This window comes from Lysobacter sp. CC-YZS074, assembly GCF_056739745.1.
Genome location: NZ_CP200301.1, coordinates 1,602,513 through 1,658,819, shown reverse-complemented (window position 1 = coordinate 1,658,819; position 56,307 = coordinate 1,602,513). Strand labels below are relative to the sequence as shown.

At 68.8% G+C, this 56,307-nt stretch carries 52 protein-coding genes and 1 other RNA gene (2 of these 53 running past the window's edge); 27 read left to right on the top strand and 26 right to left on the bottom strand.

Annotation, left to right across the window (positions count from 1 at the left end; all coding sequences use genetic code 11):
- Positions 1-1,595 carry the 3' portion of a DNA repair protein RecN gene (recN, locus tag U8331_RS07480; protein WP_481130445.1) on the top strand. Its footprint begins 79 nt before the window's first position, so only the last 1,595 of its 1,674 coding nucleotides appear in the window; its start codon lies beyond the left edge, outside the window; it ends in the stop codon at positions 1,593-1,595.
- Positions 1,596-1,603: 8 nt separating this feature from the next.
- Here recN and fur read toward each other — a convergent pair whose 3' ends face one another.
- Positions 1,604-2,005, bottom strand: a complete 402-nt coding sequence (gene fur, locus U8331_RS07475) for a ferric iron uptake transcriptional regulator (RefSeq protein ID WP_481130444.1) — start codon at positions 2,003-2,005, stop codon at positions 1,604-1,606.
- A 145-nt stretch (positions 2,006-2,150) separates the two neighbouring features.
- Here fur and U8331_RS07470 point away from each other — a divergent pair, with 145 nt between their 5' ends.
- Positions 2,151-2,531 carry an outer membrane protein assembly factor BamE gene (locus U8331_RS07470; RefSeq protein ID WP_481130443.1) on the top strand — a complete coding sequence of 127 codons (381 nt, stop codon included), beginning with the start codon at positions 2,151-2,153 and terminating at the stop codon, positions 2,529-2,531.
- Positions 2,532-2,567: 36 nt separating this feature from the next.
- Here the strand turns inward: U8331_RS07470 and U8331_RS07465 are convergent, their stop codons facing one another.
- Together U8331_RS07465 and U8331_RS07460 are read right to left on the bottom strand one after the other, a co-directional pair.
- The gene (locus U8331_RS07465; RefSeq protein WP_481130442.1) at positions 2,568-2,828 is read right to left on the bottom strand and encodes an RnfH family protein; all 261 of its coding nucleotides are present in this window, start codon (positions 2,826-2,828) and stop codon (positions 2,568-2,570) included.
- Positions 2,825-3,253 (bottom strand): type II toxin-antitoxin system RatA family toxin, encoded by a 429-nt coding sequence (locus tag U8331_RS07460; RefSeq protein ID WP_481130441.1) that lies wholly within the window; start codon positions 3,251-3,253, stop codon positions 2,825-2,827. Before U8331_RS07460 ends, U8331_RS07465 begins: the two co-directional genes overlap by 4 nt.
- A gap of 71 nt (positions 3,254-3,324) precedes the next feature.
- Here U8331_RS07460 and smpB point away from each other — a divergent pair, with 71 nt between their 5' ends.
- Entirely contained in the window at positions 3,325-3,828 is a 504-nt protein-coding gene (smpB, locus tag U8331_RS07455; RefSeq protein ID WP_481130440.1) for an SsrA-binding protein SmpB, read from the top strand.
- A 23-nt stretch (positions 3,829-3,851) separates the two neighbouring features.
- On the opposite strand, the gene U8331_RS07450 is transcribed toward smpB, so the two are convergent.
- The gene (locus U8331_RS07450; RefSeq protein WP_481130439.1) at positions 3,852-6,032 is read right to left on the bottom strand and encodes a CHASE domain-containing protein; all 2,181 of its coding nucleotides are present in this window, start codon (positions 6,030-6,032) and stop codon (positions 3,852-3,854) included.
- 128 nt (positions 6,033-6,160) lie between these two features.
- On the opposite strand from U8331_RS07450, the gene ssrA reads away from it, so the two are divergent.
- Positions 6,161-6,514: a transfer-messenger RNA gene (gene ssrA, locus U8331_RS07445) on the top strand.
- A gap of 54 nt (positions 6,515-6,568) precedes the next feature.
- On the opposite strand, the gene U8331_RS07440 is transcribed toward ssrA, so the two are convergent.
- Both U8331_RS07440 and U8331_RS07435 read right to left on the bottom strand, forming a co-directional pair.
- A complete protein-coding gene (locus U8331_RS07440) occupies positions 6,569-7,036 on the bottom strand; it encodes a DUF2269 family protein (RefSeq protein WP_481130438.1) in 468 nt (155 codons plus the stop codon).
- A complete protein-coding gene (locus U8331_RS07435; RefSeq protein WP_481130437.1) occupies positions 7,033-8,265 on the bottom strand; it encodes an SDR family oxidoreductase in 1,233 nt (410 codons plus the stop codon). Before U8331_RS07435 ends, U8331_RS07440 begins: the two co-directional genes overlap by 4 nt.
- On the opposite strand from U8331_RS07435, the gene U8331_RS07430 reads away from it, so the two are divergent.
- The 4 genes from U8331_RS07430 to U8331_RS07415 all read left to right on the top strand — a co-directional run bounded on the left by U8331_RS07430 (position 8,248) and on the right by U8331_RS07415 (position 11,198).
- Positions 8,248-8,799 carry a hypothetical protein gene (locus tag U8331_RS07430; RefSeq protein WP_481130436.1) on the top strand — a complete coding sequence of 184 codons (552 nt, stop codon included), beginning with the start codon at positions 8,248-8,250 and terminating at the stop codon, positions 8,797-8,799. The genes U8331_RS07435 and U8331_RS07430 overlap by 18 nt on opposite strands.
- A gap of 212 nt (positions 8,800-9,011) precedes the next feature.
- Positions 9,012-10,175 (top strand): zinc-dependent alcohol dehydrogenase, encoded by a 1,164-nt coding sequence (locus U8331_RS07425; protein ID WP_481130435.1) that lies wholly within the window; start codon positions 9,012-9,014, stop codon positions 10,173-10,175.
- A 1-nt stretch (position 10,176) separates the two neighbouring features.
- Entirely contained in the window at positions 10,177-10,752 is a 576-nt protein-coding gene (locus U8331_RS07420) for a cysteine hydrolase family protein (protein ID WP_481130434.1), read from the top strand.
- 134 nt (positions 10,753-10,886) lie between these two features.
- A complete protein-coding gene (locus U8331_RS07415) occupies positions 10,887-11,198 on the top strand; it encodes a hypothetical protein (protein ID WP_481130433.1) in 312 nt (103 codons plus the stop codon).
- A gap of 21 nt (positions 11,199-11,219) precedes the next feature.
- Here U8331_RS07415 and U8331_RS07410 read toward each other — a convergent pair whose 3' ends face one another.
- Complete coding sequence (locus tag U8331_RS07410) at positions 11,220-11,516, bottom strand: PQ-loop domain-containing transporter (protein ID WP_481130432.1); 297 nt, start codon at positions 11,514-11,516, stop codon at positions 11,220-11,222.
- A 270-nt stretch (positions 11,517-11,786) separates the two neighbouring features.
- Between U8331_RS07410 and U8331_RS07405 the strand changes: the two genes are divergently transcribed.
- Positions 11,787-12,002 (top strand): hypothetical protein, encoded by a 216-nt coding sequence (locus U8331_RS07405; protein ID WP_481130431.1) that lies wholly within the window; start codon positions 11,787-11,789, stop codon positions 12,000-12,002.
- 67 nt (positions 12,003-12,069) lie between these two features.
- Here U8331_RS07405 and U8331_RS07400 read toward each other — a convergent pair whose 3' ends face one another.
- Genes U8331_RS07400 through U8331_RS07390 form a run of 3 tightly spaced genes read right to left on the bottom strand, consistent with a single transcriptional unit; the run spans position 12,070 to position 19,893 of the window.
- Complete coding sequence (locus U8331_RS07400) at positions 12,070-12,768, bottom strand: sensor histidine kinase (RefSeq protein WP_481130430.1); 699 nt, start codon at positions 12,766-12,768, stop codon at positions 12,070-12,072.
- On the bottom strand, positions 12,761-14,500 hold the full coding sequence (locus tag U8331_RS07395; RefSeq protein ID WP_481130429.1) for a response regulator: 1,740 nt from the start codon (positions 14,498-14,500) through the stop codon (positions 12,761-12,763). Before U8331_RS07395 ends, U8331_RS07400 begins: the two co-directional genes overlap by 8 nt.
- Positions 14,485-19,893 carry a HAMP domain-containing protein gene (locus U8331_RS07390; protein ID WP_481130428.1) on the bottom strand — a complete coding sequence of 1,803 codons (5,409 nt, stop codon included), beginning with the start codon at positions 19,891-19,893 and terminating at the stop codon, positions 14,485-14,487. The genes U8331_RS07395 and U8331_RS07390 overlap by 16 nt, the downstream gene beginning before the upstream one ends.
- 142 nt (positions 19,894-20,035) lie before the next feature.
- Here U8331_RS07390 and U8331_RS07385 point away from each other — a divergent pair, with 142 nt between their 5' ends.
- Entirely contained in the window at positions 20,036-20,623 is a 588-nt protein-coding gene (locus U8331_RS07385) for an MgtC/SapB family protein (RefSeq protein WP_481130427.1), read from the top strand.
- 184 nt (positions 20,624-20,807) lie between these two features.
- Here the strand turns inward: U8331_RS07385 and U8331_RS07380 are convergent, their stop codons facing one another.
- From U8331_RS07380 to U8331_RS07350, 7 genes are all read right to left on the bottom strand, one after another.
- On the bottom strand, positions 20,808-21,509 hold the full coding sequence (locus tag U8331_RS07380) for a YiaD family glycine zipper/OmpA-like lipoprotein (RefSeq protein WP_481130426.1): 702 nt from the start codon (positions 21,507-21,509) through the stop codon (positions 20,808-20,810).
- 116 nt (positions 21,510-21,625) lie between these two features.
- The gene (gene alr / locus U8331_RS07375) at positions 21,626-22,717 is read right to left on the bottom strand and encodes an alanine racemase (protein WP_481130425.1); all 1,092 of its coding nucleotides are present in this window, start codon (positions 22,715-22,717) and stop codon (positions 21,626-21,628) included.
- An 18-nt stretch (positions 22,718-22,735) separates the two neighbouring features.
- Positions 22,736-24,157, bottom strand: a complete 1,422-nt coding sequence (locus U8331_RS07370; RefSeq protein WP_481130424.1) for a replicative DNA helicase — start codon at positions 24,155-24,157, stop codon at positions 22,736-22,738.
- Positions 24,158-24,387: 230 nt separating this feature from the next.
- Complete coding sequence (rplI, locus tag U8331_RS07365; protein WP_481130423.1) at positions 24,388-24,840, bottom strand: 50S ribosomal protein L9; 453 nt, start codon at positions 24,838-24,840, stop codon at positions 24,388-24,390.
- A 71-nt stretch (positions 24,841-24,911) separates the two neighbouring features.
- A complete protein-coding gene (gene rpsR, locus U8331_RS07360) occupies positions 24,912-25,142 on the bottom strand; it encodes a 30S ribosomal protein S18 (RefSeq protein ID WP_031372470.1) in 231 nt (76 codons plus the stop codon).
- A 26-nt stretch (positions 25,143-25,168) separates the two neighbouring features.
- The gene (gene rpsF / locus U8331_RS07355; RefSeq protein ID WP_481130422.1) at positions 25,169-25,606 is read right to left on the bottom strand and encodes a 30S ribosomal protein S6; all 438 of its coding nucleotides are present in this window, start codon (positions 25,604-25,606) and stop codon (positions 25,169-25,171) included.
- 315 nt (positions 25,607-25,921) lie between these two features.
- Positions 25,922-26,260, bottom strand: coding sequence for a HesB/IscA family protein (locus tag U8331_RS07350; protein ID WP_481130421.1), 339 nt, complete (start codon positions 26,258-26,260; stop codon positions 25,922-25,924).
- A gap of 120 nt (positions 26,261-26,380) precedes the next feature.
- Here U8331_RS07350 and asnS point away from each other — a divergent pair, with 120 nt between their 5' ends.
- Genes asnS through U8331_RS07330 form a run of 4 tightly spaced genes read left to right on the top strand, consistent with a single transcriptional unit; the run spans position 26,381 to position 29,248 of the window.
- Positions 26,381-27,781: an asparagine--tRNA ligase gene (gene asnS / locus U8331_RS07345; protein ID WP_481130420.1), complete on the top strand. Its 1,401-nt coding sequence runs from the start codon at positions 26,381-26,383 to the stop codon at positions 27,779-27,781.
- Positions 27,782-27,808: 27 nt separating this feature from the next.
- Positions 27,809-28,114, top strand: coding sequence for a hypothetical protein (locus tag U8331_RS07340; RefSeq protein ID WP_481130419.1), 306 nt, complete (start codon positions 27,809-27,811; stop codon positions 28,112-28,114).
- Entirely contained in the window at positions 28,111-28,419 is a 309-nt protein-coding gene (locus U8331_RS07335; protein WP_481130418.1) for a hypothetical protein, read from the top strand. Before U8331_RS07340 ends, U8331_RS07335 begins: the two co-directional genes overlap by 4 nt.
- Positions 28,420-28,459: 40 nt before the next feature.
- Entirely contained in the window at positions 28,460-29,248 is a 789-nt protein-coding gene (locus tag U8331_RS07330; RefSeq protein ID WP_481130417.1) for an SDR family oxidoreductase, read from the top strand.
- 20 nt (positions 29,249-29,268) lie between these two features.
- On the opposite strand, the gene U8331_RS07325 is transcribed toward U8331_RS07330, so the two are convergent.
- Genes U8331_RS07325 through U8331_RS07315 form a run of 3 tightly spaced genes read right to left on the bottom strand, consistent with a single transcriptional unit; the run spans position 29,269 to position 31,315 of the window.
- Positions 29,269-30,195, bottom strand: a complete 927-nt coding sequence (locus tag U8331_RS07325) for a DUF4097 family beta strand repeat-containing protein (protein WP_481130416.1) — start codon at positions 30,193-30,195, stop codon at positions 29,269-29,271.
- Positions 30,196-30,207: 12 nt separating this feature from the next.
- Complete coding sequence (locus tag U8331_RS07320) at positions 30,208-30,714, bottom strand: hypothetical protein (RefSeq protein ID WP_481130415.1); 507 nt, start codon at positions 30,712-30,714, stop codon at positions 30,208-30,210.
- A gap of 10 nt (positions 30,715-30,724) precedes the next feature.
- Positions 30,725-31,315 (bottom strand): RNA polymerase sigma factor, encoded by a 591-nt coding sequence (locus U8331_RS07315; RefSeq protein ID WP_481132916.1) that lies wholly within the window; start codon positions 31,313-31,315, stop codon positions 30,725-30,727.
- Positions 31,316-31,414: 99 nt separating this feature from the next.
- Here U8331_RS07315 and U8331_RS07310 point away from each other — a divergent pair, with 99 nt between their 5' ends.
- From U8331_RS07310 to U8331_RS07265, 10 genes are all read left to right on the top strand, one after another.
- On the top strand, positions 31,415-32,839 hold the full coding sequence (locus U8331_RS07310; RefSeq protein WP_481130414.1) for an aldehyde dehydrogenase: 1,425 nt from the start codon (positions 31,415-31,417) through the stop codon (positions 32,837-32,839).
- Positions 32,840-32,845: 6 nt separating this feature from the next.
- Entirely contained in the window at positions 32,846-33,508 is a 663-nt protein-coding gene (can, locus tag U8331_RS07305) for a carbonate dehydratase (protein ID WP_481130413.1), read from the top strand.
- Between the two features lies 1 nt (position 33,509).
- On the top strand, positions 33,510-33,935 hold the full coding sequence (locus U8331_RS07300) for a RidA family protein (RefSeq protein ID WP_481130412.1): 426 nt from the start codon (positions 33,510-33,512) through the stop codon (positions 33,933-33,935).
- 3 nt (positions 33,936-33,938) lie between these two features.
- Positions 33,939-34,469, top strand: a complete 531-nt coding sequence (locus U8331_RS07295; RefSeq protein WP_481130411.1) for a 3-hydroxyanthranilate 3,4-dioxygenase — start codon at positions 33,939-33,941, stop codon at positions 34,467-34,469.
- Between the two features lie 6 nt (positions 34,470-34,475).
- Complete coding sequence (locus U8331_RS07290) at positions 34,476-35,501, top strand: amidohydrolase family protein (protein WP_481130410.1); 1,026 nt, start codon at positions 34,476-34,478, stop codon at positions 35,499-35,501.
- Between the two features lie 50 nt (positions 35,502-35,551).
- Complete coding sequence (kynU, locus tag U8331_RS07285) at positions 35,552-36,832, top strand: kynureninase (protein WP_481130409.1); 1,281 nt, start codon at positions 35,552-35,554, stop codon at positions 36,830-36,832.
- Positions 36,833-36,865: 33 nt separating this feature from the next.
- The gene (locus U8331_RS07280; RefSeq protein ID WP_481130408.1) at positions 36,866-38,254 is read left to right on the top strand and encodes an FAD-dependent oxidoreductase; all 1,389 of its coding nucleotides are present in this window, start codon (positions 36,866-36,868) and stop codon (positions 38,252-38,254) included.
- A 147-nt stretch (positions 38,255-38,401) separates the two neighbouring features.
- Complete coding sequence (gene sbcB / locus U8331_RS07275; protein ID WP_481130407.1) at positions 38,402-39,841, top strand: exodeoxyribonuclease I; 1,440 nt, start codon at positions 38,402-38,404, stop codon at positions 39,839-39,841.
- A gap of 187 nt (positions 39,842-40,028) precedes the next feature.
- Positions 40,029-40,715: a DUF2461 domain-containing protein gene (locus tag U8331_RS07270; RefSeq protein WP_481130406.1), complete on the top strand. Its 687-nt coding sequence runs from the start codon at positions 40,029-40,031 to the stop codon at positions 40,713-40,715.
- Position 40,716: 1 nt separating this feature from the next.
- On the top strand, positions 40,717-41,262 hold the full coding sequence (locus tag U8331_RS07265) for a DUF2939 domain-containing protein (RefSeq protein ID WP_481130405.1): 546 nt from the start codon (positions 40,717-40,719) through the stop codon (positions 41,260-41,262).
- A gap of 442 nt (positions 41,263-41,704) precedes the next feature.
- Here U8331_RS07265 and U8331_RS07260 read toward each other — a convergent pair whose 3' ends face one another.
- The 4 genes from U8331_RS07260 to U8331_RS07245 all read right to left on the bottom strand — a co-directional run bounded on the left by U8331_RS07260 (position 41,705) and on the right by U8331_RS07245 (position 50,417).
- The gene (locus U8331_RS07260) at positions 41,705-42,637 is read right to left on the bottom strand and encodes a 5'-nucleotidase (RefSeq protein WP_481130404.1); all 933 of its coding nucleotides are present in this window, start codon (positions 42,635-42,637) and stop codon (positions 41,705-41,707) included.
- A gap of 520 nt (positions 42,638-43,157) precedes the next feature.
- Positions 43,158-43,931 carry an NAD kinase gene (locus U8331_RS07255; protein WP_481130403.1) on the bottom strand — a complete coding sequence of 258 codons (774 nt, stop codon included), beginning with the start codon at positions 43,929-43,931 and terminating at the stop codon, positions 43,158-43,160.
- A gap of 83 nt (positions 43,932-44,014) precedes the next feature.
- Positions 44,015-49,018, bottom strand: a complete 5,004-nt coding sequence (locus U8331_RS07250) for an NAD-glutamate dehydrogenase (protein WP_481130402.1) — start codon at positions 49,016-49,018, stop codon at positions 44,015-44,017.
- Between the two features lie 202 nt (positions 49,019-49,220).
- The gene (locus U8331_RS07245) at positions 49,221-50,417 is read right to left on the bottom strand and encodes an acyl-CoA dehydrogenase family protein (protein ID WP_481132915.1); all 1,197 of its coding nucleotides are present in this window, start codon (positions 50,415-50,417) and stop codon (positions 49,221-49,223) included.
- Between the two features lie 132 nt (positions 50,418-50,549).
- Between U8331_RS07245 and U8331_RS07240 the strand changes: the two genes are divergently transcribed.
- Genes U8331_RS07240 through metH form a run of 3 tightly spaced genes read left to right on the top strand, consistent with a single transcriptional unit; the run spans position 50,550 to position 55,354 of the window.
- Positions 50,550-51,488 carry an ArsR/SmtB family transcription factor gene (locus tag U8331_RS07240; protein WP_481130401.1) on the top strand — a complete coding sequence of 313 codons (939 nt, stop codon included), beginning with the start codon at positions 50,550-50,552 and terminating at the stop codon, positions 51,486-51,488.
- A 29-nt stretch (positions 51,489-51,517) separates the two neighbouring features.
- Positions 51,518-52,615, top strand: coding sequence for a homocysteine S-methyltransferase family protein (locus U8331_RS07235; protein ID WP_481130400.1), 1,098 nt, complete (start codon positions 51,518-51,520; stop codon positions 52,613-52,615).
- Positions 52,616-52,663: 48 nt separating this feature from the next.
- Entirely contained in the window at positions 52,664-55,354 is a 2,691-nt protein-coding gene (gene metH / locus U8331_RS07230; protein ID WP_481130399.1) for a methionine synthase, read from the top strand.
- Between the two features lie 142 nt (positions 55,355-55,496).
- Here metH and U8331_RS07225 read toward each other — a convergent pair whose 3' ends face one another.
- Both U8331_RS07225 and U8331_RS07220 read right to left on the bottom strand, forming a co-directional pair.
- Positions 55,497-56,126: a DUF2058 domain-containing protein gene (locus U8331_RS07225; protein ID WP_481130398.1), complete on the bottom strand. Its 630-nt coding sequence runs from the start codon at positions 56,124-56,126 to the stop codon at positions 55,497-55,499.
- A gap of 41 nt (positions 56,127-56,167) precedes the next feature.
- Positions 56,168-56,307 carry the 3' portion of a SlyX family protein gene (locus U8331_RS07220; RefSeq protein ID WP_481132914.1) on the bottom strand. The gene runs 52 nt beyond the window's last position, so the window shows 140 of its 192 coding nt (coding positions 53-192); the start codon falls outside the window, past its right edge; its stop codon occupies positions 56,168-56,170.

The window sequence follows — 56,307 nt, the reverse complement described above, 5'->3', positions numbered from 1 at the left end:
TCTCCGGCGAAACCGGCGCGGGCAAGTCGCTGCTGGTCGACGCGCTGGGGCTGCTGTCCGGCCTTCGCGCCGACAGCGGGGTGGTCCGTCACGGCGCCGACCGCGCGGAAGTGGTCGGCGAGTTCGACCTCGGCGATGTACCCGCCGCGCGCCAGTGGCTGGAAGCCGCCGAACTCGACGACGGCGACGAGCCGCGCTGCGTGGTACGGCGGGTGGTCCGCGCCGACGGGGGCTCCCGCGCATGGATCAATGGCCGCCCGGTGACGATCGGCCAACTGGGCGACCTGGCCGGTCGGCTGGTCGAGATACACGGCCAGCACGAGCACCAGGCGCTGCTGTCGCGGACCAGCCAGCTCGCCCTGCTCGACGCCTACGGCCGCACGGATGCCGAGCGCGCCACGGTGGCCGAGGCGTCGGCGCATTGGAACGCCCTGCTGGCCGAGCGTGACCGGCTGTCGTCCCAGGGCGACGTATCGGACCGGATCGACTGGCTGGAGCACCAGCACGCGGAGCTCGAGCGGGAAACCCTCGAGCCCGACTCCATCCTGCAACTGCAGGTCGACCACAGGCGCCAGGCGCACGCCGCGGACCTCATCGCCGCGTGCGACGGCGTGTTCGCCCGCCTCGGCGGCGAGGACGGCAGCTCGCTGTCGCGCGACCTGCAGCGGGTACGGGGCGAACTGCAGCGGGTGACCGAACACGAACCCCGACTGGCGGAGGTGGACGACATGCTCGACGCCGCCGCGATCCAGCTCGATGAAGCACTCGCCCTGCTCGACCGCGTCCGCGCCGACCTGGACGTCGATCCTTCCCGATTCGATGCGATCGAGCAGCGGCTCGGACGGCTCCACGACCTCGCGCGCAAGCACCGCGTCACCCCCGAGCACCTGCTCGCCCACCGCGAGCGGCTTGCCGCCGAGCTGGAGGAACTGCGACACGCCGGCGTCCGGCTGCAGTCGCTCGACAGGGAGATCGAGGCGGCCCGGAAGGACTGGCGTGGCGCGGCGGACGCCCTGGGCGTCCGCCGCCGGGAAGCCGCCGCCAGACTCGCCGCCTCGACCACCGGACTCATCGCCGAACTCGGCATGGGCGGCGGCCGCTTCGACATCGCCTTCGAACCGCTGGAGATCGACCGCCCGGACCCGCAGGGCGGCGAACGCGTCGAGTTCCTGGTCGCCGCCAACCCCGGCCAGCCGGCGCGGGCCTTGCGCAAGGTCGCCTCGGGCGGCGAGCTGTCGCGCATCTCGCTGGCGATCGAGGTCGCGGCGCTGGGACTGGATGCGGTGCCGACGATGGTGTTCGACGAAGTCGACTCCGGCATCGGTGGCGGCGTGGCCGAGATCGTCGGGCAGAAGCTGCGCGCGCTGGGCGCGAGCCGCCAGGTGCTCTGTGTGACCCATCTTCCGCAGGTGGCGGCGCAGGGCCACGCGCACTATCGCGTGAGCAAGGCCGCCAGTGAAGGCGTCACCCAGAGCCAGGTCCGCCTGCTGGACGCGAGGCAGCGGCAGGAGGAGCTGGCTCGGATGCTGGGCGGCGTCGAACTCACCCGCGAGGCGCGCGCCGCGGCCAAGCGGCTGTTGAGCGACGTCGGCTGAGGCGCGGCTCAGCGCTTCCTGCGCACGTAGAGCACCAGCGAGTGCTCTTCGATCTCGTACCCGTGCTCGGCGGCGATCCTCGCCTGCAGCGTTTCGATCTCGGCGCTCTCGAACTCGATGATCTTGCCGGTGTCGATGTCGACCATGTGGTCGTGGTGCTGGCCGCGGTCGAGCTCGTACACCGACTGCCCCGACTCGAAGTTGTGCTTGAGCACCAGGCCGGCGGCTTCGAACTGGGTCAGCACCCGGTACACGGTGGCCAGGCCGATGTCCTCGCCCTGATCGAGCAGCAGGCGGTAGATGTCCTCGGCGGTCATGTGGCGGGGCTTGGCCTGCTCGAGCAACTCCAGGATCCGCATCCGCGGATGGGTCACCTTGAGGCCGGCCTTGCGTAGGTCATGCGATTCCATTGGCGCTCCCTGTCGGCACCCGATGGCGTCCTTCGCACCCGCGGAATGCCACGTGAATACAACGGCGGCAGCGCCGCGCAGCAACGGGTTCAGTGTATCATCGGGCGTTCCCTGCCTGCCGTCCGAAACGATGCCCAAGCACCCGATGCCTACGCTCCTGCTCGCCCTTTCCGTTGCCGCGACCGCCGCCGGCTGCGGCATCGTCTACCGCCAGCCGATCTACCAGGGCAACCTGCTCGAGTCGAGCGCGGTCGAGCAGCTGCAGGCGGGCATGAGCAAGCAGCAGGTGCTCGGCATGCTGGGCTCGCCGTCGATCCAGGACCCGTTCCACCACGACCGCTGGGACTACACGTCGACCCAGCGCACCGACCGGCTGGCGACCACCCGGATCAAGAACCTGACCCTGTGGTTCGAAAACGACCAGCTGACCCGCTGGGAGGGCGAGTACTTCCCGGAGCAGGACCAGGAAATCGCCCAGTCCTCGCGCAAGCAGTTCGGTCCCAACCTGGCCAAGGACAAGGAATAACCGGAACCGGCCGGACCGGGATCCGGCCGGACGCGCTCAGCGCGGTTGGCTGCCGGCGCGCCGCCGGCGCGCTTCCTTCGGGTCGACCAGCAACGGCCGCAACAGCTCGATGCGGTCGCCCTCGTGCAGCAGCGTGCCGGGGCCCGCGCTGACGCCGAATACGGCGCAGGGCACCGGCTGGTCCGCCACGGCGATCCCGGCGGCGTGCAACGCGTCGAGCACGCAGGCACCCGAGGGCAGCTCCAGCGCGATGCGCTCGAACCGCCGCGGCCAGGCGCGGACCACTTCCACTTTCATTCCCCGCGGTCCGCGACCCGCACGAAATCGTCGACCATGCGGTCGGCCAGCCGCTGGAACCCCAGCGCCAGCGCCGGACCCAGCAGCCGCACGGTCGGTTCGAAGTCCAGCGACAGGCTGACCTTGCACGACGACTCGTCCAGCGAATGGAACTCCCAGCGACCGGAGAGCCGGCGGAACGGGCCATCCACCAGCCGGAGGTCGATGTGGTGCGGCGGCGACATCGTGTTCTCGGTGGTGAACCAGGTCCGCAGCGCGCCGAGCCCCAGGTCCAGCCGCGCCACCATGCGGTTCTCCGACGACTCGATCACGCTGGCGGCGTCGCACCAGTCGAACCGGCGCGGGTACGCCGCCACGTCGTTGACCAGCGCGAACATGTGCGCGGCGGAATGCTCGACAAGGGCGGTACGGCGAATGCTGGGCACGGCGACCTGATATTTCGGAGTGGATTTCGCGCCATTCGCGCATCGGGCCCGCAATCGGGGACAATGTGGCGATGGCCAAGAAGAACAAGACCGGCAAGGATAAGGGAAACGGCGGGGGCGGCACCATCGCGCTGAACAAACGCGCGCGCCACGACTACCACCTGGAGCAGCGTTTCGAAGCCGGCTTGGCCCTGCAGGGCTGGGAAGTGAAGTCCATCCGCGCCGGGCGCGCCAACATCGGCGAGAGCTACGCGGTGGTGCGTGGCGGCGAGATCTTCCTGTTCGGCGCACAGATGACGCCGCTGATCTCCGCCTCCACCCACGTGGTCGCCGAGGAGCGCCGCACCCGCAAGCTGCTGCTGCACCGGAACGAGATCGACACGCTGATCGGCCGCGTGCAGCGCGACGGCTACACCGTCGTGCCCACGTCCATGTACTGGAAAGGCAACCGCATCAAGCTCGAACTGGCGCTGGCCAAGGGCAAGCAGACCCACGACAAGCGCCAGGCCGACAAGGACCGCGACTGGGCCCGCGAGAAGCAGCGGGTCATGCGTCGGCACAACAAGGACGCATAGCGCTCCGGCAACGCCAGGCGGGCCTACGCTTGCTCGCCGGGCTGTACTTCCGGCAGGGTGAAGTAGAACGTCGCGCCCTCGCCCGCCCGCCCCTCGGCCCGGATCGAGCCGCCGTGCCGCTCGACGATGCGCTTGACCGACGCCAGGCCGATGCCATGGCCGGCGAATTCGCTCTGGTCGTGCAGACGCTGGAACGGCCGGAACAGCTTGTCGACGTATTCCTGGTCGAAGCCGGCACCGTTGTCGCGGACAAAGAACTCGCCGCCCTCCCGGCCGAACTCGACGCGCGGATGCGGCTGGCCGCGGGTGAACTTCCACGCGTTGCCGATGAGGTTCTCGAGCAGGTTGCGCAGCAACGTCGCGTCGCCTTCGGCATGCAGGCCCGGCTCGATCCGCGTGTCCACCGGGTGGTCGTCGTCGCCCGCGCGCAGATCCTCGATCAGCTCCGTCGCCACGCGGCTGAGGTCGATGTGTTCGTGCTTGATCGGCGAACGCGTCACCCGTGACATCTTCAGCAGGGCGTCGATCAGCTCGCCCATCCGGTTGGCCGCGTTGCGCACGCGCCCGAGGTAACCCTGCCCCGCCTCGTCCAGCCGATCCACATAGCGCTCGGCGAGTACCTTGCTGAAACCGTCGATCGCCCGCAGCGGCGCGCGCAGGTCGTGGGACACGCTGTAGGCGAATGCCTCGAGCTCCTGGTTGGCCTGGCTCAGTTCGCGCGTGCGCAGGGCCACCCGGTGCTCCAGCGTGCGGTTGAGCGCGTGCACCCGCGCCTCGGCCTGCAGGCGCTCGGTGACGTCCTCGGCCTGCACCAGGCCAGCGATGTCCTGCCCCAGGCTGCCCGGCACCGGCGCGTAGGTGAGCTGTGCCAGCCGCGGCTCGCCGCCTTCGCGGTGCAGCCGACGGGTCTGGCGGTGCACCCCGCGCTCGTCCGCGGCGTGGGCGTCATCGGTGCTCGCCCCGTGGTCCTCGAACAATGCGTCGAAGCGCTCCCCCACCAGCGAATCCGGGACGCGTCCGACGATGGTGCCGAACGCGGGGTTCGCCTCGACGATATGGCCCTGGCTGTCGAGCAGCACCTTGCCGATAGCCGAGTACTGCATCGCGGTGCGGAAGCGTTCCTCGCTGCGCCGGTAATCCTCGGTCAACCGCAGCGCGATGCGTTGGGCGCGCGACTCGGTCTGTGCCAGTGTCCACGCAATCGCGTACATCAGCAGCGAAGCGAACAGCCCCAGGGCGAGCGTGCTTTGCAGGTTGCGCAGGCGCGGCGCCGCGGCGGCCAGCGGGGCCGATTCGAACTCCAGCCGCCAGCGCCGTCCGTAATTGTCGAACTCCACCTCGTGGCTGAAGGCGGGCGGCTGCCGGACCTCGCCGGTTTCGCTGGTGAACAGCAGTTGCGAGCCCCCACCGGTGATGTCGTAGATGCGGAAGCGCGCCTGGTGCGAGCCCAGCGCCTCGCCGACGAAGCTGTCCACCCGGAACGGCACGTACACCCAACCGAGCATGGCGTCGCGCCGTCCGGCTTCGGTCTGCGGTCGCGCGCCGTTGCGGTAGACCGGCAGGTAGAGCAACAGCCCGGTACGCCGGGCGGCGCCGTCCTGCACGAGGTGGACCGGGCCGGTCAGCGAAGGACGGCCGGACTCCAGCGCCTTGTCCATCGCGGCGCGGCGGGTCGGCTCGGAATACATGTCGAACCCGACCGCCGCCACGTTCTCCGGCGTGCGCGGCTCCAGGTAAAGGACGGGCCCGTAATGGGTGCGCAGACCGTGCGGCCGCACATCCAGCAGGCCCCAGCCCGCCTGGTTCCACTCCATCTGCAGGTCGTCCAGGCGCGCCTGGCTCACAAAACCCGCAAAGCCCAGCCCGACCATGCCGGAGAACCGCAGTTCCACGTCCATTCCATCGGCAAACCCGTACCACTGGCTCGGCGTCGGCCGGTCGACCGAAGCGAACAGCGCCGAGCCACCGCCCGCCACCAGCTCGTAGTTGACCATCCGCTGCTTGAGCAGTTCGGTGATCTCCTGGGTGTTGGCGACGAACCGGGCATCGGCGGCGCGCAGTTCGCGGTCGTAGGCGATGCGCCACAACGCCAGCACCGACGCGAGCGAGGCGATCAGCACCACCAGTGCCCACAGGTGCCCGCGCAAGGGCCGCAGGCGGCTGCGCAGGGTGGGCTCGGTTCGCTCGTCGGCGTGATCGTCCATGGGCTGCAAGCATACAAGCCACGCACCGGGCCGTCCGTCTGAACCCCAAGCGAGCAGGCAGGCCGCGGACGCTTGAGTCCGCCTGCCCTGCCCCTATACTGGCCGGGTCAGCGAACTTGCAATTCCCCGGGGGTGCACTGGCTTCGACGGGGGTCGCGAAATCGCCTGGCGCATGCCGAGGGGGTAGCTTTCCTCGTAAATCCAGCTGCAAAACTTTAGTTGCCAACGACGACAACTACGCACTGGCCGCTTAAGGCCTAAGCCCCGAAATCGCTTGTGTCCGTGCTCGCGACGTAGGGTCATTATCACGGAATCGCCGGGAGTGGCCGCCTGCCAGCACCCGGTTAACCCAAAGCAGGCTGGTTCCCTGATGCGCTTTGCGCGCCGTGCTGTCAGGGGACGAGATCCAACGGAGCGCTAAGCATGTAGTGCCGGGGATGGAGTGCCTTCGGACGGCGGTTCGATTCCGCCCACCTCCACCATCAACAGCAGAACAGCCCGCCCGGTGCGGGCTTTTTTGTGCGCGGACGCCGGGCTCAGTAGGGCTTGGCGACCATCAGGTAGAAGATCGCCAGGAACGACGCCAGCGCCGGGAAACCCAGCGTTGTCCAGATCGCGAAGTAGCGCCGGTACAGCGGCGGCAAGGCCCTGCCCTCGGCGGCGGCGGCTACGGCGATGTCGCGCAGGCGGACCTGAAGCCACAGCACCGGCAGCCAGCATGCGGCGGCGAGCACGAACAGCGCCGTGGACCACACGATCCACTTCGCCCCCAGCGGGACGCCCATCAGGTGGGCCAGGTAAAAGCCCGTGACCGGCTGCACCACCATCGTGGTGGCGGTGAACCACCAGTCGGCGATGACCACCCAGCGCGCCACCACGGCGATGGCGTGGACGTCTCGCGTGCGGCTGACGAAGAACAGGTAGAACGCGGTGCCGATGCCGGTGCCGAACAGCAGCGTCGACGACAGGATGTGCAGCCACTTGACGATGAAGTACTCGTTCACCCGACACGCTCCGGTCGGTCCAGCTGGTGCAGCAGCCAGATCATCGCGAGGATCGGCACGTTCTTGAGGACCGGCCCATACGGATGGGCCCAGAACTCCGGCAGGCAGACGCTGATAACGGCCGTGTAGCCGATGATCAAAGCGGCCTGCAGCCGGTAAAGCCACTGGCGTCTGCGCAGCGCCAGGGTGGCCACGCCGAACGCGAAGTCCAACGCGGCCGCGCCGTACAGCGCGAGCATGGCCATCGTCCCGGTGAGCCCGGTCCGGGCCAGCAGCGCCAGACTGTCTTCAACCGGGTAGATCCACGCCGAGACGACGGCAGTGACGATCCACATCACGGCCAGGCTCACCCGCAGCACCGGCAGCAGCCAGCGCAGGGTCGCGACGGCGCGGACGGCGACTGCCGCGTGCGGTTCGATGAAGGCAGGCGCGCTTCGCGGCGGACGGCCGAGCAGCCGGGTGATCGGCTTCGAGTCGGCGCAGTTGCCGCGTTCGAGCATAGCGAGCGTGTCAGGGGTGACGATCGCGCCCGGCAGGTGACCAGCGATCGCGGCCGCGGCCCGCGCGAGCCGCCGCGGCACCGGCAGTACCCATGCCGGCGGCAGCGACATCGCCCCCCGCAACGCCGCCAGGTAACCGCGCAGGGTCAACGGCTCCGGCCCCACCGCCGCGACGCGCGTGGGTGGATCACGCTGCGCCACCAGCCTTACCACCGCATCGCAAAGGTCCTGCAGGTGGATGGGTTGCAGGCATTGGTGGCCGCCCCCCGGCAGCGCGAGCACCGGCAGCGTCGCCAGCGTGGTGAACCAGCGCGCACTCGTGCCGTGCGGCGCGTAGACCAGCGACGGCTGCAAAACCGTGGCGCGAAGCGGCAACGCGGCCAGGTGGCGATCGGCCTCCCGCTTGCTCTGGTGGTATGCGCTGCAGGCCTCCGCGTCAGCGCCCAGCGCCGACACCTGGATGACATGGTTTACACGCGCCTCCACGCAGGCTTTGAACAGCGCCCTGGGTGCCTGCACGTGCACCGTCTCGAACGTCTGCCTGCCCCGTGAGCCGAGAATGCCGACCGCATTGATAACCACGTCCATCCCCGCCACGCGCCCGCGCCAGTCGCCGGGCTGGAGGTCGCGGGTGAAGTCGACGGCGACCGCGCGATGGCCGGGCCAGCGCCGGTGCGCCGCGGCGGTATCCCGTACGCCGAGTACCAGCTCATGACCGGCATCCGCCAACGCCTCCACCAGCGCCGCGCCGAGGAACCCGGTCGCGCCGAGCAGCAGGACGCGACCCGGCCCGTGGGAGCGGAAGCCTGGCGTACCGCCCTGCGCCGGGCGTGGTTCTCCGGCAGCCTCGCCAGTCTCCTGTGCACCCTGGTGGTGTCCGTGTTCGGACGCGGTCGCCGCAACGCCCCCGCGCGCGGCACCAACGCCACCAGTCACTGGGTCTGGGGTGATCGCGCGATCCGCCGCTCTTCGGCCAGCCTGCGCTACACCGCGCTGGGATACGCGATCCACCATGCCAGCTCGGTGTTCTGGGCCACCGGGTTCGAACGCTGGCGCCTGAGCCGCGAATGGCCGCTCGCCCGCCATCCGGTGGCCGTCGCCACCGCTGTCGCGACGGTCGCGTGGGTGGTGGATTACAAAGTGGTCCCCAGCCGGTTGACGCCGGGATTCGAACACCACCTCACGTGCCGGGGTCTGGCGGGTGCGTACGTCGCATTCGGGACCGGACTGGTACTGGCCGCCTGGCTGCGCAGGCACCGCTGATCCACGCCCGCGAACGGGGGAAACCCGTGCGGGCGATTCCGGCGTCTGCGGGTGGACGGGCATGCCGACGATCGTCGATTGCCCGGCGACACCATCACGTGAACATCCGGGCACCTTCGCGGCCGGCACCTTCGCGACGAACCCTCTTCGCGGCTCACCTCTGCATGACGCTATCGCTGGTATTCCGGGGATCCCACCTCCGGAGCCCCCCCATGCAGGCACTGACCTACCACGGCGCCAAGGATGTCCGCGTCGAAGCCGTACCCGATCCCATCATCCAGCAGCCCGACGACATCGTGCTTCGAGTGACCGCGACGGCGATCTGCGGCTCCGACCTGCACCTGTACCGCGGCAAGATCCCGGCGGTGCATGACGGCGATATTCTCGGGCACGAGTTCATGGGCGTGGTCGAGGAGGCGGGCGCAGGGGTGACCCGCTGCCGCAAGGGCGACCGGGTGGTGATCCCCTTCACCATCTCGTGCGGCGAATGCTTCTTCTGCAACCTGGAGCAGTACGCCTGCTGCGAGACCACCAACGACGGCCGCGGCGCCATCCTCAACCGCAAGGAGATCACCCCGCCGGCGGCGCTGTTCGGCTACAGCCACCTCTACGGCGGCGTACCCGGCGGCCAGGCCGAATTCGTCCGTGTCCCCAAGGCCAATACCGGACCGCTGGTCATACCCGGGAGCCTGGGCGACGAGCAGGTCCTGTTTCTCTCGGACATCCTGCCCACCGGATACCAGGCCGTGCTCAACGCCGAGGTGCGGGAGGGCTCCACCGTGGCCATCTTCGGTGCCGGCCCGGTCGGCCTGATGGCGGCCGCGTGCTGCCGCATGCTCGGCGCCGAGCGCATCTTCATGGTCGACCATCACCAGTACCGGCTCGACTTCGCCGCGCAGACCTACGGGGTCATCCCGATCAATTTCGACGAGTGCGACGACCCGGCCGAACTGATCATCGAGCAGACCGCGCACCGCGGCGTCGACGCCTGCATCGAGGCGGTCGGCTTCGAGGCCAAGGGCAGCACGACCGAAACCGTGCTGACCGCGGTCAAGCTCGAAGGCAGCAGCGGCAAGGCGCTGCGCCAGTGCATCGCCGCGACGCGCCGCGGCGGTATCGTCAGCGTGGCCGGCGTGTACGCCGGTTTCATCCATGGTTTCCTGTTCGGCGACGCGTTCGACAAGGGCCTGACCTTCCGCATGGGCCAGACCCACGTACAGCGCTACATGCCAGAGCTGCTGCGGTTCATCGAGGAAGGCCGGCTGGCGCCGGACGTCATCATTTCGCACCGGATGAAACTGGCCGACGCCGCGCGCGGCTACGAGATGTTCGAGGAAAAGCAGGACGACTGCCGCAAGATCGTCCTCACGCCCTGACATGTCGAAGACCCGGAGCCCCCGCGATGCGCGCGCCACCGACCGTGGCGCGCTGCTGATCGTCGACATGATCAACCCGCTGGACTTCGAGGGCGGCCAGGCCATGCGCCCGCAGGCGATCGCCGCCGCCCGGCGCATCGCCGCGCTCAAGAAGCGCCTGAAAGCCGACGGCACGCCGGCAATCTACGTCAACGACAACTTCATGCGGTGGCAGGCGGATTTCAGTGAGATCGTCGCCGTATGCAGACACGACACGGCCGGTGCACCGCTGGCCGAGCTGTTGCCGCCGGAGTCGGACGACTATTTCATCCTGAAGCCGAAACATTCGGGCTTCTTCTCCACCCCGCTGCCGATCCTGCTGAAAAAACTCGAAGCCACCCGCCTGATCATCACCGGGGTGGCGGCGGACGGCTGCGTGCTCACCACCGCGACCGACGCCCACATGCGCGAATACCAGGTACACGTGCCGCGCGATTGCGTGGCATCCATCAGCCAGATGCGGACCGACCGTGCACTGGGCCTGATGAAGGATTCCATGAAACTGGACGTGCGCACCTCCCGATACGCCACACCGTGAGGGTTCCGTGCGGCGGTTCCGTGCGGGACGGAGGGGCGCCGTTTCCCATGAAAGATTCAGGCCCGGGTTTGCACTCGGCACCCGACGGGGCCAAGATGGCACGGGCAGGGGGGCTGTTCAGGGAGGGATCTTCGATGTCCGCTCAAACCGCACAAACGGCTCCGAGTTTCGTCGACTTCGACGGCGAGCTGCGCTACTGGAGTTCCCACTACGCCGAGTCGTCTTTCTGCCGGCCCGGACTTGCCTACGAAGACTTCGAGCCAGCGTTCAAACTCGGGATCAACGTGTTCCTCCACGGCCACGGCCGCTCGTTCGACGAACAGAGCAGCGAGCTTGCCGATGCCTACAACCGCACCCGGGGCAGCAGCCCGTTGGACTGGAACGAAGCCCGGCCCGCGGCGGCCGCGGCGTGGCGGCGGATGCAGGAGAAGCTCGTCAGCGCCTGATCTTCCACGAAGGTGCCGACCTCAGGCGTCGCAACGCTCCTGCGCGGCGGCGCCCGCTTCGGCGAGCCGCCGGTTGCGACGGAAGATCGCCTGCCCCACCAGCGCGGTCAGCAGCAGGGTGCCGTTGGTGACCACGAATACCCAGTTGCCGATGATCCAGCTGTAGAGCGTGAATCCCACGCTCGCCGCCAGTTGACCCACGAACAGCCAGGACGACACACCTGCAACGCTGCGCTCGCGCCATTGCACCCATACCTGGCGAACAAGCGTGGCGATCAGTATCGCCGAGGCCGCCCAACCCAGTACGTCGGCGCCCATGGGTCAGGTCCTGTCCGTGGCCGTGCACGGCTGGGCATCGGATTCCCGCCGCATCCTGGCGCTTCTTGCTTCAGACATTTGCTTACCGCGCATCCGTTGCCCTCACTCGTGGTTCGCCGTTCGCCGGCGCTGCGTGCTCGTGAGTCCGGATCGTAGGAAGCAGGCAGCGAAACGCCCGTGAAACCCGCCATCCCGCCATGTACTCACGCCGCCTTAGCGGCGCCCCGCCGTATCGTTGGCTCAAAGGCCCGATGGCCGAGGAGACGACACATGAGCATGCAACCGAACCAGCACGACAATCGTCAGGGCGGCGCACCGGAACAGACCGGCAACCACGCTGGCCAGGCCCATCAGGCGCCTCGCGACGCCGACGAACGCAAGCGTCACGAGAACGAAAACCAGGACGAGGCGCTGGAAGAAACCTTCCCGGCGAGCGACCCGGTTTCGCCGTTCATCCCGGCGCAGGCACCGACCGAGCCGAACTGACTTCCCGGACCGCTGCTGCCGCGGGGTCCGCAGCCACGGGCCCGCCCGGCTCGCCGGTGGGATCCGCTCAGTCGGCAGCAAGCGGGAGCCGGAGCTCCACCACGGCCGTTTCGCCACCCTCGTCGCTGGTGTGGATTCCGCCGCCGTGGGCGTTGGCAATGGCCTGGGCGATCAACAACCGCATGCCCAGCCCCTCGTCGAAGGGCACCTGCTGGGAGTCATTGAACAGTTCGGCGGTTTCGCCGCGTTTCCACGCGCAGCCCGGCGTCGCCACGGTGATCGCCACGCCCTCTTCGACCCGGGCACCCACGCTGACCGGTGCCGCGCGCGCCTGCATGAAGGCGATGAGGGTCGACAGCATCTGCACCAGGCGCTGGGCGTCACCGGTCACCTGCACGGCATCGAGCGCCGCCGGCACCTCGAGCGCGATGCCCGATGACAGGTTCGCGCAGGCCAGGTCCAGCAGCATCGGCACCGCGATGTTCTCCCGGTGACCGACCAGCCGGTCCCGGCGTGCCCGCATCCAGTCGGACACCTCCTGCACCATCGCGCTCAGGCGATGGGTCTGGCGATCGATGACCTCCAGCAGGTCCTGCTGGCGTGCACGATCCACGTCGTCGCGACGCAGCAGGTAGGCCGCGGTCTGCAACGGCGACAGCGGTCCGCGCAGGTCGTGCGCGAGCCGCTCGAAGAAGCGGATCGTCGGATCGTCACCGGACGTGCCGGGACTTCCTTCCGCGCCAGTCCTGCCCTGCACGTCAGCCACTGGCCTGCACCTTCACCGGCGCACGGCGCACCGGCTCGCTGCACAGCCGCTGGATCGCGTCGAGCGCCGGCGGCTTGACCAGGTGCTCGTCGAACCCCGCGTCGCGGGTGCGCTGGCGGTCTTCCGGCTGGCCCCAGCCCGTCACGGCAACGATCTCGATGTCGTCGAACCCCGGCATCCCGCGCAGCTGCGGTGCCAGTTCGTAGCCGCTCAGACCCGGCATCCCGACATCCAGGAACACGATGTCGGGGCGGAAGGTCTCGACCTCTCCGGTCACCGCGTGCGGGTCGTAAAGGCGACGCACATCGTGGCCGAGCATCTCGATCATCATCGCCAGTGTATCTGCGGCGTCGCGGTTGTCGTCGACCACCAGCACGCGCTTCTGAATACCGGCGACCGCCACCGCCGCGGGCGGACCCGATACTTCGTCCGGGACCGGCAACAGGGGCAGCGACACCTCGAACGTGGCGCCGCGGCCGAGGCCGTCGCTGGACACGGTGACCCGACCGTCGTGCATCTCTGCCAGCCGCCGCACGAGGGTCAAGCCGATACCGAGACCGCCGTGGGCGCGGTCGATGGCGGTGTCCACCTGCGAGAACATCTCGAAGATCCGGCTCGCCTGTTCCGGCTCCAGGCCGATCCCGGTGTCGTGCACGCGGACCTCCACGGCATCGGCCTTCCGGTTGATGACCGCGGACAGCTCGATGCGTCCATGCGGTTCGGAATACTTCGCCGCGTTGTTGAGCAGGTTCGCGAACACCTGCGACAGCCGCGCCTGGTCGGCCACGAGCCTCACCGGCTGCTCGGGCAGCGTCAGCACCAGGTCGTGTTCGCCCTGCTCGATGGAGGGACGCGCGATCTCGATCGCCGAATCGATGATCTCGTGCAGCGATGTCGGGTGCTTGCGCAGGGTCAATTTCGCCTGGCTGATACGGGCGATGTCCAGCAGGTCGTCGATCAGCCGCACGAGCAGCGACAGCTGCCGCTCCATCAGGCTCTGCAGGTGCGAATCACCCGCCGGCTCGGCCAGGCGCCGGATGCTCAGCGCGTTCTGCAGCGGTGCCAGCGGGTTGCGCAACTCGTGCGCCAGCGTGGCGAGGAACTCGTCCTTGCGCCGGTCGGCCTCCCGCAGCAACTGCTCCACCCGCTTGCGTTCGGCGATCTCGCCGTGCAGTTCGACGTTCTGCGCGCCCAGCGCGGCGTTGGCCTTGCGCAGGGATTCGTTGAGGACCTCGAGCTCGCGTTCCTGCTCGGCCTGCAGGGCACGGTTGGCCGCCTCGAGCTTGGCATTCGTCGCCTGCAGCTCCACCCGCTTGCGATGCAACTCGGCCAGCACCACCACCTTGCTGCGCAGGATCTCGGGGATGACCGGCACCATCACGTAGTCGACCGCACCGAGCTTGTAGCCACGCAGGCGGTCCATGTCGGTGATGTTGACCGCGGTGACGAAGATGATCGGGGTCTTCTCGAAGCGCGGGTGCTGGTGGATCAGGCTCGCCGTCTCGAAGCCGTCCATGTCCGGCATGTTGACGTCGAGCAGGATCAGCGCGAAGTCGTCCTCCATCAGGCGCTTGAGCGCTTCCACGCCCGAGCTGGCCTCGACCAGTTCCTCGCCCAGCGGTTCGAGGATCGCGCGGTAGGTCAGCAGGCGACCCGGCTGGTCGTCGACCAGCAGGATCTTGACGGGGCCCTCGACCTTGTCGTCGAACCGGTAGCTCAGCGGTGAAGCCACTGCCGCAGCACTCCCAGCAACTGGTCGGTCACCACCGGCTTGGCGAGGTAGTCGGAGGCACCGGCCTCCAGGCACTTCTCGCGGTCACCCTTCATCGCCTTGGCGGTCAGCGCGACGATCGGTAACGCCCTGGAGCGTGGATCCTCGCGGATGACCCGCATCGTCTCGTAACCGTCCATGCCCGGCATCATGATGTCCATCAGCACCAGGGCGACCTCTTCGTCGGCCGACACCTTGTCGATCGCCTCCTGGCCGGTGCCGGCGGTGATCACGTCCATGCCGTGGCGCTCGAGGACGCTGGACAACGCGAAGATGTTGCGCACGTCGTCGTCCACCACCAGCACGCGCTTGCCGCGCAGGGCATCGTCGGACTCGTGCAGGCTGTGCACCATGCGCTGCTTGGCCGGCGGCAGGTCGGCGATGACCCGGTGCAGGAACAGCGCGGTCTCGTCAAGCAGGCGCTCCGGCGACTCGACGCCCTTGATAACGACGCTTTTTGCGAGCTTCTTCAGCCGGCGATCGTCATCGGCGGTGAGGTCCTTGCCGGTGAACACCACCACCGGCACCTCCCGCAGGGAGGCCTCCTCCTGCAGGCGATCGAGCAGCTCGAAGCCGGTCATGTCGGGCAGTCGAAGATCAAGCACCACGCAATCGTAGGGCTCCCTGCGCATCGCCTCCAGTGCCTCGGCGCCGCTGCCGACCGTGTCGATCGCGACGTCATCGTGGCGGATCAGTTCCTCGATGCTCATCCGCTCGGCGGCGTCGTCCTCCACCACCAGCAGGCGCTTGACCCGCGGCAGCGTGTAGTCCTTGATCCGCTGCAACGCCTCGTCGATGGTTTCGGTGGTCGCCGGCTTGGCCAAGTAGGAGAACGCACCGCGCTCGATGCTCTGGTGGCGCTCCTCCTCCACGGTAACGATCTGCACCGGGATGTGGCGGGTCTCGGAATCCTGCTTGAGCCGCGCCAGCACGGTCCAGCCGAGCATGTCCGGAAGGAAGATGTCGAGCGAGATGGCGTGCGGCTTGTAATCGCGCACCAGCCGCAACGCCTCGGCGCCGCGATTGGCCACCAGCACCCGGAAGCCCTTGGAGCGCGCCATGTCGCGCAGCACCGTGGCGTAGCGCACGTCATCCTCCACCAGCAGCAGGAGCGGCTCGCCGTCGGCCAGGACGTCGCGGTCGTCGTCGATCGCGCGCCGTACCTCGCCCACTTCCTCCTCTTCCGTCGGCGCCGCCAGCAACGCCTTCTCGTGCGCCTTCGCGGCGCGCGCCTCATGGGCGCTGTCCGCCCCGGCGTACGACAGCGGGAGGTAGAGCGTGAAGGTACTGCCCTCGCCCACCACGCTGTGCAGGCGGAGTTCGCCGCCGAGCAGGCCGGCGATCTCGCGACTGATCGCCAGTCCCAGGCCAGTGCCGCCGTACTGGCGCGACGTACCGGCGTCGGCCTGCTGGAACGCCTCGAACACGATGCGCTGCTTGTCCGGCGAAATGCCGATGCCGGTATCGGTGACCTCGAACGCGATTACCGTGGGGGCGGCGTCGAGCACCGCGTGCCCCGGCGTCCAGCCGGTCTGCGCCGAGCGCGCGGTCAACCGCACGCTGCCCTGGGCGGTGAACTTGAACGCATTCGACAGCAGGTTCTTGAGGATCTGCTGCAGGCGCTTGGGATCGCTGTCGAGCGCCCGCCCGAGCTCGGGCGAGAAGTTCACCGAGAACTGCAGCTGGCGCCGCTCGGCCTCGTGCCGGAACGAACGCTCGATGTTCTCGCGCAGGTGCTTGAAGCTGATCTCCTCGTTGTCCACGGTGACGGTGCCCGACTCGATCTTCGACAGGTCGAGGATGTCGCTGATCAGGTGCAGCAGGTCGGTACCGGCGCCATGGATGGTGCTCGCGAACTCGACCTGTCGCGGACTCAGGTTGGCGTCGGCGTTCTCCGACAGCTGCTGGCCCAGGATCAGGATCGAATTCAGCGGCGTGCGCAGCTCGTGCGACATGTTGGCGAGGAACTCGGACTTGTAGCGCGAGGTCAGTGCCAGCTCGGCCGCCTTTTCCTCGAGCGCGCGGCGCGCCTGCTCGATCTGCTGGTTCTTGCGCTCCACCTCGTTCTTCTGCTCGGCCAGCAATGCGGCCTTGAGCGCGATGTCCTCGTTGGTCTGCTGCAGCTCCCGCTGCTGCGCCTGCAACTCACCGGCCAGCTGCTGCGACTGGGCGAGCAGGCGCTCGGTGCGCATCGTCGCCTCGATGGTGTTGAGCACGATGCCGATGCTGCGCGAGAGCTGGTCGAGGAAGGCGCGCTGGGACACGCTGAATTCCGACAGCGAGGCCAGTTCGATGACGGCCTTGATCTGGTCCTCGAACAGCACCGGCAACACGATGACGTTGCGCGGCACCAGGTCGAGCAGGCCCGAGCGGATCTGCACCGAGCCGGGTTCGACGTTCTCCACCACGATCATCTTGGCCTGCGCCGCGCACTGGCCGATCAGGCCTTCGCCGAACTCCAGGCTCGGGCGGCCGTCGGCGGAGCCGGCACTGGCATACGCGGCCAGCTGGCGCAGGTACGGAGTCCGGCCGGGCTCGTCGCCGTCGACGACGTACATCAGACCCTGGTGGGCGTCGACCAGCGGTGCCAGTTCGCTCAGCAGCATGGTGCCCAGGGTCACCAGGTCACGCTGACCCTGCATCATGTTGCTGAAGGTCGCCATGTTGGTCTTCAGCCAGTCCTGCTCGCGACCGCTCTCGGTGGTCGCGCGCAGGGTGCCGATCATGACGTTGATGTTGTCCTTCAGATCGGCGAGCTCGCCGCGCACGTCGACCTGGATCTCGCGGGTCAGGTCGCCCTGGGTCACCGCGGTAGCGACCTCCGCGATCGCGCGGACCTGGGTGGTCAGGTTGGCCGCCAGCTGGTTCACGTTGCCGGTCAGGTTCTCCCAGATGCCGGCGGTACCCGGCACCTTGGCCTGGCCGCCCAGGCGACCTTCGACGCCGACTTCGCGCGCCACCGTGGTCACCTGGTCGGCGAAGATCGCCAGCGTGTCGGTCATCGAGTTGATGGTGTCGGCCAGCTCGGCGATCTCTCCCTTGGCCTCCACCGTCAGCTTCTTGCTGAGGTCACCGGTGGCGACCGCGGTCACCACCTGCGCGATGCCGCGCACCTGGGTGGTGAGGTTGGTGGCCATCGAGTTGACGTTGTCGGTCAGGTCGGCCCAGGTGCCGGCCACGCCGGGCACGGTCGCCTGGCCGCCGAGCTTGCCCTCGGTGCCCACCTCGCGCGCCACGCGGGTCACCTCGGCCGCGAAACTGTTGAGCTGGTCCACCATCGTGTTGAGGGTGTCCTTCAGCTGCAGGATTTCGCCCTGCGCGTCCACGCCGATCTTGCGCGACAGGTCGCCCTTCGCCACCGAGGTCGCGACCTCGGCGATGTTGCGCACCTGGCTGGTCAGGTTGGACGCCATCGAGTTGACGTTGTCGGTCAGGTCCTTCCACGTACCGGCCACGCCGGGCACGCGCGCCTGGCCGCCGAGCTTGCCCTCGGTGCCGACCTCGCGCGCCACGCGCGTCACTTCCGCGGCGAAGGAGTTGAGCTGGTCCACCATCGTGTTGATGGTGTCCTTGAGCTCGAGCATCTCGCCCTTCACGTCCACCGCGATCTTGCGCGACAGGTCGCCCTTCGCCACCGCCGTGGTGACTTCCGCGATGTTGCGCACCTGGCTGGTCAGGTTGGACGCCATCGCGTTGACGTTGTCGGTCAAATCGGCCCAGGTGCCGGCCACGCCGGGCACGGTCGCCTGGCCGCCGAGTTTGCCTTCGGTGCCGACCTCGCGCGCCACGCGGGTCACCTCGGCGGCGAAGCTGTTGAGCTGGTCCACCATCGTGTTGATGGTGTCCTTGAGCTGCAGGATCTCGCCCTGCGCGGTCACGGCGATCTTGCGCGACAGGTCGCCCTTCGCCACCGCGGTGGTCACCTCGGCGATGTTGCGCACCTGGCTGGTCAGGTTGGACGCCATCGCGTTCACCGAGTCGGTGAGGTCGGCCCAGGTGCCGTCGACACCCGGCACCGTGGCCTGGCCACCGAGCTTGCCCTCGGTGCCCACCTCGCGCGCCACGCGGGTCACCTCGGCCGCGAAGCTGTTGAGCTGGTCCACCATCGTGTTGAGCGTGTTCTTGAGCTCGAGCAGCTCGCCACGCACGTCCACGGTGATCTTGCGCGACAGGTCGCCCTTCGCCACCGCGGTGGTGACTTCCGCGATGTTGCGCACCTGGCTGGTCAGGTTGGACGCCATCGAGTTCACGTGGTCGGTGAGGTCCTTCCACGTGCCGGCGACGTCCGGCACCTGCGCCTGACCGCCGAGCTTGCCCTCGGTACCCACCTCGCGGGCCACGCGGGTCACCTCCGCGGCGAAGCCGTTGAGCTGGTCCACCATCGTGTTGATGGTGTTCTTGAGCGCGAGGATCTCGCCCTGCGCGTCCACCGCGATCTTGCGCGACAGGTCGCCCTTCGCCACCGCGGTGGTCACCTCGGCGATGTTGCGCACCTGGCTGGTCAGGTTGGACGCCATCGCGTTGACCGAGTCGGTGAGGTCCTTCCACGTACCGGCGACACCGGGCACCACCGCCTGGCCTCCGAGCTTGCCGTCGGTGCCGACCTCGCGCGCCACGCGTGTCACTTCCGACGCGAAGCTGCGCAGCTGGTCCACCATCGTGTTGATGGCCTCCTTCAACTGAGCCATCTCGCCGCGCACGTCGGCGGTGATCTTGCGCGAGAGGTCGCCGTCGGCCACCGCGATGGTGACTTCGGAGATGTTGCGCACCTGGGTGGTCAGGTTGGAGGCCATCTGGTTCACCGAATCGGTGAGCTCCTTCCAGACGCCCGACACGCCCTTGACCTTGGCCTGGCCACCGAGGCGGCCGGCGGTGCCCACCTCGAGCGCGACGCGGGTCACCTCGGCGGAGAACTCGCCCATCTGCTCGATCATGCGGTTCACGATCGTGGCCGACCGGAGGAACTCGCCCTGCAGCGGGCGGCCATCGGTCTCCAGCGGCACGGTGCGGGTGAGGTCACCCTTGGCGACGCCCGCGGTGGCCTCGGTCATCGTCTCGATCGGCCGCACCAGGTCGTCGATCAGGTTGTTGACGGACTGCTGCATGCCCAGCCACGCGCCCGAGTGGTTGGTCACCGCCAACCGCTTGCGGGTCTGCCCTTCCCGGCCGACCACCTGGCCGACGCGGTCGAGTTCCTGCGACAGGTGCCGGTTGCTGGCGACGATCGCGTTGAAGCAATCGGCGATCTTGCCCTGGATGCCGTCCCAGTGGACCGGCAACTGGACGCTGAAATCGCCGTCCCGGACGGCGCACAGCGCCTCCAGCAGCCGCTGCGCGGCAACTTCGTCGGACATCTTCTGCTCTTTCGCGGTCGCGGGGACCGGAGCTTCTTCGCGCGCTGCGCGTCTGGTAGTTGTTGCCACGCCTTAGCTCCCCCTGAGCAATCAAGCGATAACCGCGTGAAATTTTTTCGAAATTATCCTATCCGACGTGATGATGCGTTCACGGGACGTCTACAACGCCCGCCGAATCGGGTGCGCCGGCGTCGCACTGACGACGCATTTACGCACGTCCATGGAAGCTGTGGCCATGGATTGGACGATACAGCTGGACGCGGTCTGGGCGACCGCGATCGCGATGGTGCTTGGCGGCCTGGTCGGCGTGGAGCGGGAACTGAAGGACCGGCCGGCGGGTTTCCGGACCCACATGCTGGTCGCGGGCGCGGCGTCGCTGCTGGTCGGTATCGGCCGGCTTGCCCTCGATGACCCGGCCGTGCTGAACGCGATGCCTTCGCACCTGAGGATCGACCCGCTCCGTCTCGTCGAGGCGGTGATCGCCGGCGTCGCATTCATCGGCGCCGGCACCATCTTCGGGCGCCGTCACGGCGACACGGTGGCCGGCATCACGACGGCGGCCTCGCTGCTGATGGTCGCGGTGATCGGCATTGCCGCGGGCTTTCACTACTACATGCTGGCGACGACCGCGACGGTGCTGACGCTCGGGGTGCTGACGCTGCTCAATCTGTGCGACCGGTGGCTCAAGCGCGGGAAATCCGGGACTCGAGGCGGTGGAATGCGGGAGTAGCCGTGTGCCGGCTATCGGGGCCTTGTAGGAGCGGCTTCAGCCCCGATCAGAGAGTTGGCACAGCACAACTACCAAATCGCGGCTGAAGCCACTCCTACAAAGGCATCGGCATCCGTCGCAGCAGCAACGCCAAAAGAAACGGGCCCGCGAGGGGCCCGTTGCACTCTTCCGCAAACGCTGCGGATCAGGAGCGGATCGGCACCAGGGTGATCTCCACCCGGCGGTTCTGCGCACGACCCGCGTCGGTGTCATTGCTGGCGATCGGCCGGCTTTCGCCCGCGCCGGTGATGATGAAGCGATCGCGCATGAGGCCCTTGGACATCAGGTAATTGCCGACCGCGTCGGCGCGCCGCACCGAGAGCTGCTGGTTGTAGGCATCGGTGCCCTTGCTGTCGGTGTGGCCGGCCACCTCGACGATGGTCTGGTTGTATTCGCGCAGGGTTGCGGCGACGTCGTCGAGCACCGGGTAGAACTGCGACTGCAGCGCGGAGCTGTCAAACCCGAAGGTGATGTTGTCCGGCATGTTCAGGGTGATGTTGTCGCCCTGCCGCACCACGTCGACGCCGGTGCCGGCCATGCGCTCGCGCAACGCGCGCTCCTGACGGTCCTGGTAGTTGCCGATGGCACCGCCGGCCAGACCACCGACGCCGGCGCCCACCAGGGCGCGCTGGCGGCGTTCGGTGGCGTCGTCGCCGCTGAGCAGACCGGCCACCGCACCGACCGCGGCGCCGATCAGCGCCCCTCGCTTGGTGCGGTCGTTGGTCGGATCGGGTCCCTGCCCGTACGGGTCCTGCTGGCCGTAGTAGCCACCGCCAGTGGTGGCGCAGCCGGCGAGCATCGCGCTCATGACCGCGGCGGCAAGCGTGTAGCGTGTCGAAGTCTTCATGTGTGTCCCTTTGGCTGTGGCCGTTAACCGGGGCCAAGCTAAACACGCCGACGTATGGGGCGGGTGACGGGGACGGTCGCCTGTTCAGCTTCAGGACGGGTGGGTCGAAAAGCCGCTCAGCGTTCCAGGAAGCGCACCCGCCGGGTGATCGAGCAGGTCAGCTCATAGCCGATCGTGCCGGCGGCGTGGGCGATGGTCTCCACCGGAAGTTCATCCCCCCACAGCGTCACCGGATCGCCGACGCGCGCTCCGTCGACGCCACGCAGATCGATGGTGACCAGGTCCATCGACACGCGCCCGACCAGCCGGGCGCGTCGGCCGTTGACGAGCACCGGCGTGCCCGACGGCGCCGCCCGCGGGTAGCCGTCTCCATAGCCGATCGCGGCCACGCCGATCGGCATGTCCTGCGGGCATTCCCAGGTCGCGGAGTAGCCGATCCGCTCGCCCTGGCGAATGTGGTTGATGGCGATCAGCCGGGTGGCGAATGTCATGGCCGGCCGCAACCCGAAATCGGCGCCGGTCCGCCCGTCCACCACCGACATGCCGTACAGCGCCCCGCCCGCGCGGACCCAGTCCGCATGCGCGTCCGGCCAGCCGAGGATGGCGGCCGAGTTGGCCATCGAGCGCTCGCAGGGCAGTCCGGCGGCGACCTCGTTGAAGATGCGCATCTGCTCCCGCGTCTGCAGGCCGTGCGAGGCGCTGTCCTCGAACTCGTCGGAACTGGCGAAATGGTTGAGCAGCCGGATATCGCCAACCACTCCCCGTAGCGCGGCCAGGCGCGAGTAGGCGGCGCGCGCGGCTTCCGGGGCGAAACCGAGGCGGTGCATGCCGGTGTCCACCTTCAGCCAGCAACCGACCGGCTCGCCGGGCGCGGCCTGCTCGAGCATCTCCAGCTGGCTTTCGTGGTGGATTGCCGAGTCGACGTGCAGGGAACGCAGGCGATCGATGTCGGCCGGTTCGTTGAAGCCCGACAGCAGGAGGATCGGCTGCGACACCCCCGCGGCGCGCAGGCGCTCGGCATCCGACAAGGCTGCGACGCCGAACGCGTCGGCGCCGGCAAGCGCCCGCGCCACCCGTTCCAGGCCGTGCCCGTAACCGTCGGCCTTGACCACCGCCATGACCCGGCTGCCGCGGGCACGGGCACGCACCTGCGCCAGGTTGTGGCGCAACGCACCGGTATCGATGACGGCGGTGGTGGGTCTTGCCATGCGCGCCTGCCCGTGTGGTTACTCGAAGCTGCCGACCGAATCGTGCGCGAGGTTGTCGAAGCGGGTGTACTCGCCGAAGAACTTCAGCTTGATCGACCCGGTCGGACCGTTACGCTGCTTGCCGATGATGACCTCGGCCAGCCCCTTGTCGGGCGAGTTTTCCTTGTTGTAGTAGTCGTCGCGGTAGATGAAGACGATCACGTCGGCGTCCTGCTCGATCGCGCCGGACTCGCGCAGGTCGGCCATCACCGGACGCTTGTCGGCGCGCTGCTCCAGCGAGCGGTTGAGCTGCGACAGCGCGATCACCGGCACGTTGAGCTCCTTGGCCAGGTGTTTGAGCGAGCGCGAGATCTCGGAGATCTCGGTCGCGCGGTTCTCGCTGTTGCCGGGCACCGCCATCAGCTGCAGGTAGTCGATCACCACCAGCCCGAGGTCGTGCTCGCGCTTGAGCCGGCGCGCCTTGGCCCGCAGGGCGTCGGGCGACAGGCCCGGGGTGTCGTCGATGAAGATCTTGGCTTCCTTCAGCATCCGGATCGCGCTGGTGACGCGACTCCAGTCCTCGTCCTCCAGCTGGCCGCTGCGCAGGCGTTGCGCGTTGACCCGGCCGTTGGAGGAGATCAGGCGCAGCGCCAGCTGGCTGGCCGACATTTCCATCGAGAACACCGCGACCGCCTTCTTGCTCTTGATCGCCGCGTACTCGGCGATGTTGAGCGCCAGCGTGGTCTTGCCCATCGCCGGGCGCGCGGCCAGGATCAGCAGGTCGGTCGGCTGCAGGCCGGCGGTCATCTCGTCGAACTCGGTGTAGCCGGTCGGCAGGCCGGTCACGCTGCCGCCGCTGGCGTAGCGCGTCTGCAGCACGTCGAAGGCTTCCGACAGCGCGGTGTTGATCGCGGTGAAGTCGCTGCGCCCCTTGGCACCGGCCTCGGCGATCGCGAACACCTGCTGCTCGGCCGACGACAGGATCTCGCTGCTCTCGCGACCGTCCGGCTGGAAGCCGTCGTTGACGATATTGGTGCCGACCTCGATCAGCTGGCGCAGGACCGCCTTGTCGCGGACGATCTCGGCGTACGCCTTGATGTTGGCCGCCGACGGCGTGGTGCTGGCCAGCTCGATCAGGTACGCGCCGCCGGCGACCTGCTCGGCCTCGCCGAGCGACTCGAACCACTCGCCGAGGGTGACTGCGTCGAACGGCTTGTTCTTCTCGGCCAGCTCGCGGATCGCGCGGAAGATCAGCTGGTGGTCGCGCCGGTAGAAGTCGCGCTCCGCCAGGCTGTCGGCGACGGTGTCGTAGGCCTCCGGCGCGAGCATCAGGCCGCCGAGGACCGCCTGTTCGGCCTCGATCGACTGCGGCGGCACGCGCAGGTGGTCGAGCCGCTGCTCGGCGCGGGTCTCGAAGCGGGAGTCACGGAACTCACCGCGGAAGCCGGGGCGTGCGCTCATCGGGTATCGGTGTCCTGGCTGGGGCCGTCGCTGCAGGGCGCACGCGGGCCGACGGTCCATCGTAGGGCCGGACGCGCCGCAGCGTTGCAGATAAGTCTGTGGATATCGGGTGGATAGCGCGCAGCGGAAGGCGTCCGCGTTTTCTCACGGCCAGGTCGCAGCCGCTGCGACGGCGCAAAAACAAAGGGCGCCTTTCGGCGCCCCTCGCGTGCATCAGCGGTCGATGGAACTCAGACCACTTCGCCCTCGACCACCACCTTGACGGTGGACTCGATGTCGGCGTGCAGGTGGACGACGACCTCGTACTCGCCGGTGCGGCGGATGGCGCCCTCGCCCATGATCACCTCGGACTTCTCGACCGGGTAACCGGCCTTGGTCAGCGCCTCGGCGACGTCGCGGTTGGTGATCGAGCCGTACAGCTTGCCTTCGGTCGCGGCGTTGGCGCGGATGGTGACCGACACGTCGGCGAGCTTGGCCTGGCGGGCCTCGGCCTCGTCGTGCATGGCCTTGGCCTTGGCTTCGTATTCGGCGCGGCGTGCCTCGAACTCGGCCAGGTTGGCCTCGGTCGCCGGCGTGGCCTTGCCCTGCGGGACCAGGAAGTTGCGGCCGTAACCCGGCTTGACGTCGACCTTGTCGCCGAGCTTGCCGAGGTTCTGCACGTTCTGCAGGAGGATCAGTTGCATGGTGTTGCTCCGTATTCGTTAGCGGGGCCGGAGCCCCGCAACACTGGCTGTCCGAATGACCGGGAGGCCGATCAGGCGTTGTGGTTGTCGGTGTACGGGATCAGCGCGAGGAAACGCGCGCGCTTGACCGCCGTGGCCAGCTGGCGCTGGTACTTCGACTTGGTGCCGGTGACGCGGCTCGGGACGATCTTGCCGGTCTCGGTCAGGTACTGGCGCAGGGTGTTGAGATCCTTGTAGTCGATCTCCTTGACGCCCTCGGCGGTGAACTTGCAGAACTTGCGGCGGCGGAAGAACTTGGACATGGCGATGCTGCTCCTAAAGGGCGCGGTCAGGCGGCTTCGTTGGTGTCGTCGGACTTGTCGTCCGAATCGGCGTCGGACTTGCCGCCGTCGTTGTCGTCGTCACGGCGGCGACGCTCGCCACGCTCGGGCTTGTCGCCCTTCTCGTCCTTGAACTTCATGATCAGCGACTGCTCGGTGTCGGCCGCGTCGCGCTTCATGACCAGGTGGCGCAGCACCGCGTCGTTGAAGCGGAAACCGTCGACCAGCTCGTTGAGCACGTCCTGGTTGCACTCGATGTTGAACAGCACGTAGTGGGCCTTGACCAGGTTCTCGATCGGGTAGGCCAGCTGGCGGCGCCCCCAGTCCTCGAGACGGTGGATCTTGCCCTCGCCGCCCTCGATCAGGCCCTTGTAGCGCTCGATCATGGCCGGCACCTGCTCGCTCTGGTCCGGGTGGACCAGGAACACGACTTCGTAATGACGCATGGTGTTTTCCTTGTGGATATCGGCCTTGCGGCCGGGTCAGCCCCCCGCCACCGGTCCGGGCAATCCGGCGGGCGCGGTGGGGCAAGGTTCCTCCGGCTGAGCGGAGGAAGCCGGCAATTATCGCAGGTCCGGCGGCGCCGGGGCAATTGCCCCGCAAGAGCGGCTTCAGCCGCGATGTGGAACCGTCCGCCCGCGCCAGGCACAGGATCGCGGCTGAAGCCGCTCCTACAAAAACCCAGGCCTTACCGCCGCGTGACGGCGTGGACGAGGTGGGCCGGCGGGTTCACGCCACGCCAGCCGCGCGGCACCCGGGGCTCAGGCCGCGTCGGCGTCGGTGGTGAAGCTCTCGCCGCAGCCGCACTCGGCGCTAGCGTTGGGGTTGCGGAACAGGAACTGCTCGCCCAGGCGCTGCTTCACCAGGTCGATGGTGGTGCCGTCGACCTGCGGCAGGCTCAGCGCGTCGACGTAGATGCGCACGCCGTCCTGCTCGAACACGGTGTCGCCGGCGCGCTCGTCCTTCGCCAGGTCGGCGGTGTGCTGCCAGCCCGAGCAGCCGGTCCGGGTCACGCCGAACCGCAGGCCGATCGCATCGGGGGTCTCGGCGAGATAGCGCTGGACGCGGGCAAGCGCGGCGGGGGTCAGACTTACGGCCATGAAACACTCCAGTTGCTGCGGTGATTATAGGCGGCGCGGGGTGAACCGCTCCGGTAAACTCCGCGCTTCTCCATATCGGCCCGAACAGGCAAGGATTCAAGGCATGACGGTGGGCAGCCCATGACGACCACAAGCGTGCAGCACGCGCTCGCCGGCAAGCTGCCGGTCGGCGGCGAAGTCACGGTCCGCGGCTGGGTGCGCACCCGGCGCGACTCCAAGGCCGGCCTGAGCTTCGTCAACGTCAGCGACGGCTCCTGCTTCGCCCCGATCCAGGTCGTGGCGCCGGCCTCCCTGCCCAACTACGACGCCGAGGTGAAGCACCTCACCGCCGGCTGCTCGGTGATCGCCACCGGCGAGCTGGTCGAGTCGCAGGGCCAGGGCCAGGGATTCGAGATCCAGGCCAGCCGCATCGAGGTGGTCGGCTGGGTCGACGACCCGGAGACCTACCCGATCCAGCCCAAGGCGCATTCGCTGGAGTTCCTGCGGGAGGTCGCCCACCTGCGTCCGCGCACCAACCTGTTCGGCGCGGTCACCCGCATCCGCGACTGCCTGGCCAAGGCGGTGCACCGGTTCTTCCACGAGCACGGCTACTACTGGATCAGCACACCGATCGTGACCACCTCCGACGCCGAGGGCGCCGGGCAGATGTTCCGGGTCTCGACCCTCGACATGGCCAACCTGCCGCGCAACGCGAAGGGCGAGGTCGACTTCAGCCGCGACTTCTTCGGCAAGGAAACCTTCCTGACCGTGTCCGGCCAGCTCAACGTCGAGGCCTACTGCCTGGCACTCAGCAAGGTTTACACCTTCGGCCCGACCTTCCGCGCCGAGAACTCCAACACCACCCGCCACCTGGCCGAGTTCTGGATGGTGGAGCCGGAAATCGCCTTTGCCGATCTGAAAGAGAACGCGCGGGTCGCCGAGGACTTCCTCAAGTACCTGTTCCGCGCGGTGCTGGAGGAACGTGGCGACGACATGGCGTTCATCGCCGAGCGGGTGCAGAAGGACGCGGTGACGCGGCTGGAGGCGTTCATCAACGCTCCCTTCGAGCAGATCGACTACACCGATGCGATCAGGCTGTTGCAGGCGTCCGGCCAGAAGTTCGATTTCCCGGTCGAATGGGGCCTGGACCTGCAGACCGAGCACGAGCGCTGGCTGACCGAGCAGCACGTCGGCCGCCCGGTGGTGGTCAGCAACTACCCCGAACACATCAAGGCGTTCTACATGCGCCTGAACGACGACGGCAAGACCGTCGCGGCGATGGACGTGCTGGCGCCGGGGATCGGCGAGATCATCGGCGGTTCGCAGCGCGAGGAACGGCTGGATGTGCTCGACGCACGCATGGCGCAATTCGGGCTCGACCCGGAGCACTACCAGTGGTACCGCGACTTCCGCCGCTACGGCTCGGTGCCGCATTCCGGCTTCGGCCTGGGCTTCGAACGGCTGGTGGTCTACGTCTGCGGCCTGTCCAACATCCGCGACGCGATCCCCTACCCGCGCGCGCCGGGCACGGCCGAGTTCTGATGGATTGCCGTTGATGAGGCCCCTGTCTTGATCCTGTTCTTCGCCCTGCTCTCCCTAGCGCTTGCCATCGCCGGCGCGACCGCGTTCGTGATTTTCTGGCCGTTGATGCTGGTGCACGTGCGCGACCGCCACCCCGTCCTGCAGGCCGAACTGGGCAGCAACGCGTTCGCGCGGCCATCGGCCTGGGCGTGGCTGCTGCGCGGCGGCTACCGCGCCGTCCGCGACCGCAACCTCGACGGCCTGGCCACGCCGGCGCGGCTGTCGCTGTGGACGATCATCGCCGGGCTGACCGGCGCGGGCGTCCTCTACCTCCTTTCGCTGGTGCTGGCATGACGACCGATTCCCGACACGACGAGTGGTGGCTGGCGACGATCGGCCGGACCGTGGTCTGGGCACGCCTGCGGGTCCGCGAAGCCGGCACGGCCGAGGTGTTCGACAGTGACGGCAACACCCTCGCCTACGACAGCGAGGACAGCGCCCGCGCCGCACTGATGGACGCCGAGTTCAACGCCATCGACGGCATGGACGAGGACGACGCGGCCGCACGGGGCTTCGCGCTGGCCGAGCTGGTGCCTCCCACCGGCAGCGATGAAGAGCTGCCCGCGCGCATGATGCAGAAGTTGCCGATCCGCCATTGACCCGCCGGTCGCATCCGGCAGGCCCGACAGGAGACCCGCCTTGGATTTGAACCTCAACGGAAGACACGCGCTCGTCTGCGGCGCCAGCCAGGGCATCGGTCTGGCCACCGCGCGCGCACTGGCCGAACTGGGCGCCGACGTCACCCTGCTCGCCCGCCGCGAGCCGCTGCTGCGCGAACTCGCCGCGGGGCTGCCGACACCACGCGCGGGGCAGGTACACGGATGGATCGCCGCCGACGCCGGCGACACCGACCGCCTGCGCGCCCGGGCCGAGGCGCTGGCAGCCGGCCGTCCGGTCCACATCCTGGTCAACAACAGCGGCGGCCCGGCTCCGGGCACGGTCCGCGGTGCCGAACCGGCCGCGTTCGAGGCGGCCTACCGGCAGCACCTGCTGGCCAACCACGTGCTCGCCGAAGCGGTGATACCCGGGATGGAACGCGACGGCTACGGCCGCATCGTGAACGTGATCTCGACCTCGGTGAAGGAGCCGCTGCGCGGCCTCGGCGTGTCCAACACCACCCGCTGGGCGGTCGCCAGCTGGGCCAAGACCCTGGCGACCGAACTCGCCCCGCGCGGCATCACCGTCAACAACGTGCTGCCCGGTTCGACCGAGACGCCGCGGATCGAGCAGATCATCGAGGCCAACGCTGCGAAGAGCGGCCGCAGCCGGGACGACGTGTTCGCCGCAATGGTCGCCGAGATCCCGATGGGCCGCTTCGCCCGGCCGGAGGAGACCGCCAGCGCGATCGCCTTCCTGTGTTCACCGGCCGCCGCCTACATCACCGGCGTCAACCTCCCGGTGGACGGCGGCCGCACCCGTTCGCTCTGAGCCGGCCGCCCTTGTCCGGGTCAATCGAGCTGCAGGCGCGCGTCGCCGGAGAAGGTCTCGATCGAAATCTCGCCGTCGCCGCTGCCATAGCGGTGCTGGAAGCTGGAACCCGGGCCGTGCTCGGGCCGCTCGATCCGCGCGCCCGGCGCTTCGAGGTCGCCGCTGAAGCTCTCGCCGCGCACCTCGGCCGACAAGTTGGCGGGCAGGCGCAGGTCGACGTCCCCACTCACGGTTTCCAGTGAAATGTCGCCGCCCGAGACCAGGGCGGTGCGGATCCGCAGGTCGCCCGATACCGACGAACCCGACAGCGATCGCACGCTGGACTCGTGTACGCCCACATCGGCGTTGCCCGACACCGTTTCCACCCCGACCTCGCCTTCCAGCCGCCCGCTCAGGTGGATGTCGCCGCTGACGCTCGCCACGTCGACGTTCCGGCTGTTGGTGGTGGCACGCACGTCGCCACTGACGCTGTCGATCGAGAGCTGGGCCGGCGCACCGACCAGCACCACGTCGCCGCTGACGCTGTCGATCGACACCTCGCGCGGGGCGACGCCCTTCACGTCCACACTGGCGGCCACCGAATCGATCTCGAGTTCGGCGCGGATCGGCACCATCACCTGCAGGTCGGTCGGGCCGGTGTTGTCGCTGGAGAACAGGCCGAAACCGCCGCGGTTGGGGTATTTGACCTCGATGCTCAGGTGGCGGCGGTCGCCCTCCACCTCCAGCTTCTCGACGCCCTTGCCGAGCGTGCCGGTGATGCGGACCTCGGGACGGTCCCACGCCTCCACCTGGATCCGGCCCTTGACGTTGTCGATCTCCACCCGGCCTTCGGGATCAAGGGCGTGGGTCTGGTTGATCGCGCTCTGCGCGTGGACGCCGGCACTGGCCAGCAGGAACGAGGCGGTGGCGACGCCGGTGAGGGCGCTGCGGAAGGTCGAGGTGGTCATGGCGGTTCTCCGTTAACTGAGGGCGGCGCGCTGCGCGAGCGCGATCCGTTGGGTGTAGGTGCGCCGCAACTGCTGCAGCAGCAGGCGGGAGTCGGGGTCGCGGTCGAGCGCGGCCAGGATCTGGCTCGCGCTGCGATCCAGTTCGTCCAGCGCTGACTGCAGCACCGGGTCGCCGCCGGCGGGCGATGCGGGCTGGCCGGCGCCAAGCTCGACCAGTGCGGCATCGTACTGGCGCGTCATGCCGGCGGCCTCGCGCTGGACCAGGCTGGGTGCGTCTCCGGCGGGCGGCGGGTTTGGTCCCGCCTGCCACCACCAGCCGGTGACACCGGCCACCAGCAGAAGACTCGCCGCCATCGCCAGCGGCACCATCGCCGGTCGCCGGCGGACGGGACGCTGTGGCGCAAGCCTGGCCTCGATGCCCGGCCACAGGTCGCTTTGCGGCGCCGTGTCCCGGCGCAGGCCACGCAGCTGCCAGCGCAGCGCGTCGTCGAGCCCATCGGGTGCTTCGTTCGTATTCATTCCCATCCTCTTATTCCCATCCTCCCAGGCGCGCGCGTAGCAGGCCGCGCGCGCGGTGCAACTGTGCCTTCGAACTGCCTACCGCCATGCCGAGTTCGGCGGCGATTTCCTCGTGTTTCCAGCCTTCGACGTCGTACAGCACCAGCACGGCGCGGGCGCGTGGCGGCAGGCTGCCCACGGCGCGCTCCAGATCCATCGACAGCGCGGTGGCATGTCCCGCCGAATCCGCGGCGCCCAGAAAGTCCAGCGCCGCATCGTCGCCATCGTCCTGCGGGCGACTGCGGCGGCGGCGCAGCTCCATGAGCGCGGTATTGACCGCCAGCCGGTGCAACCAGGTCGAGAAGGCCGCTTCGAACCGGAACGCCGGCAGCGCCTGCCAGGCCCGGACGAACGCCTCCTGCGTCAGGTCGTCCGCGCGGACGCCCGCGCCCCCGACCAGTCGCACGATGACGCCATGCACGCGCCCCACGTGGTGCCGGTACAGCGCCTCGAACGCAGCGACATCGCCCCTGCCCGCCGCGGCCACCAGCGCGCGCTCGCCCTCTGCATCGGCAGCGGCAGCGTCGGGCCGGACGGTGGCGGCATCGGGCGGTTGGTCGATCACGGCGGTCAGCATAGTCACTGGGATGAATGGCGCGGCCATAGGGTTTAAGGCGTCGGCGTAAAGGACGAATCCGGACCCGCGCGTTAAGCTTGCCCGATGCGCCTGACCCATTGGATCGACGGCAAGCAACACGAGGCAGCCAGCGGCCGCTGGCTGGAGGTGTTCGATCCGGCGACCGGACGGGCTTTCGCCGAAGTCGCTGCGGGCGGCACGGACGAGGTCGAGGCGGCCGTGCGCGCCGCCGGCGCCGCGTTCCCCCGCTGGTCCGCGCTTCCCAACAGCCAGCGCGCGCGCTGGCTGGAGAAACTCGCCGACGCACTCGAATCCCGCCTGGAGCAGTTCGCCCAGGCCGAATCCCGCGATGGCGGCAAGCCGGCGCGCCTCGCGCGCGAGGTCGAAATCCCACGGGCGGTCAGCAACCTGCGCTTCTTCGCCCACGCGGCCACCCAGTTCGCCAGCGAGTCCCACCACGGCGAGGCCGGCCTCAACTACACCCTGCGCCAGCCGCTGGGCGTGGTGGCCACCATTTCGCCGTGGAACCTGCCGCTGTACCTGCTGACCTGGAAGATCGCGCCGGCGCTGGCCGCGGGCAACACCGTCGTTGCCAAGCCGTCGGAGGTCACCCCCGTCACCGCGACCATGCTGGCCGAACTCGCGGCCGACATCGGCTTCCCCGCCGGCGTGCTGAACATCGTCCACGGCCGCGGGCCCGACGTCGGCGAGCCCCTGGTGACGCATCCCGCGGTCAAAGCGGTGTCGTTCACCGGCAGCACCGCGGTGGGCCGCAGGATTGCAGGCCTGGCCGCGCCGATGCTGAAGAAGGTCTCGCTCGAGCTCGGCGGCAAAAACCCGACCCTGGTGTTCGCCGACAGCGACTGGCGCGACCATCTCGACACCCTGGTCCGCTCGGCGTTCCAGAACTCGGGGCAGATCTGCCTGTGCGGCTCGCGGGTGCTGGTCGAGCGCAGCATCCACGTGGAGTTCCGCGACGCGCTGGTCGAACGTGCGATGACCCTGCGCGTGGGCGATCCCGTCGACGAGGACAACCAGCTCGGCCCGCTGGTCTCGCAGGCGCATTTCGACAAGGTGGTGGCCGCCCTGGACCGCGCGCGGGCCGAAGGCGGCACCGTGCTGTGCGGCGGCCGCGCGCTCGACCGCCCCGGCTGGTTCGTGGCCCCGACGGTGATCGAAGGCCTCGGTCCGGACTGCGCGAGCAACCGCGAAGAGATCTTCGGACCGGTGGTCACCCTGCAGGCGTTCGACACCGACGAGGAGGCGCTCGCGCTGGCCAATGCCGGCGACTACGGTTTGTCGGCTTCGGTCTGGACCCGCGATCTCAACCGCGCCCACCGCATGGCGCGGGACCTGCGCGCCGGCATGGTCTGGATCAACACCTGGCTCCAACGCGACCTGCGCACGCCGTTCGGCGGCACCGGCGCGTCCGGCCTCGGCCGGGAAGGCGGTTTCGAGGCGATGAGATTCTTCACCGATGCCCGCAACGTCGGGCTCCACCTGGACTGATATTCGATGCCATCACTGTCACAGCTGCTGCAACACAACCGCGAATGGGCCGACCGGATCAGCGCCGAGGACCCGACCTTCTTCGAGCGACTGTCGCGCCAGCAGGCACCGGAGTACCTGTGGATCGGCTGCTCGGACTCGCGCGTGCCGGCCAACCAGATCATCGACGTGGCGCCGGGCGAGGTCTTCGTCCACCGCAACATCGCCAACGTGGTGGTGCACACCGACCTGAACTGCCTGTCGGTGATCCAGTTCGCCGTCGACGTGCTCAAGGTCAAGCACATCCTGGTGGTCGGCCACTACGGCTGCGGCGGCGTGCACGCGGCGTTGCACGGCCGCCGGCTCGGCCTGTCGGACAACTGGGTCCGCCACGTGTCGGACGTGGCCGAGAAGCACCGCGACACCCTCGACGGGTTCGGCGATGACGAGCTGCGGCATGACCGCCTGTGCGAACTCAATGTCCTCGAGCAGGTGGTCAATGTCTGCCACACCACGATCGTCCGCGACGCCTGGGCGCGTGAGCAGCCGCTGGCCGTGCACGGCTGGGTCTACACCCTGCGCGACGGACGCGTGCACGACCTCGGCATCGACGTGAACGCCGCCGAGCGCCTGCCCGGCAAGTACACGGACGCCCTCGCCCGCATCCGGGCCGACAACGAGGACCGCTGAGATGGCCGGGGTGATCCGCGCGGCCCATGCTCCCCGGCCGGTGGGCGCGTACCCGCACGCGCGCCGGGTCGGCAACCTGCTGTTCCTGTCGGGCATCGGCCCGCGCGACCCGGACAGCAACGCCATCGTCGGCAACGTCCACGATGCCGACGGACGGTTGATCAGCTACGACATCGACGCGCAGACCCGCGCCGTGTTCGCCAACGTACGGACGGTGCTGGAAGCCACCGGCGCGCGATGGGCTGACCTGGTCGACGTCACCGTCTACCTGACCGACATGGCCGCCGACTTCGCGCGCTACAACGCGGTCTGGGCGGAGTATTTCCCGGACATCGACAGCGCGCCCTGCCGCACCACGCTCGGCATCAGCGCGCTGCCGACCCCGATCGCCATCGAGCTCAAGTGCGTGGCCGTGCTGGAGGACTGACCGATGCTGCCCGACCCGATCAACCTGCAGGCGTGGATCGAGGAACACCGCCACCTGCTCAAGCCGCCCGTCGGCAACAAGGTGGTGTTCGACGGCGACTTCATCGTGATGGTGGTCGGTGGGCCCAACGTGCGCACCGACTACCACTTCGATGAAGGCCCCGAATGGTTCCACCAGCTCGAGGGCGAAATGGTGCTCCGCATCCAGGAGGACGGGCGGGTCCGCGACATCCCGATCCGCGCCGGCGAAACCTTCCTGTTGCCGCCGCGGGTGCCGCACTCGCCCCAGCGAATGGCGGGCTCGGTCGGCCTGGTGATCGAGCGGCGGCGCCTGCCGCACGAAAAGGACGGGTTGATGTGGTTCTGCGAGCGCTGCAACCACCCGCTGTACGAGGAGTACTTCCACCTGCACGACATCGAGCAGGACTTCCCGCCGGTGTTCGACCGCTTCTACGCCTCACGCGAGCACCGTACCTGCAGCCACTGCCAGCACCTGAATCCCGCGCCCGACAAGTACGTGATGCCGGACACCTGAGGCCGCATGCTCAAGATCGACACCCACGCCCACTACCTGCCGCGTGACTGGCCCGACCTGGCGCGCAAGTACGGCGACAACCGGTTCCCGGTGATCCACCACACCGAGGACGGCCGGCACCGCATCTACAAGGACGGCAAGTTCTTCCGCGAGATCTGGTCCAAGACCTGGGACCCGCAGGAGCGGATCGACGACTACGCGCGCTACGGCGTGCAGGTGCAGGTGCTGAGCACGGTGCCGGTGATGTTCTGCTACTGGGCCCGGCCGCACCACGCGCTGGAACTGCACCAGGCGCTCAACGACCACATGGCGCAGACCTGCCGCGATTTCCCCCGCCACTACGCCGGCATCGGCACGGTGCCGTTGCAGTCGCCGCGGCTGGCCACCCAGGAGCTGGAGCGCTGCATGGACCAGCTCGGCCTGCAGGGCGTGCAGATCGGCAGCCATGTCGGTCTCGCCGACGGCGGCAACTGGAACCTCGACGCGCCCGAGCTGTTCGACTTCTTCCAGGCCGCAAGCGAGCTGGGAGCGGCGATCCTGGTGCACCCGTGGGACATGATGGGCACCGACACCATGCCCAAGTACTGGCTGCCGTGGCTGGTCGGCATGCCGGCCGAGCAGTCGCGCGCGGCCTGCAGCCTGGTCTTTGGCGGCGTGCTCGAGCGGCTGCCGAAGCTGAAGATCTGCCTCGCCCACGGCGGCGGCTCGTTCCCCTACACCATCGGGCGCATCGAACACGGCTTCAACATGCGCCCCGACCTGGTCGCCACCGACAACCCGCGCAACCCGCGCGAGTACCTCCGCCAGCTCTATTTCGACTCCTGGGTCGCCGACCGCGCGGCGCTGCGCTACCTGCTCGACACCTGCGGCGTCGACCGGGTGATGCTCGGCACCGACTACCCGTTCCCGCTCGGCGAGCAGGCGCCCGGCGCCGGCATCGACGCACTTTCGCTGCCGCCCGGCGACGAGGCGCGCCTGTACCACGGCACCGCGCTGGAATGGCTCGGCCTGCCGCAGTCGCGGTTCGCCTGACGCCCCCCCCGCCCCGCCCCACCCTCCCTACCGACCACAGCCGACGACGCATGCCCGACCTTTTCTCGCTCTCCCACGCCCGCCACCTCGACGCCACCGACCCGCTGCCGACCCTGCGCGGGGAGTTCCACGTGCCCCATCATGACGGCGACGAGCAGGCCTACTTCGTCGGCAACTCGCTCGGCCTGCAGCCGCGCGGCGCCCGCGCCCAGGTCGAAGACGTGCTCGACAAGTGGTCGATGGAAGCAGTGGAAGGCCACTTCCGCGGCCATTCGCAGTGGATGAGCTACCACGAGCTGATGCGCGAGCCACTGGCCCGGCTGGTCGGCGCGAAGCCGGTGGAGGTGGTGGCGATGAACTCGCTCACCGCCAACCTGCACCTGATGATGGTGAGCTTCTACCGGCCCACGGCCGAGCGGCCCGCGATCCTGATCGAGGCCGGTGCTTTCCCTTCGGACCGCTACGCGGTCGCCTCGCAGATCGCCTTCCACGGGTTCGACCCGCACGCCGACCTGATCGAACTGCAGCCCGACCAGCCCGGCGGACTGTTCTCGATGGAGGCGATCGAACAGGCGATCACGGAGCACGGCAAGCGGCTGGCACTCGTGCTGTGGCCGGGCGTGCAGTACCGCACCGGGCAGGCGTTCGACCTGGGCCGGCTCACCCGCCTCGCACATGCGCAGGGCGCGCGTTGCGGCGTGGACCTCGCGCACGCGGTCGGCAACCTCGAACTGTCGCTGCACGACGACGGCCCGGATTTCGCCGTCTGGTGCCACTACAAGTACCTCAACAGCGGCCCCGGCGCCGTGGCCGGCTGCTTCGTCCACGACCGCCATGCCGACGCGGCGGTGCCACGGTTCGCCGGCTGGTGGGGCCACGAGGCCGCCAGCCGGTTCAGGATGGGCCCGGAGTTCGTCCCCACGCCCGGCGCCGACGGCTGGCAATTGAGCAATCCACCCATTCTTGGCCTGGCCCCGCTGCGCGCGGCGCTGGACCTGTTCGACCGCGTCGGCATGCCGGCCCTGCGGCAGAAGTCCCTGCGCCTGACCGGCTACCTCGAAGCCCTGATCAACAACCGGCTCGGCGACGTCCTTGACGTCGTGACGCCGCGTGATCCGGCCCAGCGGGGTTGCCAGCTGTCGATCCGCGTACGCGGTGGACGCGAACAGGGGCGTGCACTGTTCGACCACCTCGCCGCCCACGGCGTGCTTGGCGACTGGCGCGAACCGGACGTGATACGCATCTCGCCGGCGCCGCTTTACAACACCTTCGAAGACGTGTTCCGGTTCGCCGAGGCCGTCGAAACCTGGCGCGGCTCCCCCGCAAGCTGACCCCCTGCATCACCCGACGAAGAGGCCGGCACGTTGAAACCAGACAGCGACAAGCACCTCACCGTCATCGGCGCCGGACTGGCCGGTGCCCTGCTCGCCACCCTGCTCGCGCGCCGCGGCTGGCGAGTCGACGTGTACGAAAAACGCGACGACCCGCGCCAGCGCGAGCTGGAACGGGGGCGCTCGATCAACCTCGCCCTCGCCGAACGCGGCCGCAACGCGCTGCGCCAGGCCGACGCGGACGAGGCGGTGATGGAACAGGCGGTGATGATGCGCGGGCGCATGGTGCACTTCGCCGACGGCCGCACCGACCTGCAGCGCTACGGACGCGACGACAGCGAGGTGATCTGGTCGGTGCACCGCGGCGAGCTCAACCGGATCCTGCTCGACATCGCCGAGCGGGCCGGGGCACGGCTGCATTTCGACCTCGGCCTGCACAGCGTCGATTTCGAATCCCGTACCGCCCGTTTCGACACTCGCGCCGGCGAGGTGCGGGACATCCCCTTCCGCACCCTCGTCGGCGCGGACGGCGCGGGCTCGCAGCTGCGCCAGGCGATGGCCGCAGCGGCCAACCTCGGCGAGCGCACCGATTTCCTCGACCACTCCTACAAGGAACTGGAGATCCCCCCGGCGGCCGACGGCAGCTTCCTGATCGAGCCCAACGCGCTGCACATCTGGCCGCGCGGCCGCTACATGTGCATCGCCCTGCCCAACGACGAGCAGACCTTCACCGTCACCCTGTTCCTGCCGAACCGGGCCGACCCCGAGGCCGGCGTGCCCGGTTTCGACATAGTGCGCACCGGTGCCGATGCACGCGCGCTGTTCGACCGCGAGTTCGGCGACGCGTCGGCGCTGATCCCGCGGCTCGAGCAGGATTTCGAGCAGAACCCCACCGGCGTGCTCGGCACGCTCTATCTCGATCGCTGGCACCTGGACGAGCGCGCCGTCCTGCTCGGCGACGCCGCGCACGCGATGGTTCCGTTCCACGGACAGGGCATGAACTGCGCGTTCGAGGACTGCGTCGCACTGGCCAGACACCTCGACCGCAACAGCGACCGTGCGCAGGCGTTCGCAGCCTACCAGGCCGAGCGCCTGCCCAACGCGCGCGCCATCCAGCACATGGCGCTGGAGAACTACCTGGAGATGCGCGACCGGGTGGACGACGACGATTACCTGCTGCAGCGTGCGCTGGAGCAGCGGCTGGCCGATCGCCACCCGGAGCGCTTCGTCCCGCGCTACGCCATGGTGACCTTCCGCCACCTCCCCTACGCGATCGCCCTCGTGCGCGGCAACATGCAGCGCGAGTTGTTGGTGGAGCTGACCCGTGGGCACGCGAGCCTCGACACGCTGGACTGGGACAAGGTGGACGCCGCCGTCCGGGCGAAGCTGGCGCCATTGCCGGCGGGCCCGACAGGTGGCTGACGGTTCCGCGGCCAAGCCAGGGTCACGAATCCGCACGCTCTTGTAGGAGCGGCTTCAGCCGCGATCCGGCCGCCGTCCGCCGTGCCGACTCCACGATCGCGGCTGAAGCCGCTCCTGCAGGGACAACGAACGTCCAGACACGATCCTATGTCCGCCAGCTTCCTCTTCTACGACCTCGAGACCTTCGGCGCCGACCCGCGCAGCAGCCGGGTCGCCCAGTTCGCCGCCATCCGCACCGATGCGGAGCTGAACCAGATCGAGGAGCCGATCAGCATTTTCGTCCGTCCGGCCGACGACCTGCTCCCCTCGCCCACCGCGACCCTGATCACCGGGATCACGCCGCAACACGCCCTGCGCGAGGGCATGGCCGAGGCGGATGCCTTCGCGCTGATCTGCGAGGAGATGTCGCGGCCGGAGACCTGCAGCCTGGGCTACAACTCGCTGCGCTTCGACGACGAGTTCGTGCGCCATGGCCTGTTCCGCAATTTCTTCGACGCCTACGAGCGCGAATGGCGCGGCGGCAATTCGCGCTGGGACCTGCTCGACGTGTTCCGCTTCGCCCACGCGCTGCGCCCGGAGGGACTGGTGTGGCCCAGGCGCGAGGACGGCGCGACGTCGTTCAAGCTCGAGCATCTGGCCGACGCCAACCAGGTCCGCGAGGGGGACGCGCACGAGGCGCTGTCGGATGTGCGCGCGCTGATCGGCCTGGCCCGCAGACTCAGGGCCGCGCAACCGCGCCTGTGGGACTACGCGCTGCGGCTGCGTGACAAGCGCTTCGCCGCCGGCCTGCTGGACACCGTCGCGATGGCGCCGGTGCTGCATGTATCCCAGCGGTTCCCCGCCGCGCGGCTGTGCGCGGCGCCGGTGCTGCCGCTCGCGCGCCACCCGCACATCGACAGCCGGGTGATCGTGTTCGACCTGGGGCAGGACCCGGGCCCGCTGATCGAGCTCGACGCCGCGGACATCGCCGCGCGCCTGTATGTCCGCAGTGCGGACCTGCCCGAAGGCGTGGAGCGCATCGCGCTGAAAGAGGTCCACCTCAACCGCAGCCCGGCGTTGTCGGCCTGGAACCACCTGCGGCCCGACGACTTCGCGCGCCTAGGCATCGACCCGTTCGACGCCGAGGCACGCGCCTCGCGCCTGCGCGCCGCCGGTCCCGCGCTGGCGGAAAAGGTCCGCCAGGTGTTCGCCGGCGAACGCGAACGCGCGCCGTCCGACCCCGACGCCAGCCTGTACGACGGCTTCCTCGCCGAAGGTGACAAGCGCCTGCTCGCCCAGGTCCGCAGCACGCCGCCGGACGCGCTGGCCACCGCCGCGTTCGGTTTCCGCGACCCGCGCCTGCACGAGCTGCTGTTCCGCTACCGCGCACGCAACTGGCCGGACAGCCTGTCGCCGAGCGAACGTGCGCGCTGGAACGACTACCGCCGCCAGCGTCTCCGCGAAGGCAAGGGCGCCGAGTACGGCTTTACCCGCTTCGACGCCGAACTGCTCGAGTTGCGCGCCGCGCACGCGGCCGATCCCGCGCGTCTGGCGCTGCTGGACGGGATCCAGGCATGGCGCGACGAGATCGAGCGAAGTCTGGTCTGAAGAAGCGGATACGGTGCTCTCGCCTCGCTCCACGGTAGACGGGCTCTTGTAGGAGCGGCTTCAGCCGCGATCCGAAGCCGGTCGTTCGTGCCGGCTCCACGATCGCGGCTGAAGCCGCTCCTACAAAAGCCCCCATTTCCCGGGGCCGCTCATCCGCCGTACGCCCGCCCGGGGCTACGATAGCCCCATGCCCAGCTACTTCAGCGACGCCAGCTTCCGGTTTCTGCGCGCGCTCGCCCGCGACAACAACCGCCAATGGTTCCATGCGCACAAGGGCGAATACGAGACCCACATCCGCGCCCCGTACCAGCGCCTGCTTGTCGACCTGCAACCCGTCGTCGCCGAGCTCAGCCTGAACTACCGTGCCGATCCGCGGCCGGCGGGCGGCTCGATGTTCCGGATCAACCGCGACACCCGCTTTGCCAACGACAAGTCGCCCTACAAGACCTGGCAGGGCGCGAAGATCTTCCATGAGCGCAGCCGCCAGGTGGAGGCGCCGTCGTTCCACTTCCATCTGCGCCCCGAGGGCTGCTTCGTGGGCGCAGGCCTGTGGCATCCCGCATCCGACACCGTGCGCCGGGTGCGCCAGTTCATCCTCGACAATCCGGCCAGCTGGAAAGCCGCCGCGCACGCCCCGCGGCTCCGGCGCCGGTTCGCCCTGGATGACCGCGAAATGCTGGTGCGCATGCCACGCGGATTTCCCCCGGAGTTCGAATTCGCCGGGGACCTGCGGCGCAAGAACTTCGTTCTCCTGCGGTCCCTGGACGACGACCTGGTGACCGGATCCCGCCTGCTGTCCACGCTGCGGACCGACCTTGCGGCGCTGGCGCCGTTCGTCGATTACCTGTGCGCCGCGCTGGATCTGGAGTTCTGAAATGAAGAAGTGGCTCGCCCTGCCCGTCCTCGCCGCGGTTCTGTTGCTCGGCTACGTCGTCGCCGGGCCGTTCCTGGCCTACAACGGCATCCGCCATGCGGTGGAGGCGCAGGACACCGCCGCACTGGCCAGGCACGTGGACTTCCCGGTGTTGCGGTCCAACCTGAAGGCTCAGGTCGATGATTACGTGGTGCGCCGCGCCGGTGCGGACGCGCAGGCCAGCCTGTTCGGCGCGATCGCGGTAAGGATCGCCAGTGGCGTGGCCGGCGGCGTGGTGGACACGATGGTGACCCCGGCCGGCATCGGTGCCCTGCTGCAGGGACGCTCGATCTGGCACCGCGCCAGCGGTGGCGGCATCGGCGACAACACCTACGCACACACCGCACCGGCGGACCCGCTGCGCGAACCGGATTACGGCTTCGAGTCATTGTCGCGCTTCACCGCCACTGTTCATGACGACGACGGCGCCCCCATCACCTTCGTGCTGACGCGCGAGGGGCTGCGGTGGAAACTGACCGACATCCGGCTGCCGATCAGCTCCGGATAAGCGGGCCCGCCGTTCGCCACCGGACGTTGTAGGAGCGACGTAAGTCGCGACCTGTACATCGGTGGCTGCCGCTTCGCCGCCGCATCCACCGCGATTCCACATCGGGCATGCGGCCGAATCGCGGCGCTCTTGCGTGTCATCGCGGTGCCAGCGGCAAAGGCGGCGTCGACAACACCAGCCTCTCGACGCTCGCCATCTTCGGCCGGTCCTCCGAGGTCGCGACTTACGTCGCTCCTACGGCGTCGCGACACGTCTCCGCCGCCGTGGGCGCCTGTAGGAGCGAATTCAGCCGCGATCGGATAGTCGGATCGCGCGCACCGGCTCCATGATCGCGGCTGAAGCCGCTCCTGCAAAAGCGCGGGAGCTTCTCCGGTGACCAACCTCGCAAGGGGGCAGCCACACGACGCCCAACGCCCGACCCGACGGCGCGTCGGGCCGTGACTTATTCCCGGACCTTGCGCACTTCCACCACCACGTTTGCCACCCCGTGCGGCACGTGCCCCGCGGTCACCAGCCCCCGCGCGGACTCGATGTTGTGCTCGGAATCGTCGAAGAAGATGTCGGCACCGAACGCTTCCAGGAACGGCCCCTTCGGGCGCCCGCCCAGAAACAGCGCCTCGTCGAGCCGGATGCCCCATTCCCGCAAGGTCCGGATCACCCGCTCGTGCGCGGGCACCGAGCGGGCGGTTACCAGCGCGGTACGGATCGGCGAGGCTTCACCGATCGGGAACGCGGCCTGGAGCCGATGCAGCGCATCGAGGAAGCCCCGGAACGGCCCGCCCGACAGCGGCTCGCCGGCACGCGAGCGCTCGTGCTCGGCGAACGCGGCGAGCCCGCCCTCGCGCGAGACCCGCTCGCCTTCGTCATCGAAGATCACCGCATCGCCGTCGAACGCGATCCGAAGCTGATCGTGGCGCTGCTGCGGCGCCTTGGCCGGCAGCAGCGTGGCGGCGGCAACGCCAGCCGCCAGTGCGCTGCGCACGTCTTCGGCGTGGGTCGACAGGAACAGGTCGGCGCCAAACGGCCGGATGTACGGGAACGGCGGCGCGCCGTTGCTGAACGCGGCGCGCCGGATCGACAGGCCGTGGTGGGCGATCGAGTTGAAGATGCGCAGGCCGGTGTCGGCGGAATTGCGCGAGATCAGGATGACCTCGACGCGCGGCGCCTCGGGTGGCGATCCTTCGTTGAGTCCGAGCAGCTTTCGCACCAGCGGGAAGGCGATGCCAGGCTCCAGCAAGTCGTCCTCGTGGCTGCGCTGGAACGCGGCGTAGGCGTCCAGTCCCTCGCGCTCGAACAGGGCGTGGCTGTCCTCCAGGTCGAACAGGGTGCGCGAGGAGATCGCGACGATCAGCGGATCGGCATTGGCGTCGGGCATGGGGGCATTTTGCCGGATCGTGGTCTCGGGGGATGAGAACCAGCGCGTACGGGTAGCAGCCGTGACATCCCGGATGCGGGTGTCGCGGTTCAGCGATCCGTAGCCCTTTGCTCTTTGGGCTGCTTCCGACAGGACGACATGGAGTCGGTAAGTGCCGGGACAGGCGATTGGCGGATTCGGTGATGTACGGGAGCAGCGTCGGCGCGGGTGGTGACGGTGCTGGAAGCGCCGCGGGCGAATGATTGCCGGAGCGCGGCTGAAGCCGCTCCTACAAGAGCCCGGACTGTTGGGAGCGGCCTCCGGGTAGGCCGATCACCAAGCGAGTATCGGGGAGCGACTGATCGGCCTGCCCGGAGGCCGCCTTGCGCAACCACCACTCTCCACCAGCCGCCAGCAAGCCGCCGGGCACGCCCTCTCGGGTGGTCCGATCACCAGGCGAGTATCGGAGAGCGACTGATCGGAACAAGCCGGAGGCGCCCCGCGTACCTTCACGCCATCACTTACGAAATCGCGACCACCCTCACCCGCTGGTGAATTGCTCCGCGAGGATCCGGTCTTCGAGGTTGTGCTCGGGGTCGAACAGCAGGGTCACCGTGCGGTCGTGCGATTCACGGACGGTGACTTCGACCACGTCGCGGACCTCGTGGGAGTCGGCGGTCGCGCTGACCGGGCGCTTGTACGGGTCCAGGACGCGGAAGCGGACCTCGGTGTCGGCCTTGAGCACCGCGCCGCGCCAGCGCCTGGGCCGGAAGGCGGCGATCGGGGTCAGTGCCATCACGTTCGCGCCGAGCGGCAGGATCGGCCCGTGCGCAGAAAAGTTGTAGGCGGTGCTGCCGGCCGTGGTGGCCACCAGCACGCCATCGCAGATCAGCTCGTCGAGCCGGGTCTGGCCGTTGAGCTCGATCGACAGGTGCGCGGCCTGGCGGGTCTGGCGCAGCAGCGAGACCTCGTTGTAGGCCAGCGAACCGACGGCCGCGCCCGATTCGGTCTGGGCCAGCATCTCCAGCGGGCGCAGCACCGCCGGCTCGGCGGCGTGGATCCGTTCCAGCAGCCCGTCCACCGCGAGGTGGTTCATCAGGAACCCGACCGTGCCCAGCTTCATGCCGTACACGGGCTTGCCGAGCCCGCCATGGCGATGCAGCGTCTGCAGCATGAAGCCGTCTCCACCGAGCGCCACCAGCACGTCCGCCTCGTCCGGCGGCACATCGCCATGGCGGGCGACGAGTTGCGCGCAGGCGGCCTGGGCGTCCTCGGCCGGGCTGGCCAGGAAGGCGATGCGGGGCGTCGCGGTCATCGGCGGCTCCGGGGTCATGCGGGGCAGGATAACGCGGGGATGTCGACGTGGCGGCGACGGAGGCCGCCGCCACGTCCGGCGGGTCAGGCGCCCGCGGCCGCCACCTGTGCCAGGCGACGCACCACCACCGACACGGTCGGGTAGTCGAGCGTCTTCTGGCTCAGCAGTTCGCCCAGCATCGCCAGGGTGAAACGCAGGGTCGCGTCGTCACGCTTGAGCCAGGCCTCGACCTTCTCGCCGCCGGGCTTGCGCCCGCCACTGCCCAGGATCTGCCCGACCAGGGTGCGCTGCTGTGCACCGAGCTCGTCGCGCAGCGCGCCACGGGCCAGCGCCTGCCAGCGGCCATCCACCGGCAGCGCCTCGATCTGCTCGTACAGCCAGGGCAGGTGCAGCGCCGCGCCCAGGCTGAAGTACGCGCGGGCCACTTCGACCGGCGACAGCTTGCGGGCGTGGGCGATCTCGACGATGTCGCAACCGAACTCCAGCAACGGCAAGGCGGCCAGCTGTTCGGCCAGCGCGTTCGGGATGCCCTTGGCCTTCCAGTCCCGGAGGCTGGCGACGAACTCCTCGCGGCGGACGTCGGACATCGTGCTCGGCAACGCTTCACGCACCGCCTTCAGGCCGTCGCCGTAGCGCGCCATCGCGGCGGTGATCTCCGGCATTTCGCCCGGCCGCGACAGCAGCCAGCGCGACATCGAGCGCATCAACTGCCAGATGGTCTGCAGCGCGTCGATCTGCACCGACTCGGCGACCTTGCCGTCGAGCGCGTCGATCTGCGCCCACAGCGCCCGCGCGTCGATCGCCTCGCGCGCGATGGTGTACGCCTCGGCGACCTCGCCCGCGCTGCGGCCGGTGTCCTCCTGCATGCGCAGGGTGAACGTCGCGCCCATGCGGTTGACCATCGAATTGGTCACCGCGGTGGCGATGATCTCGCGCTTCAGGCGGTGGTCCTCCATCGCCTTGGCGTACTTGGCCTGCAGCGGCCCGGGGAAGTAGCGCACCAGCTCCTTCGACAGGTATGGATCCTCCGGCACGTCGGAGTCGACCAGCTGCTGGAACAGCACCAGCTTGCTGTACGACAGCAGCACCGCCAGCTCCGGCCGGGTCAGGCCCTGGCCACGGGCCTTGCGCTCGGCAATCTCGGCATCCGACGGCAGGTACTCGATCTGGCGGTCCAGCAGCCCCTGCGACTCCAGCGTACGGATGAAGTGCTGCTTGGAGCCCAGCCGCGGCACCGACATCCGCTCCATCAGGCTGATCGCCTGGTTCTGCCGGTAGTTGTCGGTCAGTACCAGCTGCTCGACCTCGTCGGTCATCGCCGCCAGCAGCTTGTTGCGCTCGGCCAGCTTGAGCTTGCCCGCCTGCACCTGCGAGTTCAGCAGGATCTTGATGTTGACCTCGTGGTCGGAGGTGTCCACGCCGGCCGAGTTGTCGATGAAGTCGGTGTTGAGCAGCACCCCGTGCTGGGCCGCCTCGATGCGACCGAGCTGGGTGAAGCCCAGGTTGCCGCCCTCGCCCACCACCTTGCAGCGCAGGTCGCGGCCGTCGACGCGAAGCGCGTTGTTGGCGCGGTCGCCGACGTCGGCGTGGCTCTCGGTGCTGCCCTTGACGTAGGTGCCGATTCCGCCGTTCCACAGCAGGTCGACCGGCGACTTGAGGATCGCGCTCATCAGCTCGACCGGGCTCAGCGACGCGACCGACCCGTCGATGCCGAGCGCCTCGCGCATCTGCGGACTGATGCGGATCGATTTGGCGCTGCGGTCGAACACTCCGCCGCCCTCGCTGATCAGCGACTGGTCGTAGTCGTCCCAGCTCGAGCGTGGCAGCTTGAACATGCGCTGGCGCTCCTTGTACGAGCGCGCCGCCTCCGGGTTGGGGTCGACGAAGATGTGGCGGTGGTCGAACGCGGCGACCAGCCGGATGTGCTTGCTCAGCAGCATGCCGTTGCCGAACACGTCGCCCGACATGTCGCCCACGCCGACGGCGGTGAAGTCCTGCTTCTGGGTGTCGTGGCCGAGCGCGCGGAAGTGGCGCTTGACCGACTCCCATGCGCCCTTGGCCGTGATGCCCATGCCCTTGTGGTCGTAGCCGACCGAACCACCGGAGGCGAACGCGTCGTCCATCCAGTACCCGTGCTCGCGGGCGATGGCGTTGGCGATATCGGAGAACTTCGCGGTGCCCTTGTCGGCGGCCACCACCAGGTACGGATCGTCCTGGTCGTGGCGCACCACGTTGGCCGGATGCACCACCTTGCCCTCGACGAGGTTGTCGGTGATGTCGAGCAGGCCATTGATGAACATCTTGTAGCAGGCCACGCCTTCGGCATGCACCGCGTCGCGGTCACCGCCGGCCGGCGGCTTCTTGCTGATGAAACCGCCCTTCGAGCCGACCGGCACGATGACGGTGTTCTTCACCATCTGCGCCTTGACCAGGCCCAATACCTCGGTGCGGAAATCCTCGCGGCGGTCGGACCAGCGCAGGCCGCCGCGCGCGACCGGACCGAAGCGCAGGTGGATGCCCTCCACGCGCGGGCCGTAGACGAAGATCTCGCGGTAAGGACGCGGCTTGGGCAGGTCCGGCACCTCGGCCGAGTCGAACTTGTAGCTGACGTATCCCTTCTGCGCCCCGCCGGCGCCCTGCTGGTAGTAGCTGGTCCGCAGGGTCGCCTCGATCACGCCGATGAAGCTGCGCAGGATGCGGTCCTCGTCGAGGCTGGACACGCGGTCGAGCAGGCTCATCAGGGTGTTGCGGGTGGCGGCGATCTGGACGTCGCGGTTGCCGCTGCGCGAGGCCAGCACCGGGTCCAGCGAAGACAACAGCGCCTCGTCGCCACCGGCCAGTCGCTCGAACTGGCGGCGCAGCCGCTCGCTGCCGGCCTTGACCTCGGCCTTGCTCTCCTTGCCGGTGGTCGGGTCGAAGCGGGCCTCGAACAGCTCCACCATCAGGCGCGCCAGCACCGGGTAGCGATTGAAGGTCTCCTCGACGTAGCTCTGCGAGAACGGCACGCCGACCTGCTGCAGGTACTTGCTGTACGCACGCAGCATCGCGACCTGGCGCCAGGACAGGCCGGCACCGAGGATCAGTCGGTTGAAGCCGTCGTTCTCGGCGTCGCCGTGCCAGATGCGGGCGAAGGCCTCCTCGAAGTTCTCGTCAACGTCGGCGATGTCGGCGTCGGGATTGCTGGTCTCGACCTCGAAGTCCTGGATGTACATCAGGCTGCTGTGCGCGTAGAGCCGGTAGGGGTGCTCGGAGACCACCCGCAGGCCCATGTTCTCCATCATCGGCAGCGCGTCGGACAGCGCGATGTCGTCGTTCTGGCGATAGAACTTGAAGCGCAGCCCGCCGGTGCCTGGGCGCACGCGCGACAGGCTCAGGCGCAGATCGTCCGGGCCGGTCAGCGCGGCGAGGTGCTCGACGTCGTCGGCCGCGATCGCGACCGAGACATCCTCGATATAGCCGGCCGGCAGGGCGCGGCCGTAACCGCTGGCCAGGGCCAGGCCCTGCTGTTCGCCATGGCGCTCGACCAGCAGGTCGCGCAGGTCGTCGCGCCAGTTGCGGACGATCTCGGCCAGCTCAGCCTCGATCGCGGCGTTGTCGACCTGGATCGCCTCGCCCGACTTCGGCCGCACCAGCAGGTGCAGCTGCGCCAGCGGCGATTCGCCCAGCACCACGGTGGTGTCGACGTGCTCGCCGTGCAGCACGCGCTTGAGCATCGCCTCGATGCGCAGGCGCACGTCGGTGTTAAAACGGTCGCGCGGGATGTAGACGAGGCCGGAGAAGAAGCGGCCGTAACGGTCCCGGCGCAGGAACAGCTTGCTGCGCACGCGCTCCTGCAGGCCGAGGATGCCGGTGCTGGTCTTCAGCAGTTCCTCGCCGGTGGACTGGAACAGCTCGTCGCGCGGCAGGGTCTCGAGGATGTGGCGCAGGGCCTTGCCGCTGTGGCTGTCGGCCGGCAGGCCCGACTTCTCCATCACGTAGTTGTGGCGCTCGCGCACCAGCGGAATGTCCCAGGGACGGCGGCTGTAGGCACTGGAGGTGTACAGGCCGAGAAAGCGCTCCTCGCGCACCGGCTTGCCGTCCTTGCCGAAGCTGAGCACGCCGATGTAGTCCATGTAGCCGGGACGATGCACGGTGGCGCGCGCGTTGGTCTTGGTCAGGATCAGTGCGTCCACCGAGCCCGAATGCGGCATGTAGTGGGCCGCCAGCGACGACAGCGGGCGCGGCTTGCGGGTGTCCTGGCCGCGCAGCAGGCCCAGGCCGGAGCCCTTGACCGCGCACAGCAGCTCTTCGCCGCCCTTGGTGACCACCTCGTACTCGCGGTAGCCGAGGAAGGTGAAGTGGTTGTCGGCCGCCCAGCGCAGGAACTCCTGCGCCTCCCGGCGGCCTTCCTCGCTCACCGGCAACGTACGCTCGCCGAGCTCGTCGGCGACCTGCACCATCCTTCCGCGCATCTCCGACCAGTCGCGCACGATCGCGCGCACGTCGGCCAGCACCACCTCCACCGCCTCCTGCACCTGCGGCATGGTCTCCGCATCGAGGCGGTCGATCTCCAGGTGCATCAGCGATTCGGGCTCGCCCTCGCCGACGGCGACCAGCTTGCCGGCCTTGTCGCGACGCGAGCGCACCACCGGGTGGCCCAGGACGTGGACACCGATGCCCTGCTCGGTCAGCGCCATCGTCACCGAATCGACCAGGAACGGCATGTCGTCATTGACGATCTGCAGCACGGTATGGGGCGATTCCCAGCCGTGGGTCTTCAGGCTCGGATTGAACAGGCGGACCTTGGCGGTTTCGGCCCGGCGCACCCTGGCGAAATCGAGGAAATCGCTGGCCAGCGCGGCCCATCCTTCCGGCGTGTGCTTGGGCAGCTCGTCCTCGCCCATGCGCTTGTAGAACGCCCCGGCGAATGCCTCGCCCTCCGGGTGGCGCGCCTTTGGCAGGCGCTTGCGGATGGCTTCGAGGATCGGCTTGAGCGAGATCGCCTCGCTCCTGTCGCTGGCCGGCGCGGCCGCCTTCTTGCTTGCGGAGGATTTGCCACCCGCGGTGGACTTGGCGGCGCGTGCGGAGGATTTCGGTTGGGTGCTCATGTGAACGGATCGTCCAATGCAGAGAGGCCCGCGCTTTCGCGCAGGCCACGACAGGGTTCAGTGCAGATGGGGAGACACGCGAACGGCGCGACGGCACCCGTCATGGGCGCCCGCGCCGCGTACGGCGATCGGGATATCGCGGCGATCGCAGCCGCGCTGCACATGGCAGGCGGCGGCGAAGCGGCAGCCGGGGATGGGCATGTCAGCGCAGCCCGGTCTCGTTGCGGGCGATGACCAGGCGCTGGATCTCGCTGGTGCCCTCGTAGATCTCGGTGATCTTGGCGTCGCGGAAGTAGCGCTCGATCGGCATCTCCTTGGAGTAGCCCATGCCGCCGTGGATCTGCAGCGCCTGATGGGTGATCCACATCGCCGCCTCGGAGGCGGTCAGCTTGGCGATCGCCGCCTCGTTGCTGAAGCGCGCGCCGCCCTTGTCGAACTCGCCCTTCTGCCATGCCGCTCGCAGCGTCAGCAGCAAGGAGGCATCGAGCTTGCACTTCATGTCCGCGATCTTGGCCTGGGTCATCTGGAAGGTGCCGATCGGCGCGCCGAAGGCCTTGCGCTCTTTCACGTATTCCAGGGTCGCCTCGTAGGCCGCGCGAGCGATGCCGATGGCCTGGCTGGCGATGCCGATACGGCCGGCGTCGAGCACGGTCATGGCGATCTTGAAACCCTCGCCTTCCGCGCCCAGCACCTCGTCGGCCTGCACCACGTAGTCGTTGAACTCGATCTCGCAGGTGGCGGAGGCGCGGATGCCGAGCTTGGGCTCGGTCTTGCCGCGGCCGAAACCGGCGCGCTCGGTGTCGATCATGAACGCGGTGATGCCACGCGCGCCCTTGTCGGCGTCGGTCATGGCGAACAGCACGATGTACTTCGCCACCGGGCCGGAGGTGATCCAGCTCTTCTTGCCGTTGACCACGTAGCTGCCGTCGGCCTGCCTGACGGCCTTGCAGCGCATCGCGGTGGCGTCGGAGCCTGACTGCGGCTCGGTCAGCGCGAAGGCGCCGATCTCCTTGCCCTCGGCAATTGCGCGCACGTACTTCTGCTTCTGCTCCTCGGTGCCGTACTTGAGGATGCCGTTGCAGAACAGCGAGTTGTTGACCGAGACGATGGTCGAGTGGGCGGCGTCGGCCGCGGCGATCTCGACCATTGCCAACACGTAGGAGACCGGGTCCATGCCGGCGCCGCCGTACTCGGTCGGCACCTCGATGCCCATCAGGCCGTTCTCGCCCAGAGTGCGGATGTTCTCCAGCGGGAACTCACCGGTGCGGTCGTGGTGCTCGGCGCTCGGCGCGATCTTCTCCTGCGCGATGCGACGCGCCACGTCCTGAATCATCAACTGCTCTTCGGTGAAGCGAAAATCCACGTCGGCACCTCGGTTGTCGCGAAAGGTTGTCTGCAGCCACGTGCTGCGATCGGGCAATTGTAGCGCCGGCCGCCTGTTTGCCGAACTGCGCCGCTTGACCCGATGTGCCCTTCGGCACCAAACTCATCGCTGTATCGCGATAGGTGCATGAATGCACCGGAGACAAGCATGGATCTCGAGGGCTGGTCCTCCCGCCTCAAGGTATTCGCAGACGCCACCCGGGTCCGGTTGCTGGCCCTGCTCGAACGCGAGGAGCTGACCGTCGCCGAGCTGTCGGCGATCACCCGACTGGCCCAGCCGCGAGTGTCCACGCACCTGGCCAAGCTGAAGGAGGCGGGGCTGGTGCGCGACCGTCGCGCCGGCGTATCGGCCTACTACCGTTTCGACGAGGCCGCGCTCGACGGCGCCCAGCACGCGCTGTGGAAGACCCTGCGGGAAGGCAGCGACGACCCGCTGCTGCGCCAGGACGCCGAACGCGTGCCGGCGGTGCTGGCGAACCGTGCCGCCGACCAGAACTGGGCCGACTCCGTCGCCGGCGACATGGAGCGCCACTACTCGCCCGGCCGCACCTGGGAGGCGATGGCGCGCTCGGCGCTGCCGCTGCTCGAACCCGGCGACGTGCTCGACATCGCCTCGGGCGACGGCGTGCTGGCCGAACTGCTCGCCCCACATTCGCACCGCTACGTCTGCCTGGATTCCAGCACCAAGGTCGTGTTGGCCGCCTCCGAGCGGTTGCGCAAGCTCAGGAACGTCGAGGTCCGCGAGGGCGACATGCACGCGCTGCCATTCGAGGACGGCCATTTCGACCTGGTGGTGCTGATGCACGCGCTGACCTATGCCGACCAGCCCGCGCAGGCGGTGTCCGAGGCCGCCCGCGTGCTGCGGCCCGGCGGCCGGCTGCTGCTGACCAGCCTGGCGCGGCACGAACACCGCTCGGTGGTGGAGTCCTATGGCCACGTCAACCTGGGCTTCAGCGAGAAGGAGCTGGCGAAGTTCGCGACGAAGGCCGGCTTCCAGATCGTCAGCTGCGAAACCGTCACCCGCGAGCGGCGCCCGCCGCACTTCGAGGTCATCGCCCTGATCGCGCGCAAGGCGCCGCGCAAGTAGGCGCCGTCCTCCGCCACTGGAACACCGACATGAACGCCCTCCCCTGGCTCGACCCGACCCGTACCGAGGCACTGCTGAAGGCACTCGATGAACGCATCCTGGTGATCGACGGGGCGATGGGCACGATGATCCAGCAGCACGGGCTGGAGGAGGCCGATTACCGCGGCGAGCGCTTCGCGGACGGTTTCGACCGCGACCATGGCGTCGACGGCCACGTGCACGGCCCCGGCTGCGGATGCGCGCACGACCAGCGCGGCAACAACGACCTGCTGAGCCTGACCCGGCCCGGAATCATCGAGGCGATCCACCGCAACTACCTGGCCGCGGGTGCGGACCTGGTCGAGACCAACACCTTCAACTCGACCACCATTTCGCTGGCCGACTACGGCCTGCAGCACCTGGCGCGCGAACTCAACGAAACCGGTGCGCGCCTGGCCCGCGCCGCATGCGACGCAGCCGGGGCGGCCACACCGGACCGCCCGCGGTTCGTGATCGGCGTGCTCGGCCCGACCAGTCGCACGGCGTCGCTGAGTCCCGACGTCAACCGGCCCGGCTTCCGCGCGATCAGCTTCGACGAGCTGCGCGATGCGTACCGGGAAGCCGCCGACGGGCTGATCGACGGCGGCGCCGACATTCTGATGGTCGAGACCGTGTTCGACACGCTCAATGCCAAGGCCGCGCTGTTCGCGATCGCCGAGGCGTTCGACGCGCGCGCGGCGCGGCTGCCGGTGATGGTCTCGGGCACCATCACCGACGCCTCGGGCCGCACCCTGTCGGGTCAGACCGCCGAAGCGTTCTGGTACTCGCTGCGGCACGCCGAGCCGCTCGCGATTGGACTGAACTGCGCGCTCGGCGCCAGGGACCTGAGGGCACACGTCGACGTGCTGGCGCGGGTTGCCGACGTGCACATCAGCACCCACCCGAACGCCGGCCTGCCCAACGCGTTCGGCGGCTACGACGAAACGCCCGAGGACATGGCCGGCGTGCTGCGTGAATTCGCCGAGGCCGGCCTGCTCAACCTCGTTGGCGGTTGCTGCGGCACCACTCCGGACCACATCCGGGCCATTGCCGACGCGGTCCGAGGCGTGGCGCCACGGGTGGTGCCGCGGCTGGCGGATGCGGCCTGAGCCGTGCCGGCCCCAACCGACCCCGTGGCGAACGAGGCTCCGCGACACATGGCCACTCCCCTTCCCCGCCAGACACGCCTCAGCGGCCTGGAGCCGCTGCAGATCACGCCCGAGTCCAACTTCATCAACGTCGGCGAACGCACCAACGTCACCGGCAGCGCGCAGTTCCGCAAGCTGATCAAGGACGGGCGGTTCGACGAAGCGGTGGCGGTCGCGCGCCAGCAGGTCGAGAACGGCGCGCAGGTGCTCGACGTCAATATGGACGAAGGCCTGCTCGACTCCGAGCGGGCGATGGTCGACTACCTCAACCTGATCGCCGCCGAACCGGACATCGCCCGGGTCCCGGTGATGGTCGACAGTTCGAAATGGACGGTGATCGAGGCCGGACTGAAATGCCTCCAGGGCAAGGGCATCGTCAACTCCATCTCGATGAAGGAAGGCGAGGACGAGTTCCTCCGCCAGGCCCGATTGGTGCGCCGCTACGGCGCGGCGGTGGTGGTCATGGCGTTCGACGAGGACGGCCAGGCCGACACGGTCGAGCGCAAGGTCGATATCTGCTCGCGTGCCTACGGGCTGCTGACGCGCGAGGTCGGCTTCCCGCCCGAGGACATCGTCTTCGACCCCAACGTGTTCGCGATCGCCACCGGCATCGACGAGCACAACGACTACGCCGTGGCCTTCATCGAGGCCGCGCGCGAGCTGCGCCGGCGCTTCCCGTACAGCCACATCTCCGGCGGCGTTTCCAACGTCAGCTTCTCGTTCCGCGGCAACGAGGCCGTGCGGCAGGCGATCCACACCGTGTTCCTGTACCACGCGATCCGTGCCGGGATGGACATGGGCATCGTCAACGCCGGCGCGCTGCCGCTGTACGACGATCTCGACCCCGAGCTGCGCGACGCGGTCGAGGACGTGGTGCTCAACCGCAACCCCGAGGCGACCGAGACCCTGCTCGCGCTGGCCGAACGCTACAAGGGCCGCAAGGGCGAGAAGAAGGTGGAGGACCTGGCGTGGCGCGACCAGCCGGTGCGGGCGCGGCTGAGCCATTCGCTGGTGCACGGCATCGACCAGTACATCGTCGAGGACACCGAGGCCGCCCGGCTCGAGGCCGCACGCCCGCTGGACGTGATCGAAGGGCCGCTGATGGACGGCATGAACGTGGTCGGCGACCTGTTCGGTGCCGGGAAGATGTTCCTGCCGCAGGTGGTCAAGTCGGCCCGCGTCATGAAGAAGGCCGTCGCCCACCTGCTGCCCTTCATCGAGGCCGAGAAGCTGCGTACCGGCGACACCGGCCAGTCCAACGGCAAGATCGTCATGGCCACGGTCAAGGGCGACGTGCACGACATCGGCAAGAACATCGTCGGCGTGGTGCTGGCCTGCAACAACTTCGAGGTGATCGACCTCGGGGTGATGGTGCCGGCGCAGGTCATCCTCGATCGCGCCAGGGCCGAGAACGCCGACCTCATCGGCCTGTCGGGCCTGATCACGCCATCGCTGGAGGAGATGAGCCACGTCGCCCGTGAGATGCAGCGGCAGGGGTTCACCACGCCCTTGCTGATCGGCGGCGCCACCACGTCACGCGCACACACTGCGCTGAAAATCGACCCGCACTACAAGTCGGCGACGGTCTGGGTGAAGGACGCTTCGCGTGCGGTCGGTGTCGCCCAGTCGCTGATCAGCATCGACCTGCGCGATGCGTTCGTCGCCGCCAACGCGTCGGATTACGCGGAGATCCGCGAGCGCCATCGCAACCGGGACGGCGGCAAGCGCCTGGTGTCGCTCGACAAGGCTCGTGCGCAGCGTTTCGACGGCGGCTGGAACGATTACGTGCCGCCGGCGCCCCTCCGGCCGGGCCTGCACGTGCTGGACGACTACCCGCTGGCCGAACTCGTCGAACTGATCGACTGGACGCCGTTCTTCCAGGCGTGGGAGCTGCACGGGCGCTACCCGGCAATTCTGGAGGACGAGGTGGTCGGCACGCAGGCCAGCGAGCTGTTCCGCGACGCCCGGGCGATGCTGGATCGCATCGTCGCCGAAAAGTGGCTGACCGCGCGTGCCGTGTTCGGCCTCTGGCCGGCCAACAGCCACGGCGACGACGTGATCGCGGACGTCGACGGCGAGGCGGTCACCCTGCACTTCCTGCGCCAGCAGGCCGACAAGCCGCCGGAGCGGCCCGACTTCTGCCTGGCCGACTTCATCGCGCCCGCCGACAGCGGGCGGCGGGACTGGATCGGGGCCTTCGCGGTCACCGCCGGCGTCGGCATCGAGGAGCACGTGCGCCGCTTCGAGGCCGACCACGACGACTACAACGCCATCCTGCTCAAGGCGCTCGCCGACCGCCTCGCCGAAACCATGGCCGAACGGCTGCACCAGCGCGTGCGCACCGAGTTCTGGGGCTACGCGGCCGACGAGTCGCTCGATACCGAGGCCTTGATAGACGAGAAGTACCGGGGCATCCGCCCGGCGCCGGGCTATCCCGCCTGCCCCGAACACAGCGAGAAGTCGACGATCTTCCGCCTGCTGGACGCGGAGGCGAACGCCGGCATCCGCCTGACCGAAAGCTTCGCCATGACCCCGGCGGCGGCGGTGTCGGGCTACTACTTCAGCCACCCGCGTAGTCAGTACTTCGTGGTCGGGCGGGTATCCAAGGAGCAGGCCGCGGATTACGCCCGCCGCAAGCGCGTGGACCTGGCCCAGGCGGAACGCTGGCTGGCGTCCAACCTGGACTACGACCCGGAGTAGGCGTTTCCCGCTTCCGTAGGAGCGGCTTCAGCCGCGATCGTGGAGTCGGCGTGGGCACACCAGCACCCGATCGCGACTGAAGCCGCTCCTACAACAGTCCGGGTGTTCGCCGGACGTTTCGCCATGGGCGTTCATCCAGCGCCTACCAGACCAGATCGTCGGGCACCTGGTACTTCGGGTCGGCGTACGGATCATCTCCGACCGGAGCGTCGGGATCGACCTTCAGCGCGACGGCCGGGGCGAACACCTGCTCCGCCTGCGCCAGCAGCTCCGCCGTCACCAGCAGGTAGCGACCATCCATCTGCAGTACGCCGAGCTCGCCGGCGTTGAGCGCCTTGAGCTGCTCGGCGGTCACGTAGACGCGCTTGATCTTGCCGCCGTACGGGAAATGCCGGGCGATGTCGGCGTCTTCGGTGTTGAGCGCACGGTCTTTGACCAGTTCGGCCAGCCGCGCACGCGCCTCACGGCGCTTGCGCGCCTCTTCCTGCTTCGCCTGCTCGGCCGCGATGCGCTCTTCCTTCTCCCGCTGCGCGCGGATCGCATAGGCCTTGGCGAGGTCGATGTCCTCGCGCGAACGAGGCGCGCCGCGGTGCCGCTGCGGCTTCGACGACGCCTGCCCGGCACCGGGTTTCCGCGCGGTCCTGTCCGGCTTGCCGCCCGCGGCCGGGAGATGCTTCGGCTTGCCACCGCGCTTGGCGGCGTCATTGCGCTTGGCATCGGGACTTGGTTTGAAGCCCAGGCCAAGCAACTGGTTGCGGAGCGAATCGGTCATGTCGTCACTGGCGCGGACGGGTGCCCGCGGTCTTCCAATACTCAGTAGTGGGGCGGCGGGGGCTCGCTCGCAGGATCGGCCGACACCGGGCCGGTCGCCAGCGAGGTCCGCAGTTGCTTCAACTCGTCCAGGGCGCGGTGCAGCAGCAGGGTGTTGCGCGCCTCTTCGTCGCGTGCCGCCG

Excerpts from the sequence above, each read along its gene's own strand:
- fur (WP_481130444.1), bottom strand. The coding sequence starts at position 2,005 with ATGGAATCGCATGACCTACGCAAGGCCGGCCTCAAGGTGACCCATCCG.
- U8331_RS07470 (WP_481130443.1), top strand. The coding sequence starts at position 2,151 with ATGCCTACGCTCCTGCTCGCCCTTTCCGTTGCCGCGACCGCCGCCGGC.
- U8331_RS07465 (WP_481130442.1), bottom strand. The coding sequence starts at position 2,828 with ATGAAAGTGGAAGTGGTCCGCGCCTGGCCGCGGCGGTTCGAGCGCATC.
- smpB (WP_481130440.1), top strand. The coding sequence starts at position 3,325 with ATGGCCAAGAAGAACAAGACCGGCAAGGATAAGGGAAACGGCGGGGGC.
- U8331_RS07450 (WP_481130439.1), bottom strand. The coding sequence starts at position 6,032 with ATGGACGATCACGCCGACGAGCGAACCGAGCCCACCCTGCGCAGCCGC.
- U8331_RS07430 (WP_481130436.1), top strand. The coding sequence starts at position 8,248 with ATGACCGGCATCCGCCAACGCCTCCACCAGCGCCGCGCCGAGGAACCC.
- U8331_RS07425 (WP_481130435.1), top strand. The coding sequence starts at position 9,012 with ATGCAGGCACTGACCTACCACGGCGCCAAGGATGTCCGCGTCGAAGCC.
- U8331_RS07420 (WP_481130434.1), top strand. The coding sequence starts at position 10,177 with ATGTCGAAGACCCGGAGCCCCCGCGATGCGCGCGCCACCGACCGTGGC.
- U8331_RS07415 (WP_481130433.1), top strand. The coding sequence starts at position 10,887 with ATGTCCGCTCAAACCGCACAAACGGCTCCGAGTTTCGTCGACTTCGAC.
- U8331_RS07410 (WP_481130432.1), bottom strand. The coding sequence starts at position 11,516 with ATGGGCGCCGACGTACTGGGTTGGGCGGCCTCGGCGATACTGATCGCC.
- U8331_RS07405 (WP_481130431.1), top strand. The coding sequence starts at position 11,787 with ATGAGCATGCAACCGAACCAGCACGACAATCGTCAGGGCGGCGCACCG.
- U8331_RS07390 (WP_481130428.1), bottom strand. The coding sequence starts at position 19,893 with ATGTCCGACGAAGTTGCCGCGCAGCGGCTGCTGGAGGCGCTGTGCGCC.
- U8331_RS07385 (WP_481130427.1), top strand. The coding sequence starts at position 20,036 with ATGCGTTCACGGGACGTCTACAACGCCCGCCGAATCGGGTGCGCCGGC.
- U8331_RS07380 (WP_481130426.1), bottom strand. The coding sequence starts at position 21,509 with ATGAAGACTTCGACACGCTACACGCTTGCCGCCGCGGTCATGAGCGCG.
- alr (WP_481130425.1), bottom strand. The coding sequence starts at position 22,717 with ATGGCAAGACCCACCACCGCCGTCATCGATACCGGTGCGTTGCGCCAC.
- U8331_RS07370 (WP_481130424.1), bottom strand. The coding sequence starts at position 24,157 with ATGAGCGCACGCCCCGGCTTCCGCGGTGAGTTCCGTGACTCCCGCTTC.
- rplI (WP_481130423.1), bottom strand. The coding sequence starts at position 24,840 with ATGCAACTGATCCTCCTGCAGAACGTGCAGAACCTCGGCAAGCTCGGC.
- rpsR (WP_031372470.1), bottom strand. The coding sequence starts at position 25,142 with ATGTCCAAGTTCTTCCGCCGCCGCAAGTTCTGCAAGTTCACCGCCGAG.
- rpsF (WP_481130422.1), bottom strand. The coding sequence starts at position 25,606 with ATGCGTCATTACGAAGTCGTGTTCCTGGTCCACCCGGACCAGAGCGAG.
- U8331_RS07350 (WP_481130421.1), bottom strand. The coding sequence starts at position 26,260 with ATGGCCGTAAGTCTGACCCCCGCCGCGCTTGCCCGCGTCCAGCGCTAT.
- asnS (WP_481130420.1), top strand. The coding sequence starts at position 26,381 with ATGACGACCACAAGCGTGCAGCACGCGCTCGCCGGCAAGCTGCCGGTC.
- U8331_RS07335 (WP_481130418.1), top strand. The coding sequence starts at position 28,111 with ATGACGACCGATTCCCGACACGACGAGTGGTGGCTGGCGACGATCGGC.
- U8331_RS07325 (WP_481130416.1), bottom strand. The coding sequence starts at position 30,195 with ATGACCACCTCGACCTTCCGCAGCGCCCTCACCGGCGTCGCCACCGCC.
- U8331_RS07320 (WP_481130415.1), bottom strand. The coding sequence starts at position 30,714 with ATGAATACGAACGAAGCACCCGATGGGCTCGACGACGCGCTGCGCTGG.
- U8331_RS07310 (WP_481130414.1), top strand. The coding sequence starts at position 31,415 with ATGCGCCTGACCCATTGGATCGACGGCAAGCAACACGAGGCAGCCAGC.
- can (WP_481130413.1), top strand. The coding sequence starts at position 32,846 with ATGCCATCACTGTCACAGCTGCTGCAACACAACCGCGAATGGGCCGAC.
- U8331_RS07300 (WP_481130412.1), top strand. The coding sequence starts at position 33,510 with ATGGCCGGGGTGATCCGCGCGGCCCATGCTCCCCGGCCGGTGGGCGCG.
- U8331_RS07295 (WP_481130411.1), top strand. The coding sequence starts at position 33,939 with ATGCTGCCCGACCCGATCAACCTGCAGGCGTGGATCGAGGAACACCGC.
- U8331_RS07290 (WP_481130410.1), top strand. The coding sequence starts at position 34,476 with ATGCTCAAGATCGACACCCACGCCCACTACCTGCCGCGTGACTGGCCC.
- kynU (WP_481130409.1), top strand. The coding sequence starts at position 35,552 with ATGCCCGACCTTTTCTCGCTCTCCCACGCCCGCCACCTCGACGCCACC.
- sbcB (WP_481130407.1), top strand. The coding sequence starts at position 38,402 with ATGTCCGCCAGCTTCCTCTTCTACGACCTCGAGACCTTCGGCGCCGAC.
- U8331_RS07270 (WP_481130406.1), top strand. The coding sequence starts at position 40,029 with ATGCCCAGCTACTTCAGCGACGCCAGCTTCCGGTTTCTGCGCGCGCTC.
- U8331_RS07265 (WP_481130405.1), top strand. The coding sequence starts at position 40,717 with ATGAAGAAGTGGCTCGCCCTGCCCGTCCTCGCCGCGGTTCTGTTGCTC.
- U8331_RS07260 (WP_481130404.1), bottom strand. The coding sequence starts at position 42,637 with ATGCCCGACGCCAATGCCGATCCGCTGATCGTCGCGATCTCCTCGCGC.
- U8331_RS07255 (WP_481130403.1), bottom strand. The coding sequence starts at position 43,931 with ATGACCGCGACGCCCCGCATCGCCTTCCTGGCCAGCCCGGCCGAGGAC.
- U8331_RS07250 (WP_481130402.1), bottom strand. The coding sequence starts at position 49,018 with ATGAGCACCCAACCGAAATCCTCCGCACGCGCCGCCAAGTCCACCGCG.
- U8331_RS07240 (WP_481130401.1), top strand. The coding sequence starts at position 50,550 with ATGGATCTCGAGGGCTGGTCCTCCCGCCTCAAGGTATTCGCAGACGCC.
- U8331_RS07235 (WP_481130400.1), top strand. The coding sequence starts at position 51,518 with ATGAACGCCCTCCCCTGGCTCGACCCGACCCGTACCGAGGCACTGCTG.
- metH (WP_481130399.1), top strand. The coding sequence starts at position 52,664 with ATGGCCACTCCCCTTCCCCGCCAGACACGCCTCAGCGGCCTGGAGCCG.
- U8331_RS07225 (WP_481130398.1), bottom strand. The coding sequence starts at position 56,126 with ATGACCGATTCGCTCCGCAACCAGTTGCTTGGCCTGGGCTTCAAACCA.